Consider the following 56768-nt stretch of genomic DNA (forward strand, 5'->3'; position numbering starts at 1 on the left):
GTGCAGTGGACCACGACGGCCGGGATCGCCCCCGACCCCCGCCGCATCCGCCTCCACCTCCTGGTCGCGCTGCTGGTGCTCGCGCTGGTCCTCGCCGGCGCGGGCATCGCCCTCTCGCTCGCCTCGCGGAGCGGAGGCGCGGGCGCTCCGGCCGCGAGCTCCCCCGACCCCACCTCCTCCGTCGACATGGCCGAGCGCGTCGCCGGTCTCGAGAAGCGCTTCGCCGCCGGGTTCCCGCAGCACAGCATCGTCCTCACGGGCAGCTCCACGATCGGCCGCTGGACGACCTCCAAGGAGGACCTGCGTCCGCTCGAGACCTACAACATCGGGATCGGCGGCACGACCGTCGCCGATCACCTCGCGTGGCTGGACCGCATGGTCGCCCCCTTCGATCCCCGCGCCGTGATCGTGTACGTGGGAGCGAACGACATCAGCGGCGAGGAGGGCTCGCGCACCGGCGCCCAGACCGCCGGCGCCGTCGTCGAGTACCTCCAGCGCGTGGAGGAGGTCGCCCCCGACGCCGAGCTGTTCTACGTCGAGATCGCGGAGACGCCCGCCCGCGCCTCCGTCGGCGCCGAGGTCCGCGCCGCCAACACCGCGGTCAGCGCCTACGCCGAGACGGACGACCGCGTCACCTTCGTCCCCACCGCCGACGCGCTCGTCACTCCCGACGGCTCTGTCGACCCCTCCCTCTTCGTCGACGACGGCCTGCACTTCGACGAGGTCGGCTACGCCCGGTTCTCGGAGGCGGTCCGCGCGGTGGTCCTGCCCGCTCTGGAGTGAACCGGCGGGCCGACGCGCTGCAGCCCCGCTCGACGTGAGCGGCCCGGGGACACCGCGCCCGGAGCCCCCAGTGTTGACCCTGAAGGGGGACACGGCCCCTCCGCCGCGCGCGCCTATCCTGGCCCCGCGTCATCGCCGACAGCGCCCTCTGCACCGCCGCAGACCGCCGCTCGCTCAGCAGCGCCGACCGTCTCGGAGTCACCGATGCCCCGCTCGAGGATCCGCCCCCGCGGTCTCGCCCTGCTCACCGTCCTGGCGATCACGGCCGCCGCGCTCGTCGCCGGGCCCGCGGGTCCGGCGTCCGCCGCTCCCGTCGTGCCCGCCGGCTTCACCGACTCGCGGGTGGCGGCCGTCCCCGCGCCGACCGCCCTCGCCTTCACGACCGACGGGCGCACCCTCGTCTCCTCGCAGACCGGAGCGATCCGGGTGATCCGCGCCGGCGGCCTGGTCGCCACTCCGGCCCTCGACCTGCGCTCGAAGGTCTGCGCCAACGGCGAGCGCGGTGTGCTCGGCCTCGCGGTCGACCCGGCACCGGGCTCGCGCACCGTCGTCGTCTACTACACCGCGAAGGGCTCCGACTCCTCCTGCCCGACCAACGCCGGCGGCACGGTGAACCCCGCGGGAGCCCCGCGCAACCGCGTCTCCTCGTTCCAGCTCGGCACCGACGACCGCATCGACCCGGCCTCCGAGCGCGTCCTCCTCGACGGCATCTACTCTCCCGCGAGCAACCACAACGGCGGCGACCTCGCCATCGGCAAGGACGGCCTGCTCTACGTCAGCGTCGGCGACGGCGGCTGCGACTACCGCGGCGGAGTCGGCTCGCCGGGCGGCAGCGGCTGCGGCGGCCGGAACGACGCCGCCCGCGACCCGAACATCCTGAACGGCAAGATCCTCCGGATCACCCTCACCGGCGGCGTCCCGGCCGGCAACCCCTACCTGGGCACCGGGACCGCCTCCTGCCGGCTCGCCCCGGCCGCCGCGGACCTGCGCTGCCGCGAGACGTTCGCGAGCGGCCTGCGCAATCCGTTCCGGATGGCCTTCGACCCGAACGCGACCGGCACCGTCTTCCGCATCAACGACGTGGGCCAGGACGCCTGGGAGGAGATCGACCAGGGCGTCGCCGGCGCCGACTACGGCTGGAACACCCGTGAGGGCCACTGCGCGAAGACCGGCTCGGCCTCGAACTGCGGAGCCGCGGCGCCCGCCGGGCTCACCGACCCGGTCCACGACTACGCGCACAGCAGCGGCTGCGCCTCGATCACGGGCGGCGCCTACGTCCCCCGCGGCGTCTGGCCGGCCGCCTACGACGGCGCGTACCTCTTCGGCGACTACGTGTGCGGGAAGATCCGGACCCTCGGCCGCACCGGCGCGGCCGGCGACCTCGTGACCGGCCTCGGCGGCAGCAGCGCCGTCGCCATGGCCTTCGGTCCCTCGCGCGGGACCCAGGACCTCTTCTACACCAGCTACGCGAACGGCGGCGAGGTCCGGCGCCTCGCCTACACCGCCGCGGCGAACCGCGCCCCGACCGCGACCCTCACCGCCGCCCCCTCCTCCGGCGCGGCTCCTCTCGCCGCGCGGCTGAACGGCTCGGGCAGCAGCGACCCGGAGGGCGGTGCCCTGACCTACCTGTGGTCGTTCGGCGACGGCACCCCCGACCGCATCACGACCGGCCCGACCTTCACCCACAGCTACGCCGCCGGCAGCTGGACCGCGTCCCTCCGCGTCCGCGATCCGAAGGGAGCCGTCTCCGCACCCGCGACGACGAGGATCACCTCGGGCGGCAGTGCCCCGACGGTGAGCATCACCGCACCCGCCGACGGAGGGGTGTTCGTGACGGGCCGGAGCTACGGCCTCCGCGCTACGGCGACCGACGCCGAGGACGGCGTCCTGCCCGCCTCGGCGCTCACCTGGACCGTCCAGCGCCGCCACGCTCAGCACACGCATCCCTTCCTCGGGCCGCTGACGGGGAACGACCTCTCCTTCGTCGCCCCCGGCCCGGAGGACCTCGCCGCCGCCGCGGACAGCGACCTCCTGATCAGCGTCACGGCGACGGACTCGAGCGGCGTGTCGACGAAAGCGACGCGGACGTTCTCCCCGCAGAAGGTCTCCGTCACCCTGGCCACCGCTCCCGCCGGCCGGACGGTCGTCGTCAACGGCACCGAGGTCGCCGGAGGCACGACCGTCGTCTCGTGGGCGGGCTCGGCCCTCCAGCTGGAGGTCCCGGACCAGACCGACGCGTCGGGCACGGCCTACCGGTTCTCGTCCTGGTCGGACGGCGGCGCCGCCTCGCACAGCGTCGTCACTCCCGGGAGCAGCACCACGCTGACGGCGACCCTCGTCGCCGCCGGGCTCCCCGGCGCTCCGACCGCCGTCACCGCCACGGCGGGTTCGGACGGCACGGCGACGCTCGCGTGGTCGCCCCCCGCGGGGACCGGTGGCTCGGCGGTCACCGGCTACCGGGTGTCGCGCGACGGGTCCGACACGAGCGGAGCCGGAGCCTGGAGCGCCGTGGTCGCCGCGACCAAGCGCTCGCAGACCTTCACGAAGCTGGTCCCGGGCCGCAGCTACACCCTCTCGGTGCAGGCGGTCACGGCGAACGGCACCGGCCCGGCGGCCTCCGCGCTCGTCGCCGTCCCCTGACCGCCCGGCGTCCACCGGCCTCCCGGGCGCAGCCCTGCCGCCGCCCAGCCGTGCGCCCCTACGATCGAGCCATGCCGAGCATCCGGAGCCGCCGTCGGCCCCAGCCCCCGATCGAGTCCCCGGCGGGCAGGGGCGCCCGGTGAACGACACCCTCACCGGGATCCTGGACTTCGTCGTCAGCGTCCCCCCGGTCTGGCGGACGCTCCTCGCCGGACTCGCGATCTTCTTCGAGACCACGATCCTGGCGGGCCTCGTCGTCCCCGGCGACACGATCGTGATCGTCAGCGCGACCGGCGTGACCAGCCCGCTGCAGTTCGCGGCGCTGGCCGTCACGGTCGTCATCGGCGCCCTCTGCGGCGAGTCCGTCGGCTTCTACCTCGGCCGCTGGTTCGGGCCGCGGATCCGCGCGTCGCGCCTGGGACGCCGGCTCGGCGAGAAGAACTGGCTGAAGGCCGAGCGCTACCTCGCGCGGCGCGGCGGGTTCGCCGTGTTCCTCTCGCGCTTCCTGCCGGTGCTGCACTCGCTGATCCCGCTGACGGTGGGGATGAGCGGGATGCGCTATCGGACCTTCATGGCCTGGACGATCCCGGCGTGCGTGCTCTGGTCGTCCGCCTACGTCGGCGTCGGCGCGGCCGCGGCGGGCAGCTACCGGGAGCTCTCGGAGAGCCTGCACGGCGCCGGCTACGTCTTCGTGGGCGTCATCGTCGTCTTCGCCCTGCTCGTGCTCCTCGGGAAGAAGCTCCTGAACAGAGCGGAGGCGCGTCACCTCGACGAGTGACGCGCCTCCGGGCGTGGATCCGGGGAGGATCAGTCGACGAGACCCGCCGACTTCAGCCACTCGCCCGCGATCGCGGACGCGGACTTCTGCTCGTTGACGCTCTCGGAGTTGAGGGCGACGAGGTCGTCCGCCGTGAGCTTCGCGCTGACCGCGTTCAGCACCTCGGCCGCGTCGTCCGTGATCTTGCTCGAGACGATCGGCACGACGTTGTCGGCCACGAACAGTCCGTCCGGGTCCTCGAGAGCGACGAGGTCGTTCTTCTGGATGTTCGGGTCGGCCGTGTAGACGTTCGCCAGCTGGATCTGGTCGCTGGTGAGCGCGTCGACGGTGGTCGATCCGCCGCTGTCCTCGATCGCCTGGAAGGTGGTCGTGATGCCGTACTTCGACTGCAGCGTGTCGGGCCCGTAGGGGCGCGTCTGCAGCTCGGAGTTGCCGCCGACCACGATCGGGTCGGTGACGTTCTTGAGCGACGCGATGTCGGTCAGGTCCCACTTGTCGGCGAAGGCCTGGGTGACGGTGTACGAGTTCTGGTCGCTGGCCTCGGCGGCGTCGAGGGCGCGGAGGCCGTCGGGCAGCGCGTCGCCGAGCGCGGAGTACACGTCGTCGGCGGTCGTGGCCGTCGCGTCGGGCTCGAGCGCCTGCAGGAGGCTGCCGTCGTACTCCGGGAAGACGTCGATGGATCCGCTCTCGATCTCGGGCAGGTAGATCTCGCGCTGGCCGATGCGCAGCTGGCGGTCGACGGTGAAGCCGTCGTTCTCCAGCGCCTGCGCGTAGATCTCGGCGAGGATCTCGTTCGAGTAGTAGTCCTGCGAGCCGACCACGATGGTCTCGCTGCCCGCAGTCGCACTCGATCCCTCATCGAGCGGATCGCTCGAGGAACACCCTGCCAGTGCCACGACGGCACCGACCGCGAGTGCGCTGAGCGCGACACGGCCCTTCGTGAAATGTGCTGTGAACATTGCTATTTCCCTTCTTCGATGGGGATTCCCATCACCGCGCGTCGTCGGGGCGACGAGGCGCGGGAACCTGTGCGGCCGGCGGTGCCGGCCAGGCCGAGCACGACTCCGCGCGGCACGGCGAGCCGCTGGAGGAGGGCGAAGAGGACCTCGCTGAGGAGCGTCAGCACGATCACCAGGATCGAGCCGGCGAGCATCTGCGGGTAGTCCCCCGACTTCACTCCGCGGAAGATGTACTGCCCGAGGCCGCCGGCGCCGATGTAGTCGGCGAGCGTGGCGGTCGCGATGATCTGCAGCGCCGCCGAGCGGAGCCCGCCGATCAGCAGCGGCAGCCCCAGCGGGATCTCGACCTTCGTCAGGATCTGCCACTCAGTCATGCCCATCGAGCGCGCCGCGTCGACCGTGCGGCGGTCGACCGCCTCGAGCCCGGAGTACGCGCCGGCGAGCACCGACGGGATCGCGAGCACGACGAGGGCGATCACCGGAGCGCCGAGGCCGAGCCCCAGGCTCATCGCCGCGAGGACGAGCACGCCCAGCGTCGGCAGGGCGCGCAGGCCGCCTGCGACCGGCACGGCGATGCCCTTGCCGCGCCCGGTGTGCCCGATCAGGTAGCCGATCGGGATCGCGATCGCGGCCGCGATCACGAGCACCAGCAGGCTGATGCCGACGTGCTGGGCGACACGGGTCGGGATCGCGTAGACCCCGGTCCAGTGCGCGGGGTCGGCGATCCAGGCGAAGGCCTCGGCGATGAGGTTCACGACGTCACCGCCCTCTCGACCGCGAACGGTCTGCGCGAGCGGCGCGTGCGGTCCAGAGCCGTCCAGGGCATGAGGAGACGGCCGATCAGCACCAGCAGTCCGTCGAGCACCAGCGCGAGGACGATCGTGAGGACGATGCCCGTGACGATCTCACCGGTGATGCCGCGCTGGAAGCCGTCGGTGAAGAGCAGGCCGAGGCTCTGGATCCCGAGCACCGCGCCGACCGTCACCAGGCTGACCGTGCTGACCGTGACCACGCGCAGGCCCGAGAGCAGGACCGGACCGGCCAGCGGGAACTCGACCCGCCAGAAGCGCGCCCAGCCGGAGTAGCCCATCGCGGTCGCCGACTGGCGGACGTCGTCCGACACCGCGCCCAGTGCGTCCGAGGTGGTGCGGACCATCAGCGCGACGCCGTAGAGGGTGAGGCCCGTGATCACGTTGGCGGTCGAGCGGAGCGGGATGCCCAGCAGGACCGGCAGCAGGATGAACATGGCCAGCGAGGGGATGGCGTAGAGCACGCCGAGCCCTGTCAGCAGGGTGCCGCGGCTCCAGCGGTAGCGGTTCGCGAACCAGCCGAACGGCAGCGAGACGAGGAAGCTGAGCAGGATCGGCGGGACCGACAGGGCCAGGTGCGCCAGCAGGTTCGCGACGATCGCGTCCGTGTTGTTGACGACCCAGTTCACGCGGCGGGGCCGTCCTGCGCGCGCAGCACTCCGGTCGGGCGCCCGTCGCCGTCGACCACGATGCGGGCGCCGTCGCGCTCCTCGATCCGGAGCGAGCGCTTGCCGCGGTCGGCACCGACGAAGCCGGCGACGAACTCGCTCGCGGGGTTCGCCAGGATCTCGGCGGGCGAGCCCTTCTGCGCGATCCGGCCGCCCTTCTCGAGGATGACGACCTGGTCGCCGAGGAGGAACGCCTCGTCGATGTCGTGGGTGACGAAGACCACGGTCTTGTCGAGCTCGTCCTGGAGCCGCAGGGTCTCGCGCTGCAGGTCGGCGCGCACGAGAGGGTCGACCGCGCCGAACGGCTCGTCCATCAGCAGGATGTTCGGGTCGACCGCCAGGCCGCGCGCCACCCCGACGCGCTGCTGCTGGCCGCCGGAGAGCTGGCTGGGGTACCGGGCGGCGAGCGCACGGTCCAGTCCGACCGTGTCCATCAGCTCGAGCGCGCGGGCGTGCGCCTGCTTCTTGGCGACCCCGTTCAGGCGCGGCACGGTCGCGATGTTGTCGATGACCTTGCGGTGCGGCAGGAGGCCGGAGTTCTGCATCACGTAGCCGATGCGGCGGCGGAGCGCGACGGCGGGCAGGGACGAGATGTCCTCGCCGTCGATCTCGATGGTGCCGGAGGTCGGCTCGATCATCCGGTTGATCATGCGGAGGATCGTGGTCTTCCCGCAGCCCGAGGAGCCGACGAAGACGGTCGTCTGCCGGGAGGGCAGCACGAGCGAGAAGTCGTCGACCGCCCGCGTGCCGTCCGGGTACTGCTTGCTGACGTTGCGGAACTCGATCACGAGGCCGCCCGCCGTCCGGCGGTGTGCGCGCCGATCTGTCCCTGGTCCACGACTGTGCCCGCTCTCGCTCCGCGCGTCCGGCCGTTGCACGGCCCGCGGCCCCGAACGGGGCCAGGCGGCAAGGAAAACACCAATAGCAGCCGCCTGCCAACCCGGACCGCGAAGTGTTGCGGGATGTTCCGGGAGCGACTAGGGCCTTGACAGTCCTAGCCGGTCAGGACTCCTCGACGGCTCCGTAGTGCGAGGTCATGTAGTGGCGCAGCAGCGAGCGGCTCTCGTCGATGAAGCGCTGGTCGCCGTTGGGGTCGATGAGGAACGCGCGCGTGAGCAGCGCGTCCGCGACCTCGATGGTCACCTCGAGGCGGAAGGACAGCTGCGCGCCGCCCGGGAGGCCGTACTCGGACGCGAGGATCTCGGCGAAGCGGCGGGCGAAGAAGCCGGCCTCGAACGCCTCGCCCGCGACCTCGGGGGCGTGGATCGTGTCCACGAAGCGGATGGAGCGGAAGCCCGGCTCGTTGCGGTGCATCTCGCAGAAGGCGTCGATCGCGCAGTCGACCGCGCCCCACCAGTTGCCCGGGTGGGTGTCGCGGATCTCGGTGATGACGCGGCGGCGGAAGCGCTCGAGGGCCCGCTCGCGCAGCGCCTGGAGGACGGCGATGCGGTCCGGGAAGTAGCGGTAGACCGTGCCGATCGCGGCTCCCGCGCGCTCGGCGACCATCGCCGTGGTCAGACGGTCGAAGCCGACCTCGTCGACGACGGCGGCCGCCGCGTCGAGCAGCGAGGCGAGACGGGCGGCGCTGCGCACCTGCACCGGCTCGTTGCGGACCTGGGACGATTCACCGAACGGTCGATCGACGAGGTTTCCAAGAGGCACGGCGGGCTCCTTCGGTCGTGGTTCCTACAATCGTACGCACGGCGACCGCCGGTCGGGGTCGTCTCATCGAAAGTCCCTCGTGTTTCGCGCCCCCGGAAGGGCGACGGCTCCGCGGGTCCGATCCACCCGGGAGAAACCATGTGCGGACGCTTCGTCCTCTCGCAGACCACCGCCGACCTGGTGGCGCTCTTCGACATCGACGAGCCGGGCGCCGACCTTCCGGAGCCGTCCTGGAACATCGCGCCGACGCAGCGGATCGCCGTCGTCGCGGAGTCGATGAAGGGGGTCGAGGAGGGCAGCCCGCCGCGGCGTCGGCTCGCCGGAGCCCGCTGGGGCCTGGTGCCCCGCTCCGCCGCCGACCCGTCCGCGGGGCCGCCGCTGTTCAACGCGCGGATCGAGTCCGTCGCCGAGAAGCCGTCGTTCCGCGAGTCCTACGCCTCCCGGCGCGCGATCGTGCCCGCCTCGGGCTGGTACGAGTGGCGGGTCGGCGCGGACGGGGCGAAGGCACCCGTCTACGTCTCGCCGGGCGAGGGCTCGCTCCTCCTGTTCGCCGGTCTCTACGAGTGGTGGCGCTCGGCCCAGCCGGGCTCTCCGTGGCTGCTCTCGGCGACGGTCCTCACCCGCCCCTCCGCCGGGCCGCTCGCCGAGGTGCACGAGCGGATGCCCGTGCTGCTGCAGCCGGAGCTGATCGAGGACTGGCTGGACCCGGCGCCCCCCGGGGACGGCGAGCTGCTGCGCGCGGCCGCCGAGGGTGCGGCCGAGCTGGCCGAGGAGCTCGAGGTGCACGGCGTCGGTGCAGCCGTGGGCTCCGTCTCGGCGAACGGCCCCGAGCTGATCGAGCCCACCGGAGCCTGACGATCGCGTGAGAGCGCGATCCGCGGTCCGGCATCCGGTCTGACAGACTGGGCGGATGCCGCTGACGCCCGAGAGCAAGCCCCTGAGCGCAGGCAAGGCGGAGGTCATGCACCGCGCCGCCCGCCTCGAGGACCGACTCCACTCCTTCCGGATGAGGCGCGTGAAGCGCAAGGGCTACGTCCCGAGGGTCATCCCCTACACCGGCTACGGCTCGACGACGCAGCTGCGCGTCCTGGCCCGCGTCCTCTACACGCGGCCGACCCCTCCCGGGGTCGAGGAGGTCCGCCCCGTCGAGGGCGTGCGCGGCTGGCGGAGCTTCACCAGCGTCTTCGTGAGCGGGGCCGTCGTGACCGTCGAGGCCGACGGGCAGACCCACCGGGTGACGGCCGACCGCGGCGGAGTCGTCGACGCGGACCTCCCGATCACGCTCGAGCCCGGCTGGCACACCATCACCTTCTCGACCGCGGGCTCGAAGCCCGTCGAGGCGCCCGTCTTCATCGTGCGTCCGGAGGCGCGGCTGGGCGTCGTGTCGGACGTGGACGACACAGTGATGGTCACCGCGCTCCCCCGCCCCTTCGTCGCCGCCTGGAACACCTTCGTGCTCGACGAGCACGCCCGGATGCCCACGCCCGGCATGGCGGTCTTCCTCGACCGCTTCGCCCGGCAGTACGAGGGCTCCCCGGTCATCTACCTCTCCACCGGCGCGTGGAACGTCGCCCCGGCGCTCACCCGCTTCCTGTCGCGGCACCTGTACCCGGCCGGAGCGCTCCTCCTGACCGACTGGGGCCCGACGCACGACCGCTGGTTCCGCAGCGGCAAGCAGCACAAGGAGATGAACCTCCGCCGACTCGCGGCCGAGTTCCCGGACGTGCGCTGGCTGCTGGTCGGCGACGACGGGCAGCACGACGAGGAGATCTACTCCGACTTCGCGGACGAGCACCCCGACAAGGTCGCGGCGATCGCGATCCGCCAGCTCTCCACCGGCGAGGCGGTGCTCGCGGGAGGCCGCTCCAAGGCCGAGGACCGCTCCCTGACCAGCGGCACGACCTGGGTCTTCGCGCCCGACGGCGCCGGCATCTCCGAGCAGCTGACGGAGCTCGGCATCCTCTGATCCCGCACCGGCTCCGGGAACGACGGAGCCGTCCGCTCCCCGGGGGGAGGGACGGCTCCGGTCGATCGGCTCGGACTACGCCTGGTGGGCGGCCTGCAGGTCGAGGGTGATGGTGACCTTCTCGCCGATGAGCACGCCACCGGTCTCGAGGGCCGCGTTGTAGGTCAGACCGAAGTCGGTGCGGTCGATGGTGGCCTTGGCGGTGAGGCCGGCCTTGTAGTTGCCGTAGGGGTCGGTGCCGAAGCCGCCGAACTCCACCTCGAAGGTGACGGGCTTGGTGGTGCCCTTGATGGTGAGCTCGCCGTCGACGAGGAAGTCGTCGCCGTTCGGGCGGACGGCGGTCGAGACGAAGTGGATCTCCGGGTACTTCTCGGCCTCGAAGAAGTCGCCGGTGCGGAGGTGGCCGTCGCGGTTGGGCTCGTTGGTGTTGACGGAGGCGACCTCGGCGGTGGCCTCGACCTTGGAGTCGAGCGGGTTCTCGCCGGTGGTGAACGTGGCGGTGAAGCGCTCGAACTTGCCCTTGACCTTGCTGATCATCAGGTGGCGGACGCTGAACGCGACCTCGCTGTGGGTGGGGTCGATGACCCAGGTGCCGGCCTTGTAGCCGGGGATGGTGACGGTGTCGGTCATGGTTTCTCCTCGAGTGTGACGGTCGTCGCGGGGAGAGCGTCCCCGTCCGATGTATGCAAGCGCATCGACGTCGATCAGTATTCCATGTAGCGACAACTATTTCATCCACGTTCCGTCGAAGGATCGGCGGACACCGCGTGAACACGGAGCGCCGCACCCCGGACGGGGGTCGGAGACGCTCCCCGAGCAGTCGTCAGCGGTCGGCGGGAGCCGGGTTGCGGATGCCGAGGAGGGAGACGACGCCCCCGGCGACCAGGAGGGCGGAGGTCGCGACGGCGGCACGGGAGAAGCCCTCGACGTCGAGCGAGTCGCCGACCACGAGCGAGGTCGCGGCGATGGCGACCAGCCCGGCGATGCGCGAGACGGCGTTGTTCACGGCGGAGCCGACTCCGCTGTGCCCGTCCTCCACCGCGCCGAGGATCGTCGAGGTCAGCGGAGCGACCGTCACCGCGAGGCCGAAGCCGAAGAGGAGGATCCCCGGCAGCAGCTGCGTGGCGTAGTCGGCGCCCTCGTCGACGAAGGAGAGCAGGAGGAACCCGGCCGCGGCGATCAGCGGTCCGACGCCCATGAAGAGCCGCGGGCCGAACCGCGCCGACAGCGACCCGGAGACCTGCGAGAGCAGGAGCAGCAGGATCGTCGGCGGGAGCGTCGCGAGTCCGGCCAGGGTCGCCGAGAAGCCCAGGGTCTGCTGCAGGAACAGGCCCAGCGCGAAGAAGCCGAAGGAGAGCGCGCCGTAGACGAACGCCGTCGAGACGTTGCCGACGGTGAAGTTCCGCGACGCGAAGAGCGACAGCGGCAGCATCGGATGCGCCGCGCGTCGCTCCCACACGACGAACGCGACGAGGGCGGCGACTCCCCCGATCAGGGCGGTCAGCACGAGCGGATGCTGGATCCCGAGCCGCTCCTGCTCGATCAGCGCGAACACGGGCCCTCCCAGGCCGATCACCCCGAGCACCGCGCCGACGCCGTCGATCGGCACCCGGGTCCCCGAGTCGACCGCGCCGAGCCTGCGCAGCAGGACCAGCGTCACCGCGATCGGCAGCAGGTTGAGCGCGAAGACGTACCGCCACGAGCCCGCGTCCACCAGCAGGCCGCCGAGCACGGGGCCGGCGATCGTCGCCGTGCCGGTCCAGGCCGTCCACGCGCCGATGGTCCGGGCCTGCGCGGCGCCGTGGACGGTCGCGATGATGAGGGCGAGCGAGCTGGGCACGAGGATCGCGCCGGCGGCGCCCTGGAGCATCCGCGCCACGATGAGGACCTCGGCGGTTGGGGCCAGCGCGCACAGCAGCGAGGTGACACCGAAGCCGATCAGGCCGATGGTCATGCTGCGGGCCCGGCCGATGCGGTCGGCGAGCGAGCCGGCCACGAGGATCAGCGCGCCGAGCGTGATCAGGTACCCGTCGACCACCCACTGCTGCACCGCGAGCCCGCCGCCGAGCTCGCGGGTGATGGCGGGCAGGGCGACGTTGACGACGGTGCCGTCGAGGAAGGCGACGAAGGAGGCGAGGACGGCCACCACGAGCACCGCGCGGCGGCGCGTCTCGGCGGGGTCGGCGGAGGCGGTCATGCTCGGGCTCTGGTCACCCGCTCACCGTACCGGCGGCCGCCGCTCCCGGGGCCGGGAGGGCGGGCATCCGGGCCCCCGAGCGCGGCCGCACGACGGATCCAGACTCGTCGCCTACTCTCGTAGCCATGTCTGCGCAAGGAACCGCCCGCGGCGGCGTGCTCGCCCGGGTCCTCGGGATCGTCGGAGCCAGCCTCGCCGGGGGCCTGCTGATCACGGTCGGGGTCACTCCCGCCCTCGCCGTCACCGGTCTCGCCGAGAACAACCCGATCGGGCTGTTCGAGACGGTGCCCGAGTACCTCGAGCTCGGCCAGCTGGCCCAGAAGACCGAGATCTACGCCAAGCGCACCGACGGCTCGGACGAGCTGCTCGCCTCCTTCTACGCGCAGAACCGCGAGGAGGTGGCCTTCGACCAGGTCAGCCAGTCCGTGAAGGACGCGGCGGTCTCGACCGAGGACCCGCGCTTCTACGACCATGGCGGCGTCGACCTGCAGGGCACGATCCGCGCGGTGCTCAGCAACATCGTCGGCGGTGACCTCCAGGGCGGATCCTCCATCACCCAGCAGTACGTCAAGAACGTCCTCGTGCAGAAGGCGGAGTCGCTGAGCGCGACCGACGAGGCCGCCTCGGAGGCCGCCTACGAGGAGGCGACCGCGACCACTCCGAGCCGCAAGCTCAAGGAGATGAAGCTCGCCGTCGACCTCGAGAAGAAGTACAGCAAGGACGACATCCTCCTCGGCTACCTCAACATCGCGGGCTTCGGCGGCCAGGTCTACGGCATCCAGGCGGCGGCCGAGTACTACTTCTCGACCAGCGCGGCCGACCTGAGCCTCGCGCAGGCCGCCAGCCTGATCGCCACGGTCAACAACCCCAACGGCCTCAGGATCGACCAGCCCGAGAACATCCCGGACAACAAGATACGCCGCGACTACGTCCTCGACCAGATGCTGCAGGAGGGGAAGATCTCGCAGGCCGACCACGACGCCGCCGTCGCCGAGGAGGTCGTCCCCGCGATCACGCAGACGCCCACCGGCTGCCAGACCGCCGGCAACGCGGCCTTCTTCTGCGACTACATCACCCGCGTCGTCCAGAACGACCCGGCGTTCGGCGACGACGCGGACACCCGCCTCGCGAACTTCCAGCGCGGCGGCTACAAGATCTACACGACGCTCGACCGCGACCTGCAGGACACCGCGGCCAACGCGACGAACAACGCCGTCCCCAAGGTCCCCACCCTCGACACCAACATCGGCAGCGCGACCGTCTCGATGGAGGTCGGCACCGGCCGGATCCTGGCGATGGTGCAGAACAAGGACTACGACGCGGCCGGCGCCGTGAACGGCGCGAACTTCTCCGCCGTCAACTTCAACACCGACACGGCCTACGGCGGCTCCGCCGGGTTCCAGGTCGGATCGACCTACAAGGTGTTCACGCTCGCGCAGTGGCTCGCGAGCGGACGCACCCTGAACGAGACGATCAACGGCCGCGAGCGCACCTTCTCGGGCTTCCCCGCCAGCTGCGCACCGGGCGGCGAGCTCGACACCTCCTACGAGGTCAACAACGACGACAGCGAGAACGGCAGCTACAGCGTGCTGACCGGCACGATGCAGTCGATCAACACCGTCTACGTCTCGATGGCGCAGCAGCTCGACCTCTGCGCGATCCGCGACCGCGCGGTCGGCTTCGGAGTGAAGGCCGCCGACGGCGGCGAGGTCGACTACAAGCCGTCCGCTGTCCTCGGCTCGGACACGCTCATCTCCCCCCTCTCGATGGTCACCGCCTTCGCCGGCTTCGCCAACAACGGCACCGCCTGCTCCGCGATCGCCATCGACTCGATCACCGACGCGACCGGCGCCGCCGTCCAGCCGCCGACCTCCACCTGCAACCAGGCCCTCAGCCCCGAGCTGACGGCGGTCGCGAACTACGCCCTGCAGCGCGTCGTCACCGGCGGCACGGCCGCCCAGTCCGACCCGGACGACGGCATCGAGCACATCGGCAAGACGGGCACCACCGACAACGCGGAGTCGACCTGGATGGACGGGGCGAGCTCGCGCGTCGCGACCGTGGTCTGGGTGGGCAACATCGACGGCCACACCTCGATGCGCGAGGTCCGCTTCCCGAACTCGGAGCTCGAGAGCCGCCCGTACGCCTCCAACATCCGCCACTACATCTGGAACTCGGTGATGACCCGCGCCGACCAGAAGTACGGCGGAGACGACTTCGAGGAGCCCAGCAGCGCCCTGCTGAACGGCCGCCAGATCGCCGTGCCGACCGTCTCCGGCCGCTCGGTCGACGACGCCACGGAGGCGCTGGAGGACCTCGGCTTCGACGTCGAGGAGGGGGCGACCATCGACTCGTCGCTCCCGGCCGGCGTGGTGGCGGGCACCGACCCGGCCGCGGGCACGACCGTCGCGCGCTACTCCGACCTCGCCCTGCTGATCAGCAACGGCTCGCAGGTCCCGGCTCCCGCCACCCAGGCACCGGCTCCGGCTCCGACCGGCACGGGAGTCCCCGCGACCGAGGCTCCCCCGGCGACTCCCACGGCGACCCCGACAGCGACAGCCACGGCGACTCCGACGGCGGAGGTCGAGGAGTGAGCTTCGACGCGGACTTCCTCGGCGTCCCCGCGGGTGCGCCGCTCCTGAGGGTCGAGCGCCCGGTCCGGCTCCTGCCGTACACGCACTTCGAGGTGCTGCTGGATCCGGAGCGGCGCCTGGCCGTCTCGACGGCCGTGAACATCGACGGCGCGCGCCTGGTCGAGCTCGGCCGCGGCGACGACTGGCACCTCGACGACCGCATCCCCGCCTCCGAGCAGACCGGGCCGGAGGTGTACGCCCGCAACGACCTCGACCGCGGCCACCTGGTCCGCCGCCGCGACCCCGTCTGGGGCGACCGGGACGAGGCCGCCGCGGCCAACCGCGACAGCTTCTGCTACACGAACGCCGCGCCCCAGGCGAGCGGCTTCAATCAGTCGCAGGAGCTGTGGCTCGGGCTCGAGACGCTGGTGCTCGAGTACGCGCAGACCTGGCGCACGCGCCTGAGCGTCTTCACCGGGCCCGTGCTCGCGGACGACGACCCGGTCTACCGCGGTACGGGCATCCCCCGCCGCTTCTGGAAGATCGCGGCGTGGAGCCCGGACGGATCGACGCTCGCGACGAGCGCGTACCTGCTCGACCAGAGCGAGCTCGTGGAGCGCGTGCGCGAGGGCCTGGTGCCGCTCGGCGGCTTCAGGACGTTCCAGCTGCCGGTCGCCGCGATCGGCGAGCTGACCGGTCTCGACGTGGATCTCCTCGCCGGGGCCGACGTGCTCGGCTCGGCAGGACTCCGGCCGGAGCCGTGGCGCGAGATCGTCGAGCCGTCCGACGTGGCGAGCGGCCTCCTCCCCCGCTGAGGCTCCGCCGGGGGCAGGATGGGCGGATGAGCACCCCCGTCCTGGTCGAGATCACCTCCGGCGCCGTCGTCCTCCGCGACCCGGAGGGTCCGCTCGTCCGCGTCGACGAGGCGGGCTACCTCCGCGGCGACGGGGTCTTCGAGACCGTCGCGGTCCTCGACGGACGTCCCCGTGCGCTCGGGGAGCACCTCGAGAGGCTGGCCGGATCGGCCCGGGCCGTCGGGCTGACGATCCCGGAGGCGCCCCTCTGGTCCCGAGCGGTCGACCTCGCCGTGGCGGAGCACGATCGGGTCGACGACCTGACGGTCCGCTTCATCGCCGCCCACGGGTCGGGCGACTCCGCCCGGTGCACCGTGCGCGCGGCTCCGACTCCCGACTCGAGCGCGCTCCGGGAGAAGGGCGCGGCCGTCGTCGTGCTGGACCGCGGGTACGCGAGCGGTCCGCTCGCGCCGTGGCTGCTCCCGGGCGTCAAGACCACCTCGGGCGCCGTCACCCGGGCGGCGCTGCGCGAGGCGGCGTCCCGGGGCGCGGACGACGTGGTCTGGCGCACGAGCGACGGGCTTCTCCTCGAGGGGGCGACGTCGAGCCTGGTGCTCCTCGGCGACGGGGTGCTCGCGACGCCGCTCTCGGGCAGCGTGCTCGCCGGCACGACGGTCGAGCGGGTCCTCGCGCTGGGCGAGCGCCGCGGGCTCGCATCGTCGCGCCGCGAGCTGCCGGTCACGGCGCTCACCGGTGCGGATGCGGCGTGGCTGGTGTCGAGCACCCGGCGGGCGATCCCCGTCCGCTCGGTCGACGGCGCATCGCTCGCGATCGACGCGGGCCTGACGGCGGCGTTCGAGGCGGGGCTGCTCGCCGGCTGACCGTGTCCGCGGCTCGGACTCCCTGCGCCTCAGGCCGCTGCGGCCAGCGCGCGGGACGTGTGCGGGCCGACCCCGGCCTCCTCCGCGTCTCCGAGATCGGCGAGCGTGTCGACGTCCAGCCTCAGCGTCGACGAGCCGGGCAGCACGACGACGGCGCAGCCCGCGTCGCGGTGCCGGGCCAGCGAGCCCGGGCCGAACGCCGGAGCGACGAGGGCCCCGGCCGCCAGCAGGAGCGCCGTGGTGCCGCTCCCCTCGCGGTCCGGGACGACGGCCGGGAGCGACCGCGTCGCGAGCGCCTCGGAGAGGTCCGACGGCAGCAGGGCGGGCAGGTCCCCGGTCAGCACGATCACCGGGGCGCCCGGCCGGCGGTGGAGGGCGGCCTCGGCTCCCCCGGACACGGCGGCGTCGAGGGTCCCCGGGTCGGGCACCACCACCAGCTGCGGGTGCTCCGCCCGTGCGCGGTCGGCCGCACCGGCGTCGGAGGTGACCAGGAGAAGGCTCGCCACCGGCTCCGCGGCGGCCACGGCGGCGAGCGTGTCCAGGAGGAACGCCTCGGCCAGCGCCGCGCGGCCCGGCACGTCGAGGCGCGTCTTCGAGCCGCCGCGGCCCTTGAACACGACGACCGCGCTCCAGCCGGTCACGCGCGCTCCTCGCGCGAGGCGGCTCCGGCCGCGAAGCCCTCGGCGAAGGCCTCGTCGGCGCCGAGGCGGAACATGTCGTCGGGGCCCGTGCGGGTCAGCGTGCGGGCACCCGGGCTCTCGACCCTCGTCACCAGGCGGGCGAGCCCGCGGACGACGGCGACGGGGCGTCCGCTCGCCTTGCCCTTCACCAGATCGCCGAGCGCGGCGATCTCGTCCGCGACGGCCGGCATGGTCACTCCCAGCGTGCGCCCCAGGGCGTCGACCCCGCCGCGGAGGTCGTCGATCACGAGGACGCCCGCGGCTCCGATGGCCGCGTCGGTCTGCCCGACCCGCCAGGCGCGGCCCAGGGTGTCGCTGACGAGCACGCCCACCTCCACGCCGAGCCGCTCCCGGAGGCCCGCGCAGAGGGCCCGCGCCGAGGCGTCCGGGTCGAGGGGGAGGAGGAGGACCGTCCCCTCCGCGACGTTGCTGGCGTCGACTCCGGCCGCCGCCTGGACGATCCCGAGGCGGTTCTCGACGATGCGGGTGACGCCGGAGCCGTGCGCCCGGGTGGCGACGACGCGGACGGTCTCGGCCGTGATCGCGTCCTCGCGGTCGGTCGCGGCGACGATGCGCCCCTCCGCCTTCGAGACGATCTTGCTCGTGACGACAAGGATGTCGCCGTCCGCGGGCCGGTCCTCCTCGGCGGCGGCGGCGACGGCCGCGAGGATCAGCTCGAGCAGGTCGTCACCGGGAGTCACCTCCGGGATGCCGTCGAGGGCCCAGGCCTGCACGCGCGTCTCGCTCACCGGTCCATTCTCCCGGCTGCCGCGGGCGCACGGGTCCACGGCCCGGGATCACCCGGGCAGGCGATCGGCGGCGCCTCAGCCGGCGGCGAGGTACGCGGCGACCGCGGGCGGCACGTAGGGGGCGACGTCGCCGCCGAGGGAGGAGACCTGCCGCACCAGCGAGCTCGACACGTGGGCGTGCGCGGGATCGGGCAGGAGGAACACCGTCTCGACGTGCGCGAGGTTGCGGTTCACGATCGCCATGGGCGTCTCGTACGCCACGTCGACCTGCGAGCGGATGCCCTTCACCAGGATGCTCGCGCCGACGTCGGTGCAGTAGTCGACGAGCAGGCCCATGCTCCACGAGGCGACGACGATCCGTCCCTCGACGCCCGCCTCCGCGATCGACTGCTCGATGAGCGAGACGCGCTGGGCGATCGGCAGCAGCGCGGTCTTGGCGGGGTTGTGCACCACCACGACGTGCAGCTCGTCGACCAGGCGCGCGGCCCGCTCGATCACGTCGAGATGACCGAGGGTCACGGGGTCGAAGGAGCCGGGGACGACGGCGATGCGGGCCATGCCGACAGAGTAGCGGGCGGGCACCGCCTAGCTCTTGGCGAGGAACTCCCGGTCGCGGTCCTGCACGCGGCGCGCGAGCGCGGCACGGAGCCGGTCGTGCGCGGCGAGCGACGGGTCCTCCGCGAGGAGCCGCTCGGCCAGCGCCCGCGCCTCCACGATCACGTCCGCGTCCTGCACCACCCGCAGCAGGCGGAGCGACGAGCGCCCGCCGGACTGCGAGTCGCCCAGCACGTCGCCCTCGCGGCGCAGCTCCAGGTCGACCTCGGCGAGCGCGAAGCCGTCGAGCGTCGCGGCGACCGCCTCCACCCGCTCGCGCGCGACCGTCCCCGCCTCCGCCGCAGTCACGAACAGGCACACCCCCGCGACGCCGCCGCGCCCGATGCGCCCGCGGAGCTGGTGCAGCTGCGACACTCCGAACCGCTCCGCGTCGAGCACGACCATCATCGAGGCGTTCGGCACGTCCACGCCGACCTCGATGACCGTCGTCGACACCAGGACGTCGATCTCCCCCGCGGCGAAGGAGCGCATCACGGCGTCCTTCTCCTCCGTCGTCATCCGCCCGTGCAGCGCGGCCGACCGCCGCTTCCCGAGCAGCGGATGCGCGCGCACGCCCTCGAGCGTGGCCGCGACGGTCGTGAGCGGCGCGGCGGCGTCCTCCTCGGGCGGCTGCGCGCCCTCGGCGGGCTCCCCCGGCTCGATCGCCGGGCAGACGAGGTAGACCTGGTGGCCCGAGCGGATCTCCTCCTCGGCGCGCTCCCACGCCCGCGCGATCCACGCGGGGTGGTCGGCGAGCGGGACCACGTGGCTCGTGATGCCGGGGCGCCCGGCGGGCAGCTCGCGGATGGTCGAGGTGTCGAGATCGCCGAAGACCGTCATGGCGACGGTCCGCGGGATGGGCGTGGCCGTCAGCACCAGCACGTGCGGCGGGGTGGCGCCCTTCCGGCGCAGGGCGTCCCGCTGGTCCACGCCGAAGCGGTGCTGCTCGTCGATCACGACGAGGCCCAGGTCGTAGAAGGAGACCGCGTCGCCGAGGAGGGCGTGCGTGCCGACGACGATCTTCGCCGTGCCCGAGACGATCCGGAGGAGGGCCGCTCGGCGCTGCGCCGCCCCCAGCCCGCCGGTGAGGAGGGTCGGCACCAGCTCGGCCGCGAGCTCCGGGCCGAGGGTCCTCGCGATCGAGCGGAGGTGCTGCCCCGCGAGCACCTCGGTGGGAGCGAGCAGCGCCGCCTGCCCGCCGCTCTCGGCCGTGGCGAGCATCGCCCGGAGCGCGACGAGGGTCTTGCCGGAGCCGACCTCGCCCTGCACCAGCCGGGTCATCGGGCTCTCGGCAGCCAGATCGGCGGCGATCTCGTGCCCCACCGCGGTCTGGTCGCCGGTGAGGGCGAAGGGCAGCGCGGCGTCGAAGCGCTCGAGCAGCCCGCCGGGGCCGGGCACGCGGGCCGTCGCGGGGCTGCTGCGCGCCGAGGCCCGGCGCTCGAGCAGGGCAAGCTGCAGGAGGAACGCCTCGTGGAAGCGCAGCGTCTCGCGCGCCTGCGCCTCCTCGCCCTCCCGCTGCGGGCGGTGGATCAGCTCCAGCGCCTCGCCGAGGCCCAGCAGCGAGCGGCCGGCGCGCACCTGCTCGGGCATCGGGTCGGGCACGTCGCGCAAGCCGTCCAGCAGCACGCCGATCGCGGCCTGGAGCTGCCAGCTCGAGATCGCGCTGGTCGCCGGGTAGATCGGGATCGGCCGCTCGGCCCAGTCCTTCGCGAGCTCACCGCCTCCCGTCTCCGTCGCGGCGGCCTCCTCGTCGTCGAACAGGCGGTAGTCGGGATGCGTGAGCTGCGGGGTGTCGCGGAACATCGAGACCGTGCCCGCGAAGATCCCGCGCACGCCGCGGTGGAGCTTCGCCGCGCGCCAGGGCTGTCCGAAGAACGTCAGCGAGAGCGTGCCCGAGCCGTCCGAGATGACGACCTCGAGCAGGGTGCCGCGCCGGTTGCGCATCGGCCGCTCGCGCACCTCGCGCACCTCCGCCACGATCGTCACGCTCTCTCCCACGGGGAGACGCGAGAGCGCCGTCAGCTCGCCCCGCTTCGCGTAGCGGCGCGGGTAGTGGCCCAGGAGCTCGCCGACCGTGCGGTACCCGAAGGCCTTCTCGACCGCGGTCGCCGTGCGCGGCCCGATCAGCGGCGCGAGCGAGGCGTCGAGGGGGTCCGGGATCACCTAGCGATCATAGGTCGGACCTCGGACGCGCGAGCCGGGCGACCGGGTCCAGCGCCGAGCGCGGCACGACCGACGCGAGCACCCGACGACCGGCACCCGCGGAGCCGCGGAGCGCGGCGGCCACGGCGGTCGCGTCGTCCCACGCCTCCGACTCGCTCGCGGACGGCGAGTAGCGCCGGCGCTCGACGCGCTCCCGGAGCCCCTGCAGACGTGCCGCCGCTCCGGGGTCGAGGGCGGGAGCCATGCGGGCCTCCTGCGCGCGCGGAGACTCCGTGTCCTCCACGGGGACGCCCAGGTCGCGGGCGGTCGCCAGCAGCTCGGCCCACGCGGCCTCGACGGAGCCGGAGCGCGCGGACCGGCGCCGCAGCGCGCGCTGGACGGCGCGCATCAGCCAGGGGACGAGCACGAGCAGCAGGAGCAGCACCCAGAGCGTGGCCGCGGGAGCCGCCGTGGTGCTCGAGGCGCCGACGGCACCGGGGGTCGGCGTCGCCGACGCGGCCGTCGGAGTGGGTGTCGCGGCGGGAGCGCTGGTCGCACCGGGCGCGGTGGTCGCGGTCGAGCCCGGGGCGGTGGGGCCCGAGGACGCCGTCGCGCTCGGCAGGGTGTAGGAGGCCGGAGCGCCGCGGCTGGGCGTCGGCTCGAAGGGCAGCCAGCCGACTCCCTCGAAGTACAGCTCGGGCCAGGCGTGCAGGTCGGAGGAGAGGACGCGGTAGGTGGTCAGGTCGCTGCCGCCGGAGGGCACGACGGAGCCGGGCTGGTAGCCGATGGCGAGCCGCGACGGGATCCCGAGCTCGCGCGCCATCACCGCCATCGCCGAGGCGAAGTGGACGCAGTAGCCCTCCTTCGTCGTCAGGAACGCCGAGAGCACGCCGACTCCGTCGCCGTCGTAGCCCTCCTCCGCGGGGGTGTCCTCGGAGTAGCGGAACTCGGACGAGCGGAAGTACGTCTGCAGCGCGCGCGCCCGGTCGTAGGCGGTCGGAGCCTCGGCCGTGACCTCCTCGGCGGTGGTGCGGACGATCTCGGGCACGTCGTCGGGGAGCGAGAGGTACCGGTCGACGCCGGACGGCGCGGGAGCGGCGAGCAGCTGCTGCGGGTCGGGCTCGAGCCGCAGCGCCTGCACCTGGTAGTCGTCTCCGGAGCGGGTCGTCGCGTCGCCGCGGATGGAGCCGTCCTGCACGTCCTGGAGCCAGCCGTCGCCGACGCCCGTCAGCGACGAGACCGGATACGGCACGGGGAGCCACTGGCTCCGCAGCGTCTCCACCGAGACGTCGACCTCCTCCGCCTCGCGCGGCACGCTCTCGGAGAGCCCCTCGGGCGCGATCGGCGCCTCGATCGGAGCGGTCTGCTCCGTCTCGCTCGGCGCCCAGTCGTCACCGTCGAAGTCCGAGACGGTCAGCACGCGGAGGTAGACGGGCAGGTCGGAGTCGGTGGCGTAGCGCAGCACGGTCACGGGGTTCGGGCGGCGCAGGTCCGCGCCGAGAGCGACCACCGGGTCGATCGCGCCGTTGAAGAGGCTGCCGGAGACGCCCGAGGGGGCGGTGGTGCGCGCGTAGCCGGCCGCCGACCCGGCGACGACTCCCGCGCCCAGGACGACGACGGTCACGGCCGCGAAGGCGGGCAGCACGGCCGCGGCCGCGCTCGGGCCGCTCGGGCGGCGGGGGGCGGCCGTGGCGGCGAGCACGCCCGCGTAGGCGAGCGCAGTGACGACGAGGCTCGCCCAGGACACCTCGGAGGGGTCCACGATCGCCGGCACCGCGAGCAGCGCCGCAGGGAACAGACCGGCCAGGGCGGGGAGGCGGACGGAGAAGGCGAACAGGTCGGCCGCCCAGGCGAGCACGACCACCCCGCCGATCAGGAGGAACGAGATGCCGTCGTCGGCGATGGCCGGGAGCCCCTGCTGGGCGATGGACTGGAAGCCGCCCTGCGCGAGCGCCTCCGCCTGCGCGACGGCGCCGGGCGTGGGGATCACGAACAGCAGGGCCCGACCGGGCACGAACATCGCGGTCAGCACGCCGACCATCGTCAGCGTGCCGAGGATCGGCGGGACGACGGGGTGCACGCGCAGAGCCCGGGCGGCGGCCGGGACGCCGAGCACCACGGCGACCGCGCTCGCGAGGAGCACCAGCCAGTCGACGCCGACGAGGAGCCGCCCGATCCCGGCGGCGGCGGCCGTGATCGCGAGGAAGAGCAGACCGCTCAGAGGAGCCGACCCGGCGCGCGGATCGCTCTCGACGCGGCGGCTCACGCCACCACTCGCAGAGCGAGAGCCTGCGCCCACGCCTCCTCGACGGAGGCACTCGGGTCGACGGACACCGCGTACCAGCCGAGCGAGGCGAGAGCCGCCTCCTCCTCAGCGGTGCCGGCGACGACGAAGGCGATCGCGGGGCGCGACTGCGCGGCCAGGGAGCCGAGGGCGTCGAGGTCCGACTCGAGGAGTCGGGTGAGGACGGCGAAGACCGGTCGCACTCCCCCGGTGTCGCGCATGTCGGCCGAGATCCGGGTCACCGCGTCGACCGACTCGCGCGAGGGCGCCAGCTCGGCCAGGCGCAGCAGCACGTCGTGCGCCACCTCGCGCTCGTCCTCCGAGTGCTCCGGCTCGCCGTCCGCACCCGTCTCGACGAGGTGGGTCTCGAAGCCGCGGTCGAGCAGGTGCACGGCGAGGGAGGCCGTCATCGACACCGCCCACTCGAGCCGGTCGTCGCCGCGCCGCTCGAGCACGCGCTCGGCCCGGGTCTCGAGGAAGATCCACGCGTGCGGATCGGTGTTCTGCTCGTCCTGGCGGACCATGAGCTCACCGGAGCGGGCGCTCGCCCGCCAGTGCACCCGGCGCATGGCGTCCCCCGGGCGGTAGTCGCGCGGGATCACGTCGTCCGTGCCGGCGCCGGCCGTCGCGTGCGCGACCGGGCTCGATCCGCCTGCTCCGTGCGCGTCCAGGACGTCGCTCTGGAGCGGCACGACCCGCGGAGTCACGACGAACGGCTGCGCAGCCCCCACGACGCTCTCGCGGAGCGCGAGCCCGAGGCCGTCGCCGCGCACCAGGCGCAGCGGGCCGATGCGGTGGATCCCGCGCCGCTCGGCGGGCAGACGGTAGCGGGCGCGCACGCGGCCGCCCGACGGGACGCCCGGCAGCCCGAAGACGCCCTCGGCGACCGGCCGGCCGACGACGACCCCGCGCTCCACGCGCTCGAGCCGGTCGTGGGCGCGCGCCCCGCTGCGGACGGCGCGGCCGCGGTTCTCGAGCAGCACATCGACCTCCACCACGTCGCCGGCCGCGACGGTCTGGGGAGCGAAGCGACGCTGCACTCGGAACGACGCCGGCGCCAGGAGCAGGGAGACGAGCGCGCCCAGGGGCAGGCCCAGCAGCACCAGGCCGACGAACAGCAGCTCGCGGAACTCTGTCAGCGGCGCGATCACCACTCCCGCGACGCCCAGCAGAACGAGCGCCCAGCCGCGCAGCGTCAGCGCGACCCCGCGGAGCGCGGGCAGACCGCCGAGACGGGACGACGGCGTCTCGGCGGCGCGGGCCTCAGTCGCCACGGTTGCCGAAGGGGACGGGGGTGGCCGCGACGATGCGCTGCACGATCTCGGTGACCGAGTGCGAGGATCCGGCGCCGGAGCGGCCGGGGAGGCGCGTGGCGGGCAGGAGGCGGTGGCCGAGCACGGGGACGGCGAGCGCGTCGACGTCGTCCGGCACCACGAAGTCGCGGTCGCTGAGGGCGGCGAGAGCCTTCGCGGCGGCGATCAGCTGGAGCGTGGCGCGCGGGCTCCCCCCGAGCCGCAGCTCGGGGTCGACCCGCGTGGCCTGCATGATCGCCACCACGTACTCCTGCACGGGTGGTGCGACGTACACGGAGCGCACGTAGGCCATCATCCGCTCGAGCTCGGCGAGGCCCACGACGGGCCGCAGCTCCTCGAGCGGGCTGGCCGAGTCGCGGGTGCGGATCATCTCGAGCTCGGCGCGCTCATCGGGGTAGCCGAGCGAGAGGCGGGCCATGAAGCGGTCGCGCTGGGCCTCGGGCAGCGAGTAGGTGCCCTCCATCTCGACCGGGTTCTGCGTCGCGATCACGGCGAAGGGGCGCGGGAGGAGGTGGGTGGTGCCGTCGACCGAGACCTGGCGCTCCTCCATGCACTCCAGCAGCGCCGACTGCGTCTTGGGCGAGGCCCGGTTGATCTCGTCGCCGATCAGGATGTTCGCGAAGACCGGGCCCGGCTTGAACTCGAAGTCGCGGGTCGCCTGGTTGTAGACCGAGACCCCCGTGACGTCGGAGGGGAGCAGGTCGGGCGTGAACTGGATGCGCGCGACGCTGCCGCCGACCGAGGCCGCCAGCGACTTCGCCAGGACCGTCTTGCCGGTGCCGGGGACGTCCTCCATCAGGAGGTGCCCACCGGCGAGGAACACCGTCAGCGCCATCGAGACCTCGGCCGACTTGCCGTCGATCACGCGGGTGAGGTTCCCGAGGACGGCGCCGCAGTGCGCCGTGAACTCCTCGCGGGTCAGGGGCGTCTCGGGAGCCGCTCGGCGGCCGACAGCGGAGCGGGTGTCTTCGAGCGACGTCATAGCTAGGGATTCTCGCAGTCCTGACGGGAAAAGGGTCCAGGTTCCGAGAGTTCGCAGTGTGCCGCCAGGCGGGAGCGCGCGGCGGCCGCCGGACGCCGTGGGCAGGGGTGCCGCCCTATGCTCGATCCGGTGACCAGGATCATCGCCGGATTCGCCGGCTCGCTCACCCTCCGGATCCCGCGCGCGGGCACCCGCCCCACCAGCGACCGCGTGCGCGAGGCCGTCTTCTCGGCCCTCGAGGCCCGGGACGCCCTCGACGGCGCGACGGTGGTCGACCTCTACGCGGGCTCCGGCGCCCTCGGGCTCGAGTCGGCCAGCCGCGGAGCGAGCGCGGTCGTCCTGGTCGAGCGCGACCCGAAGGCCGCCCGGACCGCGGGCGAGAACGCACGGGCGATCGTGACCGCGGCTGCCAAGAACAAGCGGCCGGCCCCGCGGATCGAGGTGGTGACCGGCTCGGTCCGCTCCTTCCTCGACGGGTCCCCGGCCCTCAACACGGACACGGTGTTCCTCGACCCGCCCTACGACCTCGGCGAGGACGACCTCGCCGCCGATCTCGCCGGCGTGCTGCCGCTGCTGCGCGAGGACGCGGTGGTCGTCGTGGAGCGGAGCTCCCGCAGCCCGGAGCCGCGCTGGCCCGCGGGTCTGGAGCGGGAGCGGAGGAAGGACTACGGCGAGACCACGATCTGGTGGGCTTCACCGGCGTCGCCCGTCTCGCCCGCTTCCTCCGCGGCCGGCTGACCGGCCTCAGCCCGCCGCGCCGTCCCAGCCGAGGTACGGGTCCCAGCCCCCGCGCCCCTCGAGCGCGACCCCGCCCAGGCGCACCTCCGGGTCCCCCTCGCGGACGACCCCGAGCGGGACGAAGCCCTCCGGCAGCGCCGCGGCGGGCGGGAAGCACGCGAGCATCGCGTGGTCCTCGCCGCCTCCCAGCACCAACGCCCTCGCCAGGTCGAGGTCCACGCCCTCCACGCCCGTGAGCCCGCGCGCGTGCACGTCGACCGCCGCGGCATCGAGGTCGATCGCCACTCCGCTCGCACGCGCCATCCGACGGGCGTCGAGCACCACGCCGTCCGAGACGTCCATCATCGCGGTGGCGGTCCCGCCCGCGGCCTCGCCCGCGGAGATCGGCGCGGTCGGGCGCAGCTGCGCCTCGAGGAGGGACGGATGCCGCTCGCGGAGCCGGGCGGCGAGGTCGGCCGACGGCTCCCCGTCCCGCCGCGCCTGCTCGAACAGCAGGCGCAGCCCGAGCCCCGCTCGTCCCAGCGGACCGGCCACGGCGAGCACGTCCCCCGGCCTCGCACCGCTGCGGAGCACCGGCGGTCGTCCGTCGAGCGAGCCGAACGCCGTGATCGAGAGCGTCAGCGTCGCGGAGGCGGACAGGTCTCCCCCGACGACTCCGCATCCCGGCGCCATCGCGGCGCAGCCGGCGGCGAGGCCGCCCGCGATCCCCTCCAGCACGTCGACGCCCAGCGACTGGGGTGCCGCGAGCGCGACGACGAGCCCGGTGGGACGGGCCCCCATCGCCGCGACGTCGGCGAGGTTCGAGGCCGCCGCCTTCCAGCCCAGGTCCGCCGGGCGCGACCAGGCCAGCCGGAAGTCGGGGCCGTGCACCATCATGTCCGTGGTCACCACGAAGCGGCCGTCGGGAGCGCGCAGCACCGCGCAGTCGTCGCCGGGCCCGACCAGGGTCTCCGCGCCCGGGCCGCCGAGCCGGGCCAGCACCCTCGCGAGCACCTCGCCCTCGCTGAGCTCGGCCAGGGTGGGACTCCGATCCTCTGCCATGGTTCACACGCTAGCGTTGACGGCGATGTCCCCCCGCCGACTCCGCTCCCCCCTTCTCGCCGCCGCCGCCGTCCTGCTGCTCTCGGGCTGCTCGGCCAGCGTCGCCCTCGAGCCCGCCGCCGATGCGACGAGCACCGGCTGCGCGGAGGTCTCGGTGCGCCTGCCCGACGTGGTCGCGGAGCAGCCCGAGCGCGAGACGAACGCTCAGGGCACCGCCGCCTGGGGCACCCCGGCCGCCGTCATCCTCCACTGCGGAGTCGAGGTGCCCGGCCCGACGACGGACCTCTGCGTGAACGTCAGCGGAGTCGACTGGATCATCGACGAGACGCAGAAGGACGAGGACATCTACACGCTGACCACCTACGGTCGCGATCCCGCGGTGGAGATCACCGTCGACCAGAGCCGCGCGTCCGGATCCTCCGCCGCGCTCGACCTGGCGAACGCCGTCTCCTACGTCCCGCAGACGCGCGAGTGCACCGACGTCTCGGACGCCGACACCCTCGATCCGACGGACACGCCCACCGGCTGAGCTTCAGCGTCAGACGCCGAGGGCTCGACTCGCTGCGGTGAGCGCACCATCGGAGGTCGCCCCCAGCTCGCGCGCGCGGGACGCGAACACGGCGGCCGCGGCCTGCAGCTCGCGCTCCAGCGCGTCCACGCCTCCCGCGACGACCGTGCCCGCCCGGCCGCGCGTCTCGACCAGGCCCGCCGACTCCAGCTCCCGGTAGGAGCGGGCGACCGTCCCCGCGGCGACGCCCAGCGTCTCGGCCAGCGCGCGCACCGGCGGCAGCCGCGTGCCGACCGGCAGCTCGCCCGCGGCGATCAGAGCGGTGATCTGCTCACGGATCTGCTCGAAGGGCGCCGCGGCCGCGCCCGCCTCGACGCGGAGCGCGAGCGCCGACGTCATCGGGCGGCGACCGGGACGCGGTCGAGCGCCGAGTCGAGCAGCTCGCTGATCAGGTCCGGGTAGTCCACGCCGCTCGCGCCCCACATGCGCGGGAACATCGAGACCGGCGTGAAGCCGGGCATGGTGTTGATCTCGTTGACGACGAAGCCGTCGGCGGTGAGGAAGAAGTCGACCCGGGCGAGGCCCTCGGCTCCGATCGCGTCGAAGGCGCGGATCGCGAGGGACCGCATCTCGGAGAGCTCGCCGTCGGTGAGATCGGCCGGGCAGACCAGCTCGATGCCGGACGCCCCGAGGTACTTCGCCTCGAAGTCGTAGAAGCCGCGGCCGGTGACGACCACCTCGCCGGCGACGGAGGCGCGGGCCGGAGCACCGCGGCGGCCGCCGAGCACGCCGATCTCTACCTCGCGGCCGACGATGCCCGACTCGATCAGCACCCGCGAGTCGTGCGCGAACGCCTCCTCCAGCGCGGCCTCGAGCTGCTCACGCTCGTCGATCCGGCTGACGCCCACGCTCGAGCCGGCCCGCGCCGGCTTCACGAACGCGGGCAGGCCCAGCTCGTCGAGGGCCGAGGAGGCGTCGCCCGGGTCGGCGCGCCACTGCGCCTCGGTCACGAGGTACCAGGGCGCCACCGCGAGGCCCGCGGCCCGCAGCACCGTCTTGGTGAAGTGCTTGTCCATGCCGAGCGCCGACGCGAGCACGCCCGAGCCGACGTAGGGCAGCCCGACGAGCTCGAGCATCCCCTGGACGGTGCCGTCCTCGCCCCACGGGCCGTGCAGGATCGGCAGCACCACGTCGACCTCGCCGAGCGAGCGCGTCGCGCCGTCCTCGGTCGTCACGGTGAGCTCACGCGAGAGGGCCGACTCCGGCCAGCGCACACGGGAGCCGTCGTCCTCGACGCGGGGCAGCGACGCGGCATCGAGAGCGAACTTCTCAGGACGGTCCTCCTCGAGCACGAAGGCGCCGTCGGAGGTGATCCCGACGGGGATCACCTCGAAGCGGTCACGGTCGATCGCCCGCAGCACCCCGGCCGCCGTTGCGCAGCTGATCGAGTGCTCGCTGGAGCGCCCCCCGAACAGAACGGCCACGCGGAGCTTGCTGGTCATCGAGGTTCCTCTCACCCTGTGGCTCGTCCGAATCCGTGGTCAGGTGCGGCGCGATGTCCTTCGGATCGAGCGTACCGGCGAGCACCTGCGACACCTGCTCGACGATGGGCATGTCGACTCCCCTGGCGCGCGCCAGCTCGAGGACCGGCGCGACGGAGGCGAGCCCCTCCGCCGTCTGCTGCATCGACTTCACCACGTCGGTGAAGCTGTAGCCCTGGCCGAGCAGGCGCCCGGCCGTGTTGTTGCGCGAGAGGGACGAGCTCGACGTCGCGATGAGGTCGCCGAGCCCAGCGAGTCCGGCCATCGTCTCGGCCCGTCCGCCGTACGCGACCGCGAAGTCGGTCATCTCGGCGAGACCGCGCGTGATGATCGATGCCTTCGTGTTCTCGCCGTAGCCGACGCCATCGACGATGCCGATCGCCACGGCGATGAGGTTCTTCAGCACGCCGCCGAACTCGGTGCCGATCACGTCGGTGTTGACGTAGGAGCGGAAGTAGCGGTTGGTCGCCGCGAGAGCCACCTCCTGCGCGGTGACGAGGCTCTCGGAGGCGATGACCGCCGCGGTCGGCTGCTCCTTGGCGATCTCGAGGGCGAGGTTGGGCCCGGAGGCGACGGCGATCCGGTCGAGAGAGACCGGCAGCATCTGCGCGATCACCTCGCTCATCCGCTGGCCGGTGCCCTTCTCGACGCCCTTCATCAGGCTCACCAGCACCGTGCGCTCGGTGAGGAACGGCGTGATCGCCTCGAGGTTGCTCCGCAGCGACTGCGACGGGATGGAGAGGTAGACGTGGTCCGCGCCCTCCAGCGCCTCCTCGATGCGCGGCGTGGCCCGGATGTTGCGCGGGAGGTTGATGCCGGGGAGGTAGTCGCTGTTGCGCTTGGCCTCGGTGATCTCGCGGGCCAGCTCGGCGCGGCGCGCCCACATCACGACGTCGGAGCCGCCGTCGGCGAGGATCTTCGCGAACGTGGTGCCCCAGCTGCCGGCGCCGAGGACGGCGACGCGGCGGGGCACGGGGATGGGCGCCTTCCTACTGCTCGGACTCAAAGCGACCCGTGCCCTTCTGGTTGTGCTCGGAGGGGTTCCAGCGCTTCTCGGGCGCCGCCTCGCCGCGCAGCTCCTCGAGCAGGGCGGTGATCGCCGCCATCACGACCGCGGAGGCCTCGTTGAGTGTGGCGGAGTCGAGGCTGCGTCCGCGGAAGGCGGACAGGTCGACGGGGTCGCCGACGATCACGTCGACGCGCTTGCGGCGGAAGAGGGTGATCCGCTTGGAGTAGCGGCCCATCAGCTGCTGCGCGCCCCAGTGCGCGACCGGGACGACAGGTAGGCCGTACTGCAGCGCCATCCGCACCGCTCCCGTCTTGCCGCGCATCGGCCAGAGCTCGGGGTCGCGGGTGAGGGTGCCCTCGGGGTAGATGATGACCGAGCGGCCCTCGTCCACGAGAGCCTTGGCGGTCTTCAGCGGCTCGCTGCCGCGGACCGAGCCCGAGCGCTCGACGGGGATCTGCCCGGAGCCGCGCAGGATCGAGCCGAGCACGGGCACCGAGAACAGCGAGGCCTTGGCGAGGAAGCGCGGTGCGCGGCCGGCGCGCCACAGGGTCCAGCCCGTGATGATCGGGTCGATCTCGCTGTAGTGGTTCGGCGCGAACACGAAGGCTCCGGTGCTCGGGATCTTGTCGCCGTTCCGGATCCGCAGGTCGACCGAGGCGGTCATCACGGGGATCACCGCCGCCGCGAGGAACCAGAAGATGGACGGACGGCTTCGCTCAGACACCCGCCCATCCTCGCATCCCGCATCGGAGGGGCCGCGTCCCCACGCCCGGGAGCAGCGGGGCCCCGCGGTGGGAGGAGCGGCCCGGCCGCCGGGTACGGTACCGGCACGCCCCGTCCGCGTCGCCGCCCGTCGCCGTGGGACGCCGTCGGCCGAGCGCTCGGCCGCCTCGCCGACTCGCCGATCGCGCAGTCCGGCCTGGTGCTCCTGCTCGTGTGGGGAGTCGTGCTGCTCGCCACGCAGGCCGGACGCGACGCGGCCGCGCTCGGCGACGGCCTCCTGCTGACGCTCGCGGTCCTCGTCGGCGGCTCGGCGGCCGTCGCCCTCGTGATCGGCGGGGTCGACGCCCTCTGGCGCGTGGCGGTGGCACCGCTCGCCCACGTCGAGGCGGAGGCGACCGGCGGCGTCGCGGTCCTCGGACGCGGCCGGCTCGGAGCGGGCCTCCTTCGTGTCGAGCCGCGGTTCCCGCTGCCGACGCTGCGGCCCAACGCGGTGGTCGTGCCGCGCCGCCGGGGACTAACCGTCTCCTTCGGCGACTGGGGCGTCGTCGTGCCATGGGCGCGGATCGCGCGGCTGGAGCGGCGGTGGGTGCTGGTGGGCCTGCGTCCGCGCGAGGCCCTCGAGGTCGTCCTGGCCGGCACGCGGCGCGGACGCCTCACGCTGGTCCTGGTCGAGTCGCCGGACCGCTGAGCCTCCGGCCCGCGCCGAAGACGACGCTCGCGCTCCTCGAGAAGCGGATCCGGGGACGCCTGGAGGAGGACGCGGAACCGCCCGCGTGGGGCGCGCCCGGGCGCGACAGGACCCCGGGCCGCTGAGGACGGTCGTCCTCAGCGGCACCGGGGTCCCGGTGGGCGGCTACGCGTCGAGCGAGAAGTCGGCGCCCAGCAGCTCGAGCTTGGTGAGGAAGTTCTCGTAGCCGCGGCTGATGATGCCGACGTTCGAGACCGTCGAGGTGCCCTCGGCCGAGAGCGCCGCGATCAGGTGCGAGAAGCCGCCGCGCAGATCCGGCACGACGATGTCGGCGCCGTGCAGCTTCGAGGGTCCCGAGATCACGGCCGAGTGCATGAAGTTGCGCTGCCCGAAGCGGCAGGCCTGCCCGCCGAGGCACTCGCGGTGGATCTGGATGGTCGCGCCCATCTCGACGAGCGCGTCGACGAAGCCGAAGCGCTGCTCGTAGACGGTCTCGTGCACGATCGAGACGCCCTTGGCCTTCGTGAGCGCCACGACCAGCGGCTGCTGCCAGTCGGTCATGAAGCCGGGGTGCACGTCGGTCTCGATGATGACCGGCTTGAGCTCGCCGCCCGGGTGGTAGAAGCGGATGCCGTCCTCGGCGATCTCGAACGCGCCGCCGACCTTGCGGAAGACGTTGAGGAAGGTGGTCATCTCCTGCTGGCGGGCGCCGCCGACGAAGATGTCGCCGTCGGTCGCGAGGGCCGCGGCCGCCCAGGAGGCCGCCTCGTTGCGGTCGAAGAGCGCGCGGTGGGAGTAGCCGGTGAGCCGGTCCACGCCCTCGATGCGGATCACGCGGTCGGTGTCGACCGAGATGATGGCGCCCATCTTCTGCAGGATGTTGATCAGGTCCATGATCTCGGGCTCGATCGCCGCGCCCGAGAGCTCGGTGATCCCGGAGGCGCGGACCGCCGTGAGGAGGACCTGCTCGGTCGCGCCGACGCTCGGGTACGGCAGCGACACCTTGGCGCCGTGCAGGCCCTCGGGTGCCGACATCCGGATGCCCGAGGGCAGCTTCTCGACGACGGCGCCGAAGTTGCGCAGCACCTCGAGGTGGTAGTCGATCGGGCGGTCGCCGATGCGGCAGCCGCCGAGGTCGGGGATGAACGCCTCGCCCAGGCGGTGCAGCAGCGGGCCGCAGAAGAGGATCGGGATGCGGCTGGAGCCGGCGTGCGCGTCGATGTCGGCGAAGTGCGCGGACTCGACGTTGGAGGGGTCGAGGATCAGCTCGCCCACCTCGGCGCCCTGCTTCACCTTGACGCCGTGGACTTCGAGCAGGCCCTTCACGACGCGGACGTCGCTGATGTCGGGCACGTCGCGGAGGGTGGAGGCGGTCTCGCCGAGCAGCGCCGCGACCATCGCCTTGGTGACCAGGTTCTTGGCCCCCTTGAGCTCGATCCGGCCCACCAGCGGTCGCCCGCCGTTGATGGTGATCCGCTCGGTCGTCATTCCCACCCGTGCTCCCGACGCCTTGGCGTCCTGCAGGGCCTTGGCGTCCTGAAGAAGTGTGTTCACGCTATTTCACCGGCAATGTCTTGGGCCGCCAGCTCTCGCGGCGGGTCTCGAATTCGGAAATGAGCGCTTCGTCGCGCAGGGTCAGGCCGATGTCGTCCAGGCCCTCGATCAGGCGCCATCGAGTGTAGTCGTCGATCTCGAAGTCGAAGGTCTCGCCACCGGCGGTGACCGTACGCGCAACCAGATCCACCGTCGGTTCTATTCCCGGGGTGCCCTCGATGATCTCCCACAGCCGCTCGACGTCGGGCTCCGAGACGACGGCCGCGAGCAGTCCCTGCTTGCCGGCGTTGCCCCGGAAGATGTCGCCGAAGCGGGGGGAGATGACGACCCGGAAGCCGAAGTCGCGCAGCGCCCAGACGGCGTGCTCGCGGCTGGAGCCGATGGCGAAGTCGGGGCCGGCGACGAGGATGCCGGCGCCGCGGTAGCGCTCCTGGTTGAGGACGAAGTCCGCGTCCTGCCGCCAGCCGTGGAAGAGCGCGTCCTCGAAGCCGGTCTTCGTGATGCGGCGGAGGTAGATGCCGGGGAGGATCTGGTCGGTGTCGACGTTGGCGCGCTTCAGGGGCGCGGCGATCGCGGTGACGGTCTCGAACTTCTGCACGGTCAGACTCCTGCTCTCTCGCGGACCGGCTCCAGATCGGAGGGACTGGAGAGGGTGCCGCGCACGGCCGTGGCCGCGGCGACGAGGGGCGAGACGAGGTGGGTCTTCGCCCCCTTGCCCTGACGACCCTCGAAGTTGCGGTTGGACGTGGAGGCCACGCGCTCCCCCAGGACGAGCTGGTCGGTGTTCATCCCGAGGCACATCGAGCAGCCGGCGAAGCGCCACTCCGCGCCGAACGCGGTGACGATCCGGTCGATCCCCTCGGCCTCGGCCTCGAGCCGCACCCGGGCGGAGCCGGGGACGACCATCACGCGGACGCCGGGGGCCTTGGTGCGCCCCTCGACGACGGCAGCGAAGGCCCGCAGGTCCTCGATCCGCGAGTTGGTGCAGGAGCCCATGAAGACCACGTCGACCGGGATCTCCTTCATCGGCGTGCCGGGCTCCAGCGCCATGTACTCCAGCGCTCGCAGAGCGCTGGCGCGCTCGTTCGGATCGTCGAGGACGTCAGGGTCCGGTACCGCCTGCGAGAGCGAGACGCCCTGGCCGGGGTTCGTGCCCCAGGTGACGAACGGCTCGAGCGCGTCGGCGTCGATCACGACCTCGGCGTCGAACACGGCGCCCTCGTCGCTCGGCAGCGTCCGCCAGTAGGCGACCGCGGCGTCCCAGTCCTCGCCCGCCGGAGCGTGCGGGCGGCCGTGCAGGTAGGCGAAGGTCGTCTCGTCCGGCGCGACCATGCCGGCCCGCGCACCCGCCTCGATCGACATGTTGCAGATCGTCATCCGGCCCTCCATCGAGAGCGCGCGGATCGCGGAGCCGCGGTACTCGAGGATGTAGCCCTGGCCGCCGCCGGTGCCGATGCGGGCGATGACCGCGAGGATGATGTCCTTGGCCGTCACCCCCTCCTTCAGCGTGCCCTCGACCGTGATCGCCATCGTCTTGAAGGGTTGCAGCGGCAGCGTCTGCGTCGCCATCACGTGCTCGACCTCGCTCGTGCCGATGCCGAAGGCGATCGCGCCGAACGCGCCGTGCGTGGAGGTGTGCGAGTCGCCGCAGACCACCGTGACGCCGGGCATCGTCAGGCCCAACTGGGGGCCGACGACATGCACGATGCCCTGCTCGACGTCGCCCAGGGAGTGCAGGCGGACGCCGAACTCGCCGGCGTTGCGGCGCAGCGCGTCGATCTGGGTGCGGCTGATCGGATCCTCGATGGGGCGTCCGATCTCGAGGGTCGGCGTGTTGTGGTCCTCGGTGGCGATGGTGAGGTCCGGCCGGCGCAGCGGGCGCCCCGCGGCACGCAGGCCGTCGAACGGCTGCGGGCTGGTCACCTCGTGCAGCAGGTGCAGGTCGATGTAGAGCAGGTCGGGAGCGCCGTTCTCGCCCGCGACGACGACGTGGTCGTCCCAGACCTTCTCGGCGAGGGTGCGCGGCTTCTCGGCTCTCCTGCCGGTCCCTGCTCCACTCGACGCGGGCGCGGCTGTGCCGGGTGTGGTCTCGATCATGACGGTTCCTTCTCCTCCTGGAGTCGCTGCTCGGCCGGGCGAGGCACCGCGACGAGGGAGGCCGTCAGTTCGAGGTCTCGTCGCGGCACGGAAGGAGGTGCGGGCCACTCAGCATGGACCGAGAATAGCACCGCGCTCCCCCGCCTCCCGGGCGGGCGCGGCACGGAGTCGCCCGGCTCAGGCGCGGGCGTCGAGCACGGCGTCGACGACGACGACGGTGACGTTGTCCCGTCCGCCGGCCTGGACCGCCGCACGCACGAGCGCCTGAGCGAGGTCGGCAGGGTCGCCGGAGTCGCGGCGGGCGAACAGGGCGGCGATCCGCTGGTCGGAGAGCTCCTTCGTCAGCCCGTCGGAGCAGAGCAGGTAGCTGGCGCGCGGCACGACGGGCAGCGTCCAGACGTCCGTCTCGACCTCCTCGTCGGCGCCGAGGGCGCGGGTGACGATGTTGCGGTCGGGATGCGACTCCGCCGACTCGGGGGTGAGCAGGCCGGCCGAGACGAGCTCCTGCACGGCGGAGTGGTCCACCGTCAGCTGCTGGAGTTCGGCACCGTCCCAGCGGTAGACGCGGGAGTCCCCGACGTTGAACAGCGCCCAGCGGGCCGGGCCCGCGGGCTCGGGGAGCACGAGCATCAGCCCGGTCAGCGTCGTGCCGCAGAGCGCACCGCCCACGTCGAGCGCGCGCACGGCCGTGTTGGCGCCCTCCACCAGGTCGAACACCGCGTCCACCGGACCCAGGCTCGTCGGCCGGTTCTCGCGCAGCGCCTCGACGGCGGCTGCGCTCGCGAGGTCCCCTCGTGCGTGCCCGCCCATCCCGTCCGCGACTGCCAGGAGCAGCTCGTCGGCGAGGAGGGCGTCCTCGTTGACGCGGCGGACGGCGCCGACGTCGGTGCTGCTGCTGACGGCGAGCCGCAGCGCCCCCTGGGGCAGGTCAACCGTGGTCGTCGTCATCGCGGGATCACTTCTCCTCGGCGGAGGACCGGGCGTCGTCCGCGACGACCTCGGGGTGCCCGTCGTGCAGCTGGATGTGGCGGTGCTCGCGGCGCATCTTCGCCAGGCTCGCCAGCGTCGCCACGGTCATGCTCAGCACGATGACCACGAGCGAGGTGATCGTGTCGATGTCCCACACCGGCACCGGCTCGCCCCCGTTGAGGAAGGGCAGGTCGTTCTCGTGCAGGGCGTGCAGGACGAGCTTCACGCCGATGAAGGCGAGGATGAACGCGATCCCGTACTTGAGGTACTCGAGCTTGTCGATCAGCCCGCCGAGCAGGAAGTAGAGCTGGCGGAGCCCCATCAGCGCGAAGACGTTCGCGGTGAACACGATGAAGGGGCTCTCGGTGATGCCGAAGATCGCCGGGATCGAGTCGAGCGCGAAGAGCAGGTCGGTCGAGCCGATCGCGAGGAACACGATCAGCATCGGCGTGAAGTGGCGCGTGCCGTCGATCGTGGTGCGGATCCTGGAGCCGTCGAACGAGTCCGAGATCTTGACGCGGCGGCGCAGGAGCCGGATGAGCAGGTTGTCGGTGCCCTCGTCCTCGTCCTCCGCGCCGAACGCCTGGTTCCAGGCCGTGTAGACCAGGAACGCGCCGAAGAGGTAGAAGATCCAGCTGAAGCTCTCGATGAGCTGCGCGCCGAGCAGGATGAAGACGCCGCGGAAGACCAGCGCGATGATGATGCCCACCATCAGCACCTCCTGCTGGAGCTTCGCCGGCACCGCGAAGCGGCCCATGATGATGACGAAGACGAACAGGTTGTCGACCGAGAGGCTGTACTCGGTCAGCCAGCCTGCGACGAACTGGCCGGCCAGCTCGCCGCCGCCGAGGATCAGCATCAGCAGCGCGAACACGAGCGCCAGCGACACGTAGAAGCCGACCCACAGCCCCGACTCCTTCAGGCTCGGCACGTGCGGGCGCTTGTAGACCAGCAGCAGGTCGGCGGCGAGGATCAGGCTCAGGACGACGAACGAGCCGATCACGAACCAGACGGGCAGATCGAGCATGAGGGCCTTCCGAGTGGGTGGGGGCCGAAAGTCTCTCCCCGGGGAGCGGACGGCCGTGCCGGTCCGCGTCACCCGTCCCGCCCCCGGCGCCGCGCAGGGGCGGTGCGTACTGACGGGAGCGGAAAGGCGGGATACTCCCCTTCGCGGATGCGATCCTAGCGCCGATCCGGCCGGGCACCGCCGCGGGCGGGAAAGCCGGACCGGGGTGGACACCGGAGCGTTAAACGAGAAGAACCCCCGGGATGACCGGGGGTTCTTCTCGTGTTGCCGTGGTGACCCCAGCGGGATTTGAACCCGCGTTACCGCCGTGAGAGGGCGACGTCCTAGGCCGCTAAACGATGGGGCCGCGTTTTTGCAACTCGAAGAGTGTTGCACACGGATCAGCATCCGTGCAAATCGAGCGGCCCGCAGATCCGCTCGCCGACCCGCAGGCCCTTGCCCGCCGCTCGCCGACGCGGTTGGCTCGGAGGATGAGACTGACGAAACTCGAGCATGCGAGCGTCCTGATCGAGGAGGGCGGCGCCCGGCTCGTCCTCGACCCCGGCTCCTTCACCCGGCCCGTTGAGGGGACGGCCGGGACCGTCGCCGTGGTGCTCACCCACGAGCACGCCGACCACTGGACCCCGGAGCAGCTGCAGCGCCTGCGCGACGCGGCCCCGTCGCTGCGGATCCTCGGCCCGGCCGGGGTCGCCGCCGCCGCCGAGGGCTTCGACGTCGAGACGGTCGCCGACGGCGATGTCGTGACGGTGGGCCCGTTCGAGCTGCGCTTCTTCGGCTCCCGTCACGCGGTGATCCACCGCAGCATCCCCGTGATCGACAACGTGGGCGTCCTGGTGAACGGCCGGGTCTACTACGCCGGCGACTCGTTCACAGTGCCGGAGGGCGTCGATGTCGAGATCCTCGCTGCTCCCTCGGGAGCACCGTGGATGAAGATTGCCGAGGCGATGGACTACGTGCTCGAGCTCGCCCCGCGGCACGCCTTCGCGACCCACGAGCAGGTGCTCTCGGAGGCGGGGCGCTCGCTCGGCCACGACCGGCTCGGCTGGGCGGTGCGCGAGGGGGGCGGGGAGTACCACGCGCTCGAGCCCGGCGACGTGCTCGAGCTCTGACGCCGGGGACGACGACGGCCGGGTCGGGGGCGAGCCCCGGCCCGGCCGTCGTCGCGATCCGCTAGCGGATCAGTAGTACTCGCCCTGGCGGTAGTCCCAGGAGTTGAACTGCTCGGCGAGGTTCAGCATGATGCGCTCGTAGTCGAGGCCGCGGCGGATCAGCACGGGGCCCGGGGTGATCGAGCGCTCGCCGCCCTGCACGGGGATGAGGGCGCCCGAGGCGTCCACCATCGAGACCATGACGCCCTGCTCGTGGCGGGAGTCCTCGTCCTTGTCCGGCTGGATCGAGGAGACGTAGGAGTCGGCCGAGACGATGACGTCGGCCTCGTTCTCGATCCGCTCGCCGATGTTCGCGACGCGGCCGCGGTTGCCCACGCCCGAGGGGTTGGCCGAGCTGGCGAAGGTGAGGGTGCGGTCGCGCTCCCACATGGTGGCGACCAGCTGCTCGGCCGGGCGGCCGAAGCGGATGACGAAGCAGCTGGTGCCCCGTCCGTCGCGGACCAGCTCGCGGGCGTCCTCGTCGATCAGGTCGACGGCCTCGGCCTTCCACGGGAGGATGCAGCCGAGCAGGACGTCCTGGTCCCAGTGCTTCTGGTAGAAGGCGAGGACCTCCTCGTTGAGCTCGGCGAGCTCGGTGAGCTGCTCGATGCTGGAGCAGAGCACGACGCCCGGCTTGTTGCGGTTGCGCTGCTTGGCCGAGAACTTGCGCTCGAGGCCCGCTCCGTCGGTCGTCATCAGGATGTAGCCGACCTTGGTCGCGCAGACGACCAGTCCACCGGGGGCGTAGAGCGCGTCCACCGCTTCCGCAGGAGCCTGCTCACGCCATTCGATCACCGTCGTGCTGGTCATTCTTTCCCTTTCGTGGTGTCCAGAGACGCCATGGGCGGGGCCCCGGCCGAGCGGAAGCCTAGCGGATCGCCTCCCGTCGTCCGCGGCGGTGATGCCGCGAACGGACGCGCACCGGGCTCCGGATCGACTCCGGTGCCCGGTGCGCGCCCGTCCGCGCCGCGCGCGCCGACGGGACGGCTCAGGCGAGGGCCGTGAGCGAGCCTCGCGCGAGCGTGTTGACGGTCAGATGGAAGCCGACCAGCGAGGCCGGAGTCGACTCGTCGACCGGCAGCGTCGGCACTCCGAGCGCGTGCACCGTGAAGAGGTAGCGGTGCGGGCGGTCACCGGGCGGCGGGGCCGCACCGGCGTAGGCGAGCGACCCGAGGTCGTTGAGCGCCGGGCGCCCCACTTCCGTCGAGCCGGCGGCCAGCTCGGTGACCTCCTTCGGGATGTCGACCAGGACCCAGTGGTGGATGCCGCCGAGGGTCGGCGCATCGGGGTCGAACACGGTCACGGCGTACGACTGCGTGCCCTCGGGGCCGGCGCTCCAGCGCAGGGACGGGCTGGTGTCGCCGCTCCCCTGGGCCTCGGCGAGCCGCTCGCCGTCGGTCACGTCGTCGCTGGACACCTCCAGGGGCGCCGTCGCGGGCAGGAAGTCGAGCGGGTGCGGGGGCGTGCTCCTGGTCAGATCGGTCATGTCGTTCTCCTTCTCTCTCAGTCGGTGACTCGGCCGCGGACGCCGTCGAGCCAGTAGTCGGAGTGGCGGTCCGCGGTCGCCGCGTCGCGGAACGAGTACGTCTTCAGCAGCCAGCGGAAGCGGGTCTTGTCGCGGTCCTGGACGTCGACGAGCTGACGGCTGTGCAGGCCGTCCTGGTTCGCGATGATCAGCAGGTCCGCGTCGCGGATCCGGTGGTACTGCTCGCTGACCTTCGAGAGCGCATCGCGGAACTGCCAGAGCGCCCACAGGTGCGGCAGGTCGTCCGGGTCGGCCGGCACCGTCCGGGTGTCGTAGTAGCGGAAGCTGTGCTCGTTCTCGAGCAGAGCGTGCTGGTCCGACACGATCTGGTTCTTGTTCTGGGCGCGCGAGAGCTCGTCGAACGGGGTGATGTAGACCGCCTCGCGCAGGAGCGCCTGGTTCTCGGGTGAGATGAAGCGCAGGATCTCGCGGCCGTCGACGTACTTCGTGTAGACGAGGTCGGTCTCGGGCGTGCGCAGTCCCAGGAGCGAGATGAAGTCGGCGCGCACCGGGTGCGCGGTCCGCTCGTTGTGCCAGTACAGCTCGCCGTCGGTCTTCTGCGTCTGGGTGTTCGAGAAGCGGTTGTCGGCGTAGACGTCCTGGAAGAAGTCGCCGTTGTTGCGGGTGGCGTACGCGAGCAGCGGCGAGCCGAGGTACTGCGACTGCAGCTCGAGCAGGCCCTCGCCGACGAACGTCAGCTTCTTGCGGTACTTGTCCTCGAGCGCGTCGTCCTGGTCGAGCCAGGGGATCTCGTCGTCGACCGGGTTGTTCGAGATCAGGTGCGCGTAGGTGATCTTCTCGTCGCGCTCGCGCCGGATGCGGGCGAGCGCGTCGACGAAGCCCTGCGGGACGTCGCCGCTGTCGATCAGCGCGGCGATCGCGTCGCGGAAGCGGTCGTAGTCCTTGTAGGGGTCGATGGCGACCGCCAGCAGCGACTGCTGGAGGGTCGATCTGTCGGAATCGGAGAACGTGTAGATGGGCTGCATTGCTTCACTCCTTGCACGTGGATGAGGGACTCCGCCGGCGGGCTCGTCCCGGACTTCCTCTGTCACTCCGCTTCCGCGGTGACGGCCCTCCTCTCCTGTCGTCGCATCGAGACGGCCCCGATCGTCTGCGCGAGGACCGCGAGGACGACGAGGACGATGAGGGTCGGCGCGGTCCCTCCCGTGAGGGGGACGAGTATCCCGGCGCCGACGAGCAGGACGGCCTGGAGGATCCCCTGGTTGCGCTCCAGTCCGCGCATCACCGCGACCCGGGCGCCGTCCTCGAGCCCGTTCATCGCCGGCGCCAGGGCGATCATCGTCGCGGGCCGCACGAAGCCGCCCGCGATCCCGAGCAGGGCCAGGCCGGCGATCGCGGCGCCGAGCACCCCGAGGGTGGTCAGGGCGAGGCCCAGCACCTGGGTGAGCGCCGTCAGCCGGAAGACCAGGGGCGTGCCGGCGATGAGCGGCGAGAGCCGGGCGGCGGCCAGGCCGGCGAGCGTGTAGAGGCCGAGCACCAGGCCGAACGCGGGCAGCGTCAGACGCAGCTCCTGGAACAGCAGCAGCGGGATCACGAAGGTGTAAGCGGCGAGCAGGACGGCGCGGTTCACGGAGTAGTAGAGGGACCAGAAGCGCACCGCGGCGGGCAGGACGGCCGGCCGCACGGCGCGCGCCGCCACTCCCGAGGCGGCGCTCGCGCCGAGCGGCAGGCGGGCAAGGAGCACCACGGCCAGCGCGGCGCACGACACGAGCGCGCTGAGGAGGAACGGCAGCCGGTCCCAGAGCGCGAGCGAGGCGGCCCCGAGCACTCCCGCGCCGAAGGAGGCGAGGAACATTCCGCTCTGCACCCGCGTCTCCTGGCGGCGAGCATCGGCTCCGGCGCGCAGCGAGGAGGCCAGCGCGGCGTCCCGCCCGGCCGTCAGCGAGAAGCCGCAGCCGGCGAGCAGCTGGCTGATCACGACGGCGACCGGATCCGCGTCCAGCACGATCACGACGAGGCCCAGTGCCTTCACGCCCTCGCCGACGACGAGCGAGCCCGCCGAGGACAGGCGGCGTGTGAGCGGCGAGAGCGGGCCGTCGGCGAGCGCCGCCACCACTCCGTAGAGCGCCAGCAGCAGCGCCACGGCCAGGATCGGGTAGCCCCGCGCCAGCAGGAACACCGCGACCACGGGCAGGTGGAAGTAGGCGCGCGAGACGATCCGGTAGACCGTGATCAGCCCGGCGGCGCTGCGGCCGCGCGGGGCGTCCCCGCGCCCGAGGTCAGACAAGGGAGGGCACGACGACGCGCAGTGCGTCGGCGCCCACGTCGCCCTGACGGACGATCGACGCGCCGCCCACGAGGGAGACGATCGTGCTGCTCATCGTGGAGTCGGGGGCGGTGGTGCTGCGGATCAGGTAGTCGCTGTCGCCGCCGAGGTGCTCCGCGGCGAGGTCGAAGTCGACGAGTCCGGTCGACACCGTGCCGCTGATGTTGGCGGAGGTGGCCGCGAGCGGCAGGCCCGCGAATATCGAGAGCAGGTTGATCGGGGCGCTGAGGTTGTGCACGACCGACACCGTGTCCTGGCCCGAGGTGACCCAGTCCGGGACGACGGGCTTGCGGCGCAGGATGACGTTCAGCGGCCCCGGCCAGAACGCTGCGACGAGCGCGTCCATGTCGGCCGTCTCCGGGGCGAAGGCCCAGGTCGCCCAGTCGCGGGGCGCGGAGACGAAGAGGGTGAGCGGCTTCGCGCCGTCCCGCTTCTTCATGTCGTAGAGGCGGAAGCAGGCGCTGCGCGAGAAGGGGCTGGCGAACACGCCGTAGTTCGTGTCGGTCTGCGCGATGACGGTCGCGCCCTCGCGGAGCTCCTGCCCGACGCGCCGGAGCTCGTCGAGATCGGTCGCGTCGATGATCTGTGCCGTCATGGGTAGTGCTCCTGCTGCGCTCGGGCGCGTCCGGGCGGGGCCGGATCGCGTCGCTGTCGTGTGGCCCGCTGACGGCGGCGCCCCACGGAGGGCGCCTGGCGGGTCGGACGGCGGAGGCCGTCCGGATGCGGGTGACCACGGAGGAGAGATGCGGCTGCGTCCTCCCCCCGAGGACGTCTGCCCGGTGAAAGTAGCAGGGTGCGCATCCGGCCCGCGTGTTCGCGACGCTGCATGACGAAAGAAGTCGTCGACGTCGGGGAGCAGGGTCGGGGATCGGTATGTTCCGCTGACGCACCGCGTCTCCGCGGCGTTCTCCCGGCTCCGCGGATCCGCGCGATCGTCCGTCTGGCGGCGCACCACGGCCGGGGCTGGACGGCTCGCGGCGACCCGGTCTCCGGGCCCTCCCGCTCCTCGACAGAAGGACCGCCCATGACCGACTACTGGCCCGTGCTCCTCATCCTGCTCACGATCGTGGCCGTCGTGGTCCTGATCGTCGTGCTGAAGGTCGAGCCGGTGATCGCCCTCCTCGTCTCGGCCCTCGGGCTCGGCCTCGTCTCGGGGCAGGGCGGCGAGGGGACGGTGACCGCGATGACGTCCGGATTCGGCGCGGTCCTCGGCGACATCGGCCTGCTGATCGCGCTCGGCCTGCTGCTCGGATCGCTCCTGGAGGCGCTGGGCGTGGCCCCACTGCTCGCCCGCTGGCTCGTGAAGCGCTTCGGTCGGCGCGCGCTCCCGGTCGCCTACGCGCTGACCCTGGGCGTCGCCTTCCCCTCGATCTACTCCGACGTGCTGGTCGTGATGAGCGCACCGCTGACTCGTCTGGCCTCGCGGGGGCTCGGTGCCGGTGGCTACGGGCTGCTGGCCGGCTCCTCCATCGTCGGGATGATCGTGGGCGTGGTCTTCGTCGTCCCCGGAGCCGCCGCGCTGGCCACGGCAGGCATCGCGGGCGCTCCCCTGCCGTCGATGGTCGCCATCGGCGCCCCGCTGGGCATCGTCACCATCGTGCTGACCGTGCTGGTGTACAGCGCCCTGGTGAAGCGCGGCGGCTGGCGGGACGAGCGCGACCTCGAGGGCGGGGCGGTCCCGGGGCCCGCTCTCGAGCCCGAGGCGGGCGCGGCCACGGGAGGCACGGCGCTCGCGACGCGGCGGGTGCCGCTCGCGCTGGCCGTCGCTCCGATCGCCCTCACCATCGTGCTGATCGCCGCGAACTCGCTCACCCAGCTGGCCGAGCTCGACGTCCCCCTCCTGCGGTTCCTCGGCGACGCGCACATCGCGCTGCTGGCCGGCTTGGTGCTGGCCTACGCGACGGCACTGCGGACGCTCCCGAAGGGCGCCGTGGCCACGGCACTGGGCGGAGCACTGACCCGCAGCGGCCCGATCGTCGTCCTGACCGGGGTCAGCGGCAGCCTCGCCGCCGTGGTCGGAGGAACCGGGGTCGGCGACGCGCTCGCCGGCGCCTTCGACGGGCGGGCCCTCTCGCCGATCCTGCTCACCTGGGTCGTCGCGGCCGTGCTGCACGCGGCGATCGGCTCGGTCTCGACGGCCGCGATCACCGCGGTCGGCATCGTCGCCCCGCTGATCCCCGTGCTCGACGTGAACCCGGCGCTGATCGCCCTGGCCGCCGGCTCCGGCGCGCTCTTCCTCGGGATGGTCAACGCCAACGCGTTCTGGCTCTTCAAGTCCGTGCTCGGCCTCACCGTGCGGGGCACGTTCACCGCCTACTCGCTGACGCTCTCGATCGCCTCGGTGATCTCGCTGCTGGCGCTGCTGTTGGCGGGAACGTTCGTCTGAGCGTCGGCCGGCCCCCACGAGGCCACGCTCGCGAGGTCGGCGCCGAACTCGACCCGGAGGCGCACGGGCGCGCCCCCGCGCAGCACGCCCGGCAGCCAGAGGCGGGCGTCATCCCACATCCGCTCGAACAGCACCTCCTCGACCGGGACGAAGGCGGCGGCGAGCTCGCTCGACTCGGTGACCTCGCCGGTGACGCGGCGGCAGAGGAAGACGTGCGAGCGCTGGCTCCAGGCCGGCCGGTGCGGGAAGGAGTAGTCGAGCACGCCGCGCGGCTCCAGGTCGGCCGGGAGGGCGACCAGCACCGCCTCCTCCTCCAGCTCGCGGACGGCCGCGTCGACGGGCGACTCCCCGGGCTCGAGCTTGCCGCCGGGGGCGACCACGCGGCCCTCGCCGAGGCCCCTGCGCTTGCAGCCGAGGAGCACCTCCGCGCCCCGCGGGCCGTCGCGGAGGACGTAGACGACGCAGACCTCGGGCAGCCCCACCGCGCACCTCCGCTCCGACGGGCCGGGGGCCCGGCACCGCCGTCGTAGGCTAGCCCGGTGACGACGACCGCGCTCGAGCGCTTCCAGGCCCTGCTGCGCGTCGACACCGTGTCCCACTCGGACGAGTCGGCGACCGACTGGAGCCGCTTCCACGCCTTCCGGGAGCTCGTCGCCGAGCTCTACCCGGCGCTGCACGCGGCGCTGGAGTCCGAGACCGTCGCCGGCCACTCCCTCCTCTGGCGCTGGCGCGGTGAGGAGCCGGGCGAGCCGGCCGTGCTGATGGCCCACTACGACGTGGTCAGCGTGACGGCGGCGGAATGGTCGCACGACCCGTTCGCGGCCGAGACGGTCGTCGCCGCGGACGGCCGCACCTCCGTCGTGGCGCGCGGCGCCCTCGACGACAAGGGCTCCCTCGTCGCCCTCCTCGAGGCGGTCGAGGCGGCCGTCCTGCGGGGCGAGCGGCCCCGGCACGACGTGTACCTCCTCTCCACGCACAACGAGGAGACGGCGGGCGACGGCGCCCCCTCGGTCGTCGCCCTGCTCGGCGCGCGCGGGGTCCGCCCGCGCCTCGTGCTCGACGAGGGCGGGAACGTGCGGCGCGGCATCCTGCCCGGCGTCACCACCCCGATCGCCGTGATCGGCGTCACCGAGCGCGGGATCATGAACCTCGAGCTGACCTGCCGCGACGTCGGCGGCCACGCCTCCGCTCCGCCGCCCCCGCCCGGGCTGCTCGCCACCCAGCGGCTCGCGAGGGCGATCCACCGCCTGACCGAGAACCCGTTCCCCTCGACCCTCCCGGAGCCGATCGCCCAGCTGGTGCGCGCGGCGGCCGACCACGCGGACGCGGCCCACGCCGTCTGGTACGCCCGCCCGCACGAGCACCCGGACGCCGTCGTCGGCGCGCTCGCCGCCCACTCCAACCGCTCGGCCGCGATGCTGCGGACGACGGTCGCGATCACCGAGCTGCGCGGCAGCACCGGAGCGAACGTCCTCGCCTCCAGCGCCAGCGCCACCGCGAACGTGCGGATCAACCCGGGCGGCACCGTGGCGGGCGTGGTCGAACGCATCCGCGCCGTCATCGACGACCCGGAGGTCGAGGTCGAGGTGAAGGTCGCCCACGAGCCCTCCCCCGTCTCCCCCACCGGCGAGCGCGGCGACGGCGGGCCGTACGACCTGCTCCGCGCGGTCGTCCAGGAGTCGTTCCCGGACGCGGTCGTCGCCCCCTACGTGCAGACCGGCGGCAGCGACGCGCGGCACTTCCACGCGATCAGCGACCACGTCTACCGCTTCATCCCGTTCGAGATCAGCCCGCGGCAGCAGCTCGGGATCCACGGGGTCGACGAGTCGGTCGAGGCCGACCAGTTCGAGCGCGCCATCGAGTTCTACGCGCGGCTGCTCGCCCGGCTCTGATCGCGGCGGTCCTCCGGGGTCCGGGAGGACCGCGCAGCGACCGGCAACCTGGGAGAACCGTTCGATGACGCGCCGACCGGTGTTGGCCCGGAGTTCACCCCGCGATGATGGACTGGTCGCAGCGGGGTCGCCTCCGCTGGAGCAGTGCGCAAGTGCCGACGCCGGGTCGCGTGATCCGGCTCCCGCCGATCGTGGAACCCGAGGATCATGTCCCTCCGCCAGGCCGAGTACCCCCGGCCCAACCACTTCATCCTTCACCTGAGCGACACCCACTTCATCGCCGGAGACGGCGGCCTGTACGGCTCCGACGTCGACAGCGAGGCCCAGCTGTGGCTCCTGTTCGACGAGCTGGAGGCGTCCGGCGGACGTCCGGAGGCCATCGTCATCACGGGTGATCTCGCCGACAAGGGCGAGCCGGAGGCGTACGCGAAGCTGCGCGCCGTCGTCGAGCCCGCGGCCGCACGCCTCGGCGCCGAGGTGATCTGGGTGATGGGCAACCACGACGACCGCGGCGCGTTCCGCTCGGGGCTGCTCGACCAGCTCCCGACCACGCAGCCGATCGACCGCGTGCACGACGTCAACGGGCTCCGGATCATCGCGCTGGACTCCACCGTGCCCGGCGCCCACTACGGCGAGCTCTCGGACGCGCAGCTCGACTGGCTGGCGGAGGAGCTCTCCAGCCCGGCCCCGCACGGCACGATCCTCGCGCTGCACCACCCGCCGGTGCCGAGCGTGCTCGACCTCTCGGTCCTCGTGGAGCTGCGCGACCAGCCCGCCCTCGCGGAGGTGCTCGAGGGCTCCGACGTCCGCAGCATCATCGCGGGCCACCTGCACTACTCGTCGACGGCGATGTTCGCCGGCATCCCGGTCTCGGTCGCGTCGGCCACCTGCTACACCCAGGACCTCAACGTGCCGGTCGGCGCGACACGCGCCCGCAACGGCGCCCAGGCGTTCAACCTGATCCACGTCTACGACGGCACGGTGCTGCACTCGGTGGTGCCGATCGGCGCCTCGACCGAGGTGTCCTACGTCTCGGCGAGCGAGACGCAGCGGATCCTCGCGGACCACGGCGTCGAGATCGCCGCGGCGACGGCGGCCCCCGTCGCCCGGGACGAGGAGCTCTACCCGCCGCTCGTGGAGCGGGTGGGCGTCAGCGCGTAGCGGCGCGGCGGGGCGTCGGGGTCGCTCCCACGCCTCCGGGCGCCGCGTCGACCGCGTCCTCGGACACGGCCGGCGGTGTCAGCGCCCGCCGACGCCCGCTCCCACTCCGATGCCCGGGAACACGAGCGAGCTCGCCAGGCCGAGAAGCAGCCCGGCAACCGCTCCCCCGACGGCCCAGCCCACGGTCAGACCTCGCGCTCCCACGGAGCCGGGATCGGGTAGTACTCCTCGAGGAACCCGATGACGGCCTTGGTGCGCGCCTCCGCCGAGATCTCGGGGAAGCTGCCGTCGTTGAGGCAGAAGAAGTCGACTCCGCGGTTCTTGAGGAGCTTGCGCATGTCCTTCAGCCCCTGGTGCATCGTCGTGTCGACGTACTTCACCGAGGCGTTCTCCTGCACGACCGCGCGGCCGGTCATCAGCGCGTAGTAGTGGTAGAGCGAGTTGGTGACGGAGACGTCGCTCGCGGAGCGGAAGCGGCTCGCGGCGGTCGCGGTGAACTCCGGCTCGAACTCGGCCTCGAGCTCGGCCATCACGGTCTTGCGGAGCGGCGTGGCGGCGTGCTCGAGGTGACGGGTCGTCATCGCGCCGAACCGCTCGCGGAGCAGGCGCCGGTTGACGCGGGCCGCGTTCTCGAAGCCGCTGCGGGAGGCGTTGGAGTCGCCCATGCCGATGCGCGTCGTCGCCTCGATGAACTTCGTGATGCCCCCGGGCGAGAAGAAGATCGACGGGTCGACCGGGCGCCCGAAGAACATGTCGTCGTTGGAGTAGAGGAAGTGCTCCGCCAGCCCCGGGATGCGGTGCAGCTGGCTCTCGACCGCGTGGGAGTTGTGCGTCGGCAGCACCGAGAGGTCGCGGAAGTGGTCCTCGCTGCGCACGAGGGTGACGTCCGGGTGCTCGTCCAGCCAGCGCGGGCGCGGGGAGTCGGTGACGATGTAGATGTGCCGGATCCACGGCGCGTACATGTAGACGCTGCGCAGGGCGTACTTGAGCTCGTCGATCTGACGGAAGCGCGCCGGAGCGTCGTCGCCCTCCCCCACCACGTAGCTCGCCATGCGGGCCGCCCGGGCGCGCTGGAACTCCAGGTCGGTGCCGTCGACCCACGAGAAGACGATGTCCACCTCGAAGCGGATGTCGCTGACGAGCGGCTCGAACATGCCCTCGAACGTCGGCCAGGTGCGGCCGTACGCCTCGACGTGGGCGTCGATCGCTTCGGCGACGGGGAGGCTGTTGCGCATGAGCGCGTTCTCGGCGGGAGTGATGATCTCCTCCTCGCCCACCTTCCACAGCTCGAGGCGGACGCCGCTGCGGGCGCCGTAGCGCAGCGATCCCGTGGAGGAGACGCGCGGGCGGAAGAGCTTGAAGACGGAGGCGCGTGGATACGGCGCGAGCACGCCCTCGGCCAGGAGCTGGGGCGGGGTGCCCCGCTTGTCGACCGTCTTGGCGTAGAAGGGCTCGGTCGCGAAGGCGCGCGCCAGCAGCGTCGCCAGCTCGGCGCCGAGCACGCGGTCCACCGCGAGGAAGGGCGAGCCGTCGGTGCCGCGGATGAGGCGGTAGGGGAATTCGGCGGCGTCGAGGACCTCGCCGATGGCGATCAGGTCCTCGGTCCAGGCCGCGCGGGGCGTCGTACTCGAGTTCACCAGCGAGAACAGGCCGGCATGGACCACGACGTCGTCGCGGTCGAAGTGGCGCGGGCGCAGGAGCGGTGACGGAAGAGCACGGACGGAAGGCATGATTCACATTATCCGCCGTGGATTTCGTCCGTGTGACCGGGCCGTCGGCTTGACAGCGACTGCGGGGCCGCACGGTCAGCGCGAGAGCGACCCCAGACGGTCCCCCGCCTTCTCCGCGGCCTTCGCGGCCCGCCTGGCGCGGTGCCGCTCCTCGGCGGCGACGACCCCCAGCGCGAAGGCTCCCTCCCCGCTGCGATCGGCCTCCTCCAGGATCAGCGCACGGGCGGCGAGCGCGTCGCGCTCCTCCCCCAGGGCGTCGGCGAGGTCCTCGCCCGCCTCGGCGAGCGAGCGGCGCCGGGCGCCGACGGCCTCGGGGACGACCGCCCGCCACGCCTCCACGGTGTAGCGGAGACGCTTCGCCGCCTTCCGCAGGTCGTGTCTGGCCTCGAGCGAGCCGCCGGCCGCCGCGGAGCCCGCTGCGGAGATGCGCGCGAGGTCCTTCGCGACGGAGCGGCGCACCAGCGCCGTCGCGCTCGAGCCCGCCCGCGCGGTGCGGGGCGGGTCCGCGAGCAGGGCGTCGAGCGAGGCGAGGAGCGCGAGGTAGCGGCCGCCGCGCAGAGTGCGGTCGACGCGGCGCAGCGCCGCGGCGTGCCGGTGCTCGATCTCCTCCAGCAGGGCGGAGGGGGAGCTCGGGGCGCCCTCGACGGCCGCCAGGGAGGCGCGGAACCGCTCGGCGAGCACCTCCTGATCGCGAGCCGCGCCGAGGACCCCTCCCAGCCAGCGCAGCTCGTCCCGCACGGGGTCGGTCGCCGCACGGTCGAGCACGGAGCGGGAGGCGGCGAGGACGGACCGGAGCCGGCGCGCGAGCACGCGCATCCGATGCAGGGCGTCGTCGGCCTCGAGGCGCACCCGCGGGTCGACGGCGCGCAGCTCGCGCAGGAGCGAGCGGACCGCGGCGAGCGCCGCCTCCCCGCCGTTCCGCGGATCCGGGACCGTCTCCTCGATCGGGCCGCCGGTGGCCCGGGCGAGCTTCGAGGCGCTGGCGGCCGGGCGGGCGCCCGCGGCGAGGAGGCGCTGCTCGATCGCGTCGAGGACCCCCTCGCCCTCGTCCCCAGGGACGTCGACGAGCTCGACCTCCCACTCCCTCCAGCGCCGCTCGCGGCCGGTGCGCTGGTCGCGCGCGGTCACCAGGTCGTCGGCGATCTCGGCGAGCTCCCGCCCGTGGGAGTCGAGGGCGCGGGTGATCGAGCGGACCGTCTCGAGCAGCGCCAGCGGCTCGAGCGGCGCGCGCCCCACCTGCCCGAGCACCGGCTCGCGGACGGCGGACGGGACCGTGCGCGAGGCCGTGAGCTCCGCGTGGATCTCGGTGCGGCCGGAGGAGCCGGGCAGCTTGACGTGCCAGCCCTGGTCGGATCCGCCCTCGCGGCGGCGCAGCGTGATCCGCGCCCGGGACAGAGCGCGCTCGGCGGTGTCGAAGTACTCGGCGCGGAGGGTCACCGGCTCCTCGGTGCGGACGCTCGCGACGCTCCCGGTGCCGGTCAGGTCGGGCAGCCGGGTGCCCGCGTCGACGTCGTACTTGCGCTCGACCTCGGTCTGCACTCTCCGCGCACCGCCCGCCCGGGACGTCGCCGACTCGTTCTCCGCACCGCTGGCCATGCTCCATTGTGATCACGCCCGGCGCCGCTGCGGCACCCCGGGCGGCCAGGGGCGCCCTCGCCCTAGGCTGGAGCGATGACCGCGCCCGTTCCGCCCGTCGCCCGCCGCGTCCCCCTCGAGCGCCGCCACCACGGCGACGTGGTGGTCGACCACTACGAGTGGCTGCGCGAGAAGGAGAGCCCCGAGGTGATCGCGCACCTCGAGGCCGAGAACGCGTACACCGAGGCGGTGCTGGCTCCTCTCGCTCCGCTGCGCGAGCGCCTGTTCGAGGAGATCCGCTCGCGGACGAAGGAGACCGACCTCTCGGTGCCCGTCCGGGAGGGCTCCTGGTGGTACTTCTCGCGCTCCTACGAGGGCCGCCAGTACGCCGTGCACTGCCGGGCGCCGATCAGCGGGCCGGACGACTGGACGCCGCCGTCGATCGCCGAGGGCGGTCCGCTCGAGGGCGAGCAGGTCGTCCTGGACGGCAACGCGGAGGCGGAGGGGCACGACTTCTTCTCGCTCGGCAGCTTCGACGTCTCGGCCGACGGCCGACGGCTGCTCTTCGGCACCGACGTCGAGGGCGACGAGCGCTACACCCTCCGCATCCGCGACCTCGAGACCGGCGAGGATCTGCCGGACGTCATCGAGGGCACCGGCGGCGGAGCGACCTTCGGCGCCGACGGGCGCTTCGTCTTCTACCCGACCGTCGACGAGTCCTGGCGCCCCGACACGATCTGGCGGCACGAGGTCGGCGCCGGGACCCCGGACGAGGTCGTCTTCGCCGAGCCCGACGAGCGCTACTGGATCGGCGTGGGCCTCACCCGCAGCCGCCGCTTCCTCGTCATCGAGATCGGCAGCAAGATCACGAGCGAGTGCCTGCTGCTGGACGCGTCCGACCCGACCGGCTCCTTCCGCTCGGTGTGGCCGCGCCGCGAGGGCGTGGAGTACGAGGTCGAGCACGCCGTCGTCGACGGACGCGACCGCCTGCTGATCGTGCACAACGACGGCGCCCTCGACTTCGAGATCGTCGAGGAGCCGGCCGACCTGTCGCTCGACGCCGACGCCCGGGCCCGCGAGCGCCGCGTGGTGGTGCCGCACCGCGAGGGCCGCCGGATCGAGGGCGTCGACGCCTTCGCCGGGCACGTCGTCGTCTCCTACCGGGCCGACGGAGCCACCCGGCTCGGGCTGCTCCGCGAGGACGGCGCCGGAGCGCGGCTCGAGGAGATCGTCTTCGACGAGCCGCTCTACGACGCGGGCCTGGCGGGGAACCCGGAGTGGGAGCAGCCCTCCCTCCGCCTCGCCTACACCTCGTTCGTCACCCCCTCGACCGTGCTCGCGCTCGACGTCGCGACGGGCGAGCGCACGGTGCTCAAGCAGCAGCCGGTGCTCGGCGACTACGACCCCGCGCTCTACGTGCAGCGGAGGGAGTGGGCCGTGGCGGAGGACGGCACGCGGGTGCCCCTCTCGCTCGTCTGGCGCCGCGACGCCGCCGATCCGGACTCGGCCCCCGCGCCGCTCCTCCTCTACGGCTACGGCTCGTACGAGGCGAGCATCGACCCGGGCTTCTCGATCGCGCGCCTCTCGCTGCTCGACCGCGGCGTCGTCTTCGCCGTCGCGCACGTCCGCGGCGGCGGGGAGATGGGCCGCTCCTGGTACGAGAACGGGAAGACGCTGGCGAAGCGGACGACCTTCACCGACTTCGTCTCCGCGGCGCGGCACCTGGTCGACGCGGGCTTCACCACTCCGGACCGCCTGGTCGCGCAGGGAGGGTCGGCCGGCGGCCTGCTGATGGGCGCGGTCGCGAACCTCGCCCCGGAGGCGTTCGCCGGCGTCCTCGCGCAGGTCCCGTTCGTCGACGCGCTCACCTCGATCCTCGACCCGTCGCTCCCGCTCACGGTGATCGAGTGGGACGAGTGGGGCGACCCGCTGCACGACGCCGAGGTCTACGCCTACATGAAGTCGTACTCGCCCTACGAGAACGTCCGCGAGGACGTGCAGTACCCCCGGATCCTCGCGACGACGAGCCTCAACGACACCCGGGTGCTCTACGTGGAGCCGGCGAAGTGGGTGGCCAGGCTCCGCGAGGTCGGCGCTCCCGCGCTGCTGCGCACCGAGATGACCGCGGGACACGGCGGGGTGAGCGGACGCTACGAGCGCTGGCGCGAGATCGCGTTCGAGTACGCCTGGACGCTGGACGTGCTCGAGCTGGCCTGAGCGCCCCGCCGCAAGCCCCTCCGCCCGTCGTCCGCGGCCAGTAGGGTTCGGGGTGCCGACGGAGGGAAGAGCATGAGCGCAGGCCTGTCGATCGACCGCATCGCCGCATGGGTGGCGGACCAGAGGTGGTACGCGAGCAAGGGGCGGCGCCCCGAGCTGGAGGTCCGCGGCGCCTGGTCGCTGCACCCCGGCGAGGCGGAGGTGGTGGACCACCTCTTCATCGACCGGGCAGGCACGAGCCCGGTGCTGTACCAGGTGCCGGTGACCGTCCACGCGGCTCCGGTGCCCGGGCTCGAGGACGCCCTCGTCTACTACGACGACGTGCACTTCGTGTACGACGCTCCACGGGACCCGGTGTTCGCCCGCGCCCTGCTCGGCATGATCGCCGACGGCGGCCGCTCCGACGAGGACGGCGCCCAGGGCGGCGCCCGCGCCGAGGGCCACCGGCAACCGGGTGCCGCGATCGGGGCGTTCGCGTCCTCGAAGGTGCTCAGCGGCGAGCAGTCGAACACCTCGGTGATCGTCCGCACCACCGCCGACGACGGATCCGACGCGACCCCGGTGATCGTCAAGGTCTTCCGCGCCCTCCACCACGGCGACAACCCGGACGTGACGGTGCAGTCGGCGCTCAACGCCGCCGGGAGCGCCCTCGTCCCGCCCGTGCTCGGCAACGTGACCGGCGAGTGGGACGACGAGGGCGAGGAGACGGGCCGCGCCTTCGGGCACCTCGCCTTCGCACAGGAGTTCCTCCCCGGGGTCCAGGACGCGTGGCGCGTCGCCCTCGAAGCGGTCGCCGCCGACTCCGACTTCACCGGACCCGCCCGCGAGCTGGGCCGCGCCACCGCCGAGGTGCACGCGACGCTGGCGGAGGTCATGCCGACCGAGGACACCACGTCCGAGGTCGTCGAGCGGATGGTCGCGGCCATGCGCCGTCGCCTGCGCATCGCCTCGGCCGAGGTCCCCGTGATCGCCGAGGACTCGGAGGCGATCGAGGCCGTGTTCCGCGCCGCCGAGACCGCGCCGTGGCCGAGGCTCCAGCGCATCCACGGCGACTACCACCTCGGGCAGGTCCTGTCCGTGCCCGATCGCGGCTGGGTGCTCCTCGACTTCGAGGGCGAGCCGCTGCGGCCCATGCACGAGCGCCGTCTTCCCGACGTGGCGCTGCGCGACGTGGCGGGGATGCTGCGCTCCTTCGACTACGCGGCGGGTGCGCACGAGCAGGCCGAGCCGGGCGCCTCGAGGGCGGCGTGGGCGGCGGCGAGCCGTGCCGCGTTCCTCGAGGGCTACGCCGAGCAAGCGGGCGACGCGGTCACCGCGCACCGGGCGGTGCTCGACGCGTTCGAGCTCGACAAGGCCGTCTACGAGGCGATCTACGAGGCGCGCAACCGGCCGGAGTGGCTGTCGATCCCGGTCGCCGCGGTGCAGCGCCTCGCCGGACGCTCGTAGGGTGGCAGGCATGAGCGACGACACCGACGACAAGAAGCCCCTGGACCCGCTGAGCGACTTCAGCATCCCGGGCGACACCGATCTGCACACGACCGGCGATGCCTCGGGCGCGGACGGCGACGAGGTCGCGGAGCCCGGAGCGGACGAGGACTGAGCCGCCTGCTCTGCGGGGCCGGCCGCCGGCTCGGCTCCGCGGAGCCGGCGGCCGGCCTAGCCCAGCGGGGCGAGCGGCTCGACCGCCGGCCCCTCCAGCACCGTCCCGTCGGCTGCGAAGCGGGAGCCGTGCAGCGGACAGTCCCAGCTGCGCTCCGAGTCGTTCCAGGTGACGATCCCGCCCAGGTGCGGGCACACCGCCGACACCGCGCAGCGCCTCCCCTCGACGGTGGAGACAGCGACGGGCTGCAGGCCGTCGCGGGCGAGCGAGCCCTGGCCCTCCGCCGGCACCACCCCGGCCGAGCGGGGCGCGCGGAGCGCTGCCGACCAGCCGCGGGCGTACCAGGCGCCCACCGCCAGCCCGGCGCCGAGCCCCTCCGCCATCACCCGCGGCAGCGTGGGCCGGCGGTGCAGCGTCCTCGCCCAGGCCGGCGTCCCGCCCTCGAGGTCGGCGACGAGCGTCATCGCGGCCTGCACCGCGTTGGTCATCCCCCACTTGTCGTAGCCGGTCGCCAGGAAGATCCGTCCGCGGCCCCGCGGCAGCCAGCCCACGAACGGCACACGGTGGAACGGCTCGTAGTCCTGGGCGCTCCACTGCGCGACCGGCTCCGCCCCCGGGAAGGACCGCCGCGTCCAGGCGACCAGGTCGTCCACCGCCTCCGAGGTGACGGGCCTGCGCCCCACCGGGTGGCCGTTGCCGCCGATCAGGAGGAGCCGCTCGCCGTCGCGCTCGGCGTCGCGCACCGAGCGGGACGGCTCGTCGACCGAGAGGTACATGCCGTCGGGGATCGGCGCGTCGGTGCGGAACGCGACCGCGTACGAGCGCAGCGCGGCGATCTTGGCGAAGTAGAGGCCGCGGTCGAGGATCGGCGCGCCCGTGAGCAGGTAGGCCCGGTCCCCGGTCACCGGGCCCGCGCTGGTGCGGACCCGGACAGGAGCGGTCGCTCGCATCCCGAGGGCCCGGACGCCCTGTACCAGGGTGCCCCCGGCGGCGCGGAAGTCGGCGGCGAGCGCCGTGAGGACGTCCATCGGGTCGAACTGGGCCTGGTTGTCGAGGGCCACGGCCGCCGTGCTGGGGAAGGGCACGTCGAGCTCGCCGACGAGGCGGGTCGCGAGGCCGAAGCGGCGCGCGGTCGCGTGCTCCTTCAGGACGGCGTCCACGCCCTCGGGCGTCTGCGCGTAGCTGTAGGCGGTGCGCCTCTGCACCGGCACGCCCGCGCCCTCGCAGTAGTCGAGCAGCCAGCGGAAGCCCGCGAGGTTCGCCGCGACGTAGGCCTCGGTCACCGCGGGGATGTTGCGCTCCGCGATCCGGGAGAGGTGCGCTCCCTGCAGGAGGCTGAGCTTCGCCGTCGTGTTCCCGGTCGTGACCGCGCCGACCTCCCGCGCCTCCAGCACCAGCACGCGCCGGCCGGTCCGCTGCAGGAGGAGCGCGGTGACCAGCCCGGTGAGTCCGGCGCCGACCACGACGTCATCGAAGTGCGCGCCCGGCATGAACTCGTCGGAGGGGATCGGAGCCGCGCCCGCCCGCCAGAGGGAGCGGGGCCGCGGGGCCGTCGTGGTCGTGTCCTCCGGAGTCATCGGGAGTCCCTCCGTTCAGGGGCCGGACGGCCCACGAGCGACGCTACGCGGAGCCTCCGGGACCGTCACGGTGTTGACACGTCGCGGGACGCGGGCTCAGAGCCAGCCCCACCGCTTGAAGAGCCGGTGCAGCACCACGCTCGAGGCGAGCATCGCCGCGAGCGCCGCCGGGTACCCCCACGCCACGTGCAGCTCGGGCATCACGTCGAAGTTCATGCCGTAGATGCTCGAGATCATGGTCGGCGCGAAGAAGATGGCCGCCCAGGCGGAGATCCGCTTGACCTCGTCGTTCTGCTGGTTGCCCACCTCCGCGAGCTTCTT

52 protein-coding genes and 1 tRNA gene (1 of these 53 running past the window's edge) are annotated in these 56768 nt (G+C 73.0%); 18 read left to right on the forward strand and 35 right to left on the reverse strand.

All coding sequences use genetic code 11. The annotated features are described in order from the left end of the window. From C5C33_RS08645 to C5C33_RS08655, 3 genes are all read left to right on the forward strand, one after another. On the forward strand, positions 1–783 hold a 783-nt coding region (locus C5C33_RS08645; RefSeq protein WP_146085765.1), incomplete at its 5' end, for a GDSL-type esterase/lipase family protein. A gap of 204 nt (positions 784–987) precedes the next feature. After that, positions 988–3423, forward strand: coding sequence for a PQQ-dependent sugar dehydrogenase (locus C5C33_RS08650; RefSeq protein ID WP_181136220.1), 2436 nt, complete (start codon positions 988–990; stop codon positions 3421–3423). 139 nt (positions 3424–3562) lie between these two features. Beyond that, a complete protein-coding gene (locus C5C33_RS08655) occupies positions 3563–4201 on the forward strand; it encodes a DedA family protein (protein WP_104223112.1) in 639 nt (212 codons plus the stop codon). A gap of 29 nt (positions 4202–4230) precedes the next feature. Here C5C33_RS08655 and C5C33_RS08660 read toward each other — a convergent pair whose 3' ends face one another. The 5 genes from C5C33_RS08660 to C5C33_RS08680 all read right to left on the reverse strand — a co-directional run bounded on the left by C5C33_RS08660 (position 4231) and on the right by C5C33_RS08680 (position 8299). Continuing rightward, positions 4231–5160 carry an ABC transporter substrate-binding protein gene (locus C5C33_RS08660; RefSeq protein WP_104260921.1) on the reverse strand — a complete coding sequence of 310 codons (930 nt, stop codon included), beginning with the start codon at positions 5158–5160 and terminating at the stop codon, positions 4231–4233. Between the two features lie 2 nt (positions 5161–5162). Continuing rightward, entirely contained in the window at positions 5163–5915 is a 753-nt protein-coding gene (locus C5C33_RS08665; RefSeq protein WP_104225632.1) for an ABC transporter permease, read from the reverse strand. Next, a complete protein-coding gene (locus tag C5C33_RS08670) occupies positions 5912–6598 on the reverse strand; it encodes an ABC transporter permease (protein ID WP_104260922.1) in 687 nt (228 codons plus the stop codon). The genes C5C33_RS08665 and C5C33_RS08670 overlap by 4 nt, the downstream gene beginning before the upstream one ends. Then, positions 6595–7425, reverse strand: coding sequence for an ABC transporter ATP-binding protein (locus C5C33_RS08675; protein WP_104225631.1), 831 nt, complete (start codon positions 7423–7425; stop codon positions 6595–6597). The genes C5C33_RS08670 and C5C33_RS08675 overlap by 4 nt, the downstream gene beginning before the upstream one ends. A gap of 214 nt (positions 7426–7639) precedes the next feature. Continuing rightward, entirely contained in the window at positions 7640–8299 is a 660-nt protein-coding gene (locus C5C33_RS08680; protein WP_104223107.1) for a TetR/AcrR family transcriptional regulator, read from the reverse strand. A gap of 138 nt (positions 8300–8437) precedes the next feature. Here C5C33_RS08680 and C5C33_RS08685 point away from each other — a divergent pair, with 138 nt between their 5' ends. Then, on the forward strand, positions 8438–9154 hold the full coding sequence (locus tag C5C33_RS08685; protein ID WP_104255134.1) for an SOS response-associated peptidase: 717 nt from the start codon (positions 8438–8440) through the stop codon (positions 9152–9154). Between the two features lie 55 nt (positions 9155–9209). Continuing rightward, positions 9210–10265 carry an App1 family protein gene (locus tag C5C33_RS08690; protein WP_244229442.1) on the forward strand — a complete coding sequence of 352 codons (1056 nt, stop codon included), beginning with the start codon at positions 9210–9212 and terminating at the stop codon, positions 10263–10265. Between the two features lie 75 nt (positions 10266–10340). On the opposite strand, the gene C5C33_RS08695 is transcribed toward C5C33_RS08690, so the two are convergent. Together C5C33_RS08695 and C5C33_RS08700 are read right to left on the reverse strand one after the other, a co-directional pair. Further along, on the reverse strand, positions 10341–10895 hold the full coding sequence (locus tag C5C33_RS08695; RefSeq protein WP_104223105.1) for a YceI family protein: 555 nt from the start codon (positions 10893–10895) through the stop codon (positions 10341–10343). A gap of 193 nt (positions 10896–11088) precedes the next feature. Continuing rightward, positions 11089–12462, reverse strand: a complete 1374-nt coding sequence (locus tag C5C33_RS08700; RefSeq protein WP_104225629.1) for a DHA2 family efflux MFS transporter permease subunit — start codon at positions 12460–12462, stop codon at positions 11089–11091. 125 nt (positions 12463–12587) lie between these two features. Here C5C33_RS08700 and C5C33_RS08705 point away from each other — a divergent pair, with 125 nt between their 5' ends. Genes C5C33_RS08705 through C5C33_RS08715 form a run of 3 tightly spaced genes read left to right on the forward strand, consistent with a single transcriptional unit; the run spans position 12588 to position 16710 of the window. Beyond that, positions 12588–15056, forward strand: coding sequence for a transglycosylase domain-containing protein (locus C5C33_RS08705; protein ID WP_104246546.1), 2469 nt, complete (start codon positions 12588–12590; stop codon positions 15054–15056). Beyond that, positions 15053–15850 carry a DNA/RNA non-specific endonuclease gene (locus C5C33_RS08710; RefSeq protein ID WP_104246547.1) on the forward strand — a complete coding sequence of 266 codons (798 nt, stop codon included), beginning with the start codon at positions 15053–15055 and terminating at the stop codon, positions 15848–15850. The genes C5C33_RS08705 and C5C33_RS08710 overlap by 4 nt, the downstream gene beginning before the upstream one ends. Positions 15851–15876: 26 nt before the next feature. After that, positions 15877–16710 carry an aminotransferase class IV gene (locus tag C5C33_RS08715; RefSeq protein ID WP_104246548.1) on the forward strand — a complete coding sequence of 278 codons (834 nt, stop codon included), beginning with the start codon at positions 15877–15879 and terminating at the stop codon, positions 16708–16710. Positions 16711–16739: 29 nt separating this feature from the next. Here C5C33_RS08715 and cofC read toward each other — a convergent pair whose 3' ends face one another. The 7 genes from cofC to C5C33_RS08750 form a co-directional block, all read right to left on the reverse strand. Next, positions 16740–17351, reverse strand: a complete 612-nt coding sequence (gene cofC / locus C5C33_RS08720) for a 2-phospho-L-lactate guanylyltransferase (protein ID WP_104225626.1) — start codon at positions 17349–17351, stop codon at positions 16740–16742. Continuing rightward, complete coding sequence (locus C5C33_RS08725) at positions 17348–18139, reverse strand: coenzyme F420-0:L-glutamate ligase (protein ID WP_258063651.1); 792 nt, start codon at positions 18137–18139, stop codon at positions 17348–17350. Before C5C33_RS08725 ends, cofC begins: the two co-directional genes overlap by 4 nt. A gap of 75 nt (positions 18140–18214) precedes the next feature. Continuing rightward, the gene (coaD, locus tag C5C33_RS08730; RefSeq protein ID WP_104223138.1) at positions 18215–18697 is read right to left on the reverse strand and encodes a pantetheine-phosphate adenylyltransferase; all 483 of its coding nucleotides are present in this window, start codon (positions 18695–18697) and stop codon (positions 18215–18217) included. Positions 18698–18724: 27 nt separating this feature from the next. Next, positions 18725–20896: an ATP-dependent DNA helicase RecG gene (locus tag C5C33_RS08735; protein ID WP_374953591.1), complete on the reverse strand. Its 2172-nt coding sequence runs from the start codon at positions 20894–20896 to the stop codon at positions 18725–18727. Between the two features lie 7 nt (positions 20897–20903). Then, positions 20904–23141 (reverse strand): DUF3488 and transglutaminase-like domain-containing protein, encoded by a 2238-nt coding sequence (locus C5C33_RS08740; protein WP_104246549.1) that lies wholly within the window; start codon positions 23139–23141, stop codon positions 20904–20906. Beyond that, positions 23138–24433: a DUF58 domain-containing protein gene (locus C5C33_RS08745; RefSeq protein ID WP_104260923.1), complete on the reverse strand. Its 1296-nt coding sequence runs from the start codon at positions 24431–24433 to the stop codon at positions 23138–23140. Before C5C33_RS08745 ends, C5C33_RS08740 begins: the two co-directional genes overlap by 4 nt. After that, positions 24423–25454, reverse strand: coding sequence for a MoxR family ATPase (locus C5C33_RS08750; protein ID WP_104225624.1), 1032 nt, complete (start codon positions 25452–25454; stop codon positions 24423–24425). Before C5C33_RS08750 ends, C5C33_RS08745 begins: the two co-directional genes overlap by 11 nt. Before the next feature lie 129 nt (positions 25455–25583). Between C5C33_RS08750 and C5C33_RS08755 the strand changes: the two genes are divergently transcribed. Further along, positions 25584–26192 carry an RsmD family RNA methyltransferase gene (locus C5C33_RS08755; protein ID WP_104260941.1) on the forward strand — a complete coding sequence of 203 codons (609 nt, stop codon included), beginning with the start codon at positions 25584–25586 and terminating at the stop codon, positions 26190–26192. Between the two features lie 6 nt (positions 26193–26198). Here C5C33_RS08755 and thiL read toward each other — a convergent pair whose 3' ends face one another. Further along, the gene (thiL, locus tag C5C33_RS08760) at positions 26199–27233 is read right to left on the reverse strand and encodes a thiamine-phosphate kinase (protein WP_104225623.1); all 1035 of its coding nucleotides are present in this window, start codon (positions 27231–27233) and stop codon (positions 26199–26201) included. A gap of 25 nt (positions 27234–27258) precedes the next feature. Here thiL and C5C33_RS08765 point away from each other — a divergent pair, with 25 nt between their 5' ends. Beyond that, complete coding sequence (locus C5C33_RS08765; protein WP_104223096.1) at positions 27259–27762, forward strand: DUF3515 family protein; 504 nt, start codon at positions 27259–27261, stop codon at positions 27760–27762. Positions 27763–27771: 9 nt separating this feature from the next. Here C5C33_RS08765 and C5C33_RS08770 read toward each other — a convergent pair whose 3' ends face one another. The 4 genes from C5C33_RS08770 to C5C33_RS08785 are packed head-to-tail and all read right to left on the reverse strand — an operon-like array spanning position 27772 to position 31015. Beyond that, a complete protein-coding gene (locus tag C5C33_RS08770) occupies positions 27772–28140 on the reverse strand; it encodes a GntR family transcriptional regulator (protein WP_104223095.1) in 369 nt (122 codons plus the stop codon). After that, positions 28137–29243, reverse strand: coding sequence for a D-alanine--D-alanine ligase family protein (locus C5C33_RS08775; RefSeq protein ID WP_104260924.1), 1107 nt, complete (start codon positions 29241–29243; stop codon positions 28137–28139). The genes C5C33_RS08770 and C5C33_RS08775 overlap by 4 nt, the downstream gene beginning before the upstream one ends. Continuing rightward, positions 29140–30255: an NAD(P)H-dependent glycerol-3-phosphate dehydrogenase gene (locus tag C5C33_RS08780; protein ID WP_181027083.1), complete on the reverse strand. Its 1116-nt coding sequence runs from the start codon at positions 30253–30255 to the stop codon at positions 29140–29142. Before C5C33_RS08780 ends, C5C33_RS08775 begins: the two co-directional genes overlap by 104 nt. 16 nt (positions 30256–30271) lie before the next feature. Beyond that, positions 30272–31015: a 1-acyl-sn-glycerol-3-phosphate acyltransferase gene (locus C5C33_RS08785; protein WP_244229445.1), complete on the reverse strand. Its 744-nt coding sequence runs from the start codon at positions 31013–31015 to the stop codon at positions 30272–30274. A 198-nt stretch (positions 31016–31213) separates the two neighbouring features. Here C5C33_RS08785 and C5C33_RS08790 point away from each other — a divergent pair, with 198 nt between their 5' ends. After that, entirely contained in the window at positions 31214–31702 is a 489-nt protein-coding gene (locus C5C33_RS08790) for a hypothetical protein (protein ID WP_104260925.1), read from the forward strand. A 165-nt stretch (positions 31703–31867) separates the two neighbouring features. On the opposite strand, the gene murA is transcribed toward C5C33_RS08790, so the two are convergent. The 6 genes from murA to C5C33_RS08820 form a co-directional block, all read right to left on the reverse strand. Continuing rightward, positions 31868–33190 carry a UDP-N-acetylglucosamine 1-carboxyvinyltransferase gene (murA, locus tag C5C33_RS08795; protein WP_181067970.1) on the reverse strand — a complete coding sequence of 441 codons (1323 nt, stop codon included), beginning with the start codon at positions 33188–33190 and terminating at the stop codon, positions 31868–31870. A gap of 67 nt (positions 33191–33257) precedes the next feature. Next, positions 33258–33854 carry a 3-isopropylmalate dehydratase small subunit gene (gene leuD / locus C5C33_RS08800; protein WP_104223089.1) on the reverse strand — a complete coding sequence of 199 codons (597 nt, stop codon included), beginning with the start codon at positions 33852–33854 and terminating at the stop codon, positions 33258–33260. A gap of 2 nt (positions 33855–33856) precedes the next feature. Next, positions 33857–35353 carry a 3-isopropylmalate dehydratase large subunit gene (gene leuC, locus C5C33_RS08805; RefSeq protein ID WP_104223088.1) on the reverse strand — a complete coding sequence of 499 codons (1497 nt, stop codon included), beginning with the start codon at positions 35351–35353 and terminating at the stop codon, positions 33857–33859. Positions 35354–35530: 177 nt separating this feature from the next. Next, a complete protein-coding gene (locus C5C33_RS08810; protein ID WP_104260926.1) occupies positions 35531–36301 on the reverse strand; it encodes a PP2C family serine/threonine-protein phosphatase in 771 nt (256 codons plus the stop codon). Between the two features lie 7 nt (positions 36302–36308). Then, complete coding sequence (locus C5C33_RS08815; protein WP_104223086.1) at positions 36309–37349, reverse strand: TerC family protein; 1041 nt, start codon at positions 37347–37349, stop codon at positions 36309–36311. A gap of 270 nt (positions 37350–37619) precedes the next feature. Continuing rightward, positions 37620–37695: transfer RNA gene (locus C5C33_RS08820), tRNA-Glu, on the reverse strand. Positions 37696–37819: 124 nt separating this feature from the next. Here C5C33_RS08820 and C5C33_RS08825 point away from each other — a divergent pair. Further along, positions 37820–38458 (forward strand): MBL fold metallo-hydrolase, encoded by a 639-nt coding sequence (locus C5C33_RS08825; protein WP_104260927.1) that lies wholly within the window; start codon positions 37820–37822, stop codon positions 38456–38458. A gap of 69 nt (positions 38459–38527) precedes the next feature. On the opposite strand, the gene C5C33_RS08830 is transcribed toward C5C33_RS08825, so the two are convergent. The 5 genes from C5C33_RS08830 to C5C33_RS08850 all read right to left on the reverse strand — a co-directional run bounded on the left by C5C33_RS08830 (position 38528) and on the right by C5C33_RS08850 (position 42904). Continuing rightward, positions 38528–39307 (reverse strand): L-threonylcarbamoyladenylate synthase, encoded by a 780-nt coding sequence (locus C5C33_RS08830; protein WP_104223084.1) that lies wholly within the window; start codon positions 39305–39307, stop codon positions 38528–38530. A 178-nt stretch (positions 39308–39485) separates the two neighbouring features. Further along, positions 39486–39983, reverse strand: a complete 498-nt coding sequence (locus C5C33_RS08835) for a YbhB/YbcL family Raf kinase inhibitor-like protein (protein WP_104223083.1) — start codon at positions 39981–39983, stop codon at positions 39486–39488. A gap of 17 nt (positions 39984–40000) precedes the next feature. After that, on the reverse strand, positions 40001–41008 hold the full coding sequence (locus tag C5C33_RS08840) for a TauD/TfdA family dioxygenase (RefSeq protein WP_104223082.1): 1008 nt from the start codon (positions 41006–41008) through the stop codon (positions 40001–40003). 62 nt (positions 41009–41070) lie between these two features. After that, positions 41071–42270, reverse strand: coding sequence for a hypothetical protein (locus tag C5C33_RS08845; protein ID WP_104260928.1), 1200 nt, complete (start codon positions 42268–42270; stop codon positions 41071–41073). Then, a complete protein-coding gene (locus C5C33_RS08850) occupies positions 42263–42904 on the reverse strand; it encodes an L-threonylcarbamoyladenylate synthase (protein ID WP_104225616.1) in 642 nt (213 codons plus the stop codon). Before C5C33_RS08850 ends, C5C33_RS08845 begins: the two co-directional genes overlap by 8 nt. 429 nt (positions 42905–43333) lie before the next feature. Here C5C33_RS08850 and C5C33_RS08855 point away from each other — a divergent pair, with 429 nt between their 5' ends. Next, the gene (locus C5C33_RS08855) at positions 43334–44695 is read left to right on the forward strand and encodes a GntP family permease (protein WP_181136221.1); all 1362 of its coding nucleotides are present in this window, start codon (positions 43334–43336) and stop codon (positions 44693–44695) included. On the opposite strand, the gene C5C33_RS08860 is transcribed toward C5C33_RS08855, so the two are convergent. Further along, positions 44623–45177 (reverse strand): 8-oxo-dGTP diphosphatase, encoded by a 555-nt coding sequence (locus C5C33_RS08860; protein ID WP_181136222.1) that lies wholly within the window; start codon positions 45175–45177, stop codon positions 44623–44625. The two genes, C5C33_RS08855 and C5C33_RS08860, sit on opposite strands and share 73 nt — an antisense overlap. Positions 45178–45234: 57 nt before the next feature. Between C5C33_RS08860 and C5C33_RS08865 the strand changes: the two genes are divergently transcribed. Beyond that, the gene (locus tag C5C33_RS08865; protein ID WP_104260930.1) at positions 45235–46587 is read left to right on the forward strand and encodes a M20/M25/M40 family metallo-hydrolase; all 1353 of its coding nucleotides are present in this window, start codon (positions 45235–45237) and stop codon (positions 46585–46587) included. 207 nt (positions 46588–46794) lie between these two features. Next, positions 46795–47748, forward strand: coding sequence for a phosphodiesterase (locus tag C5C33_RS08870; protein WP_104260931.1), 954 nt, complete (start codon positions 46795–46797; stop codon positions 47746–47748). 185 nt (positions 47749–47933) lie between these two features. Here the strand turns inward: C5C33_RS08870 and C5C33_RS08875 are convergent, their stop codons facing one another. Next, positions 47934–49478 (reverse strand): stealth family protein, encoded by a 1545-nt coding sequence (locus C5C33_RS08875; protein ID WP_104225612.1) that lies wholly within the window; start codon positions 49476–49478, stop codon positions 47934–47936. Between the two features lie 75 nt (positions 49479–49553). Further along, on the reverse strand, positions 49554–51074 hold the full coding sequence (locus C5C33_RS08880; RefSeq protein ID WP_104260932.1) for a CYTH and CHAD domain-containing protein: 1521 nt from the start codon (positions 51072–51074) through the stop codon (positions 49554–49556). Between the two features lie 75 nt (positions 51075–51149). Here C5C33_RS08880 and C5C33_RS08885 point away from each other — a divergent pair, with 75 nt between their 5' ends. The 3 genes from C5C33_RS08885 (at position 51150) to C5C33_RS18480 (ending at position 54870) form a co-directional block, all read left to right on the forward strand. Then, the gene (locus C5C33_RS08885; protein ID WP_104260933.1) at positions 51150–53270 is read left to right on the forward strand and encodes a S9 family peptidase; all 2121 of its coding nucleotides are present in this window, start codon (positions 51150–51152) and stop codon (positions 53268–53270) included. 72 nt (positions 53271–53342) lie between these two features. Beyond that, entirely contained in the window at positions 53343–54716 is a 1374-nt protein-coding gene (locus C5C33_RS08890) for a phosphotransferase (protein ID WP_104260934.1), read from the forward strand. Between the two features lie 10 nt (positions 54717–54726). Continuing rightward, a complete protein-coding gene (locus C5C33_RS18480) occupies positions 54727–54870 on the forward strand; it encodes a hypothetical protein (RefSeq protein WP_159914626.1) in 144 nt (47 codons plus the stop codon). Between the two features lie 56 nt (positions 54871–54926). On the opposite strand, the gene C5C33_RS08895 is transcribed toward C5C33_RS18480, so the two are convergent. Together C5C33_RS08895 and C5C33_RS08900 are read right to left on the reverse strand one after the other, a co-directional pair. Further along, positions 54927–56447: an FAD-dependent oxidoreductase gene (locus C5C33_RS08895; RefSeq protein ID WP_104260935.1), complete on the reverse strand. Its 1521-nt coding sequence runs from the start codon at positions 56445–56447 to the stop codon at positions 54927–54929. A 96-nt stretch (positions 56448–56543) separates the two neighbouring features. After that, positions 56544–56768: the final stretch of a magnesium and cobalt transport protein CorA gene (locus C5C33_RS08900; protein WP_104223070.1), read on the reverse strand. 915 nt of this gene lie beyond the right edge of the window; the window shows 225 of its 1140 coding nt (coding positions 916–1140); the start codon falls outside the window, past its right edge; the stop codon is at positions 56544–56546.

The organism is Rathayibacter sp. AY1H3 (genome assembly GCF_002932015.1).

Bases quoted from the DNA above. Each gene is read 5' to 3' on its own strand.
- C5C33_RS08650 (WP_181136220.1), top strand. From the start codon at position 988: ATGCCCCGCTCGAGGATCCGCCCCCGCGGTCTCGCCCTGCTCACCGTC.
- C5C33_RS08660 (WP_104260921.1), bottom strand. From the start codon at position 5,160: ATGTTCACAGCACATTTCACGAAGGGCCGTGTCGCGCTCAGCGCACTC.
- C5C33_RS08685 (WP_104255134.1), top strand. From the start codon at position 8,438: ATGTGCGGACGCTTCGTCCTCTCGCAGACCACCGCCGACCTGGTGGCG.
- C5C33_RS08690 (WP_244229442.1), top strand. From the start codon at position 9,210: ATGCCGCTGACGCCCGAGAGCAAGCCCCTGAGCGCAGGCAAGGCGGAG.
- C5C33_RS08695 (WP_104223105.1), bottom strand. From the start codon at position 10,895: ATGACCGACACCGTCACCATCCCCGGCTACAAGGCCGGCACCTGGGTC.
- C5C33_RS08700 (WP_104225629.1), bottom strand. From the start codon at position 12,462: ATGACCGCCTCCGCCGACCCCGCCGAGACGCGCCGCCGCGCGGTGCTC.
- C5C33_RS08705 (WP_104246546.1), top strand. From the start codon at position 12,588: ATGTCTGCGCAAGGAACCGCCCGCGGCGGCGTGCTCGCCCGGGTCCTC.
- C5C33_RS08715 (WP_104246548.1), top strand. From the start codon at position 15,877: ATGAGCACCCCCGTCCTGGTCGAGATCACCTCCGGCGCCGTCGTCCTC.
- coaD (WP_104223138.1), bottom strand. From the start codon at position 18,697: ATGGCCCGCATCGCCGTCGTCCCCGGCTCCTTCGACCCCGTGACCCTC.
- C5C33_RS08750 (WP_104225624.1), bottom strand. From the start codon at position 25,454: ATGACGTCGCTCGAAGACACCCGCTCCGCTGTCGGCCGCCGAGCGGCT.
- thiL (WP_104225623.1), bottom strand. From the start codon at position 27,233: ATGGCAGAGGATCGGAGTCCCACCCTGGCCGAGCTCAGCGAGGGCGAG.
- C5C33_RS08765 (WP_104223096.1), top strand. From the start codon at position 27,259: ATGTCCCCCCGCCGACTCCGCTCCCCCCTTCTCGCCGCCGCCGCCGTC.
- C5C33_RS08770 (WP_104223095.1), bottom strand. From the start codon at position 28,140: ATGACGTCGGCGCTCGCGCTCCGCGTCGAGGCGGGCGCGGCCGCGGCG.
- C5C33_RS08775 (WP_104260924.1), bottom strand. From the start codon at position 29,243: ATGACCAGCAAGCTCCGCGTGGCCGTTCTGTTCGGGGGGCGCTCCAGC.
- murA (WP_181067970.1), bottom strand. From the start codon at position 33,190: ATGACGACCGAGCGGATCACCATCAACGGCGGGCGACCGCTGGTGGGC.
- leuC (WP_104223088.1), bottom strand. From the start codon at position 35,353: ATGATCGAGACCACACCCGGCACAGCCGCGCCCGCGTCGAGTGGAGCA.
- C5C33_RS08810 (WP_104260926.1), bottom strand. From the start codon at position 36,301: ATGACGACGACCACGGTTGACCTGCCCCAGGGGGCGCTGCGGCTCGCC.
- C5C33_RS08815 (WP_104223086.1), bottom strand. From the start codon at position 37,349: ATGCTCGATCTGCCCGTCTGGTTCGTGATCGGCTCGTTCGTCGTCCTG.
- C5C33_RS08825 (WP_104260927.1), top strand. From the start codon at position 37,820: ATGAGACTGACGAAACTCGAGCATGCGAGCGTCCTGATCGAGGAGGGC.
- C5C33_RS08830 (WP_104223084.1), bottom strand. From the start codon at position 39,307: ATGACCAGCACGACGGTGATCGAATGGCGTGAGCAGGCTCCTGCGGAA.
- C5C33_RS08835 (WP_104223083.1), bottom strand. From the start codon at position 39,983: ATGACCGATCTGACCAGGAGCACGCCCCCGCACCCGCTCGACTTCCTG.
- C5C33_RS08840 (WP_104223082.1), bottom strand. From the start codon at position 41,008: ATGCAGCCCATCTACACGTTCTCCGATTCCGACAGATCGACCCTCCAG.
- C5C33_RS08850 (WP_104225616.1), bottom strand. From the start codon at position 42,904: ATGACGGCACAGATCATCGACGCGACCGATCTCGACGAGCTCCGGCGC.
- C5C33_RS08855 (WP_181136221.1), top strand. From the start codon at position 43,334: ATGACCGACTACTGGCCCGTGCTCCTCATCCTGCTCACGATCGTGGCC.
- C5C33_RS08870 (WP_104260931.1), top strand. From the start codon at position 46,795: ATGTCCCTCCGCCAGGCCGAGTACCCCCGGCCCAACCACTTCATCCTT.
- C5C33_RS08875 (WP_104225612.1), bottom strand. From the start codon at position 49,478: ATGCCTTCCGTCCGTGCTCTTCCGTCACCGCTCCTGCGCCCGCGCCAC.
- C5C33_RS08880 (WP_104260932.1), bottom strand. From the start codon at position 51,074: ATGGCCAGCGGTGCGGAGAACGAGTCGGCGACGTCCCGGGCGGGCGGT.
- C5C33_RS08885 (WP_104260933.1), top strand. From the start codon at position 51,150: ATGACCGCGCCCGTTCCGCCCGTCGCCCGCCGCGTCCCCCTCGAGCGC.
- C5C33_RS08890 (WP_104260934.1), top strand. From the start codon at position 53,343: ATGAGCGCAGGCCTGTCGATCGACCGCATCGCCGCATGGGTGGCGGAC.
- C5C33_RS18480 (WP_159914626.1), top strand. From the start codon at position 54,727: ATGAGCGACGACACCGACGACAAGAAGCCCCTGGACCCGCTGAGCGAC.
- C5C33_RS08895 (WP_104260935.1), bottom strand. From the start codon at position 56,447: ATGACTCCGGAGGACACGACCACGACGGCCCCGCGGCCCCGCTCCCTC.